The organism is Streptomyces sp. NPDC047072, assembly GCF_040643855.1.
Classification (GTDB): Bacteria; Actinomycetota; Actinomycetes; order Streptomycetales; family Streptomycetaceae; genus Streptomyces.
Map to the genome: position 1 here is coordinate 1 of NZ_JBEYVC010000036.1, position 55329 is coordinate 55329.

Annotated in this window: 53 protein-coding genes (1 of these 53 only partly in view); 30 read left to right on the top strand and 23 right to left on the bottom strand. The window is 72.3% G+C overall.

Going from position 1 to position 55329, the window contains the following annotated elements; genetic code table 11:
• Nucleotides 1–426: 426 nt before the first annotated feature.
• The 4 genes from ABZ896_RS17870 (at nucleotide 427) to ABZ896_RS17885 (ending at nucleotide 4528) form a co-directional block, all read left to right on the top strand.
• Nucleotides 427–1371, top strand: coding sequence for an ATP-binding cassette domain-containing protein (locus ABZ896_RS17870; RefSeq protein WP_360929181.1), 945 nt, complete (start codon nucleotides 427–429; stop codon nucleotides 1369–1371).
• Nucleotides 1371–2219: an ABC transporter permease gene (locus tag ABZ896_RS17875; RefSeq protein WP_360929184.1), complete on the top strand. Its 849-nt coding sequence runs from the start codon at nucleotides 1371–1373 to the stop codon at nucleotides 2217–2219. The genes ABZ896_RS17870 and ABZ896_RS17875 overlap by 1 nt, the downstream gene beginning before the upstream one ends.
• A 167-nt stretch (nucleotides 2220–2386) precedes the next feature.
• A complete protein-coding gene (locus tag ABZ896_RS17880; RefSeq protein WP_360929187.1) occupies nucleotides 2387–3754 on the top strand; it encodes a histidine kinase in 1368 nt (455 codons plus the stop codon).
• 105 nt (nucleotides 3755–3859) lie between these two features.
• Entirely contained in the window at nucleotides 3860–4528 is a 669-nt protein-coding gene (locus tag ABZ896_RS17885; protein ID WP_360929190.1) for a response regulator transcription factor, read from the top strand.
• Nucleotides 4529–4584: 56 nt separating this feature from the next.
• Here the strand turns inward: ABZ896_RS17885 and ABZ896_RS17890 are convergent, their stop codons facing one another.
• Nucleotides 4585–7074 carry an ABC transporter permease gene (locus tag ABZ896_RS17890; protein ID WP_360929193.1) on the bottom strand — a complete coding sequence of 830 codons (2490 nt, stop codon included), beginning with the start codon at nucleotides 7072–7074 and terminating at the stop codon, nucleotides 4585–4587.
• A complete protein-coding gene (locus ABZ896_RS17895) occupies nucleotides 7068–7820 on the bottom strand; it encodes an ABC transporter ATP-binding protein (protein ID WP_360929197.1) in 753 nt (250 codons plus the stop codon). The genes ABZ896_RS17890 and ABZ896_RS17895 overlap by 7 nt, the downstream gene beginning before the upstream one ends.
• Before the next feature lie 166 nt (nucleotides 7821–7986).
• On the opposite strand from ABZ896_RS17895, the gene ABZ896_RS17900 reads away from it, so the two are divergent.
• The 5 genes from ABZ896_RS17900 to ABZ896_RS17920 all read left to right on the top strand — a co-directional run bounded on the left by ABZ896_RS17900 (nucleotide 7987) and on the right by ABZ896_RS17920 (nucleotide 12982).
• Nucleotides 7987–9291: a sensor domain-containing protein gene (locus tag ABZ896_RS17900; RefSeq protein WP_360929200.1), complete on the top strand. Its 1305-nt coding sequence runs from the start codon at nucleotides 7987–7989 to the stop codon at nucleotides 9289–9291.
• Nucleotides 9292–9417: 126 nt separating this feature from the next.
• On the top strand, nucleotides 9418–10050 hold the full coding sequence (locus tag ABZ896_RS17905) for a response regulator transcription factor (protein ID WP_360929369.1): 633 nt from the start codon (nucleotides 9418–9420) through the stop codon (nucleotides 10048–10050).
• A gap of 190 nt (nucleotides 10051–10240) precedes the next feature.
• Complete coding sequence (locus ABZ896_RS17910) at nucleotides 10241–11656, top strand: DUF2252 domain-containing protein (protein ID WP_360929372.1); 1416 nt, start codon at nucleotides 10241–10243, stop codon at nucleotides 11654–11656.
• Nucleotides 11657–11740: 84 nt separating this feature from the next.
• On the top strand, nucleotides 11741–12595 hold the full coding sequence (locus ABZ896_RS17915; RefSeq protein ID WP_360929203.1) for a J domain-containing protein: 855 nt from the start codon (nucleotides 11741–11743) through the stop codon (nucleotides 12593–12595).
• A gap of 57 nt (nucleotides 12596–12652) precedes the next feature.
• Complete coding sequence (locus ABZ896_RS17920) at nucleotides 12653–12982, top strand: rhodanese-like domain-containing protein (protein WP_360929375.1); 330 nt, start codon at nucleotides 12653–12655, stop codon at nucleotides 12980–12982.
• 16 nt (nucleotides 12983–12998) lie between these two features.
• Here ABZ896_RS17920 and ABZ896_RS17925 read toward each other — a convergent pair whose 3' ends face one another.
• The 6 genes from ABZ896_RS17925 to paaA form a co-directional block, all read right to left on the bottom strand.
• The gene (locus tag ABZ896_RS17925) at nucleotides 12999–14144 is read right to left on the bottom strand and encodes an acyl-CoA dehydrogenase family protein (RefSeq protein ID WP_360929205.1); all 1146 of its coding nucleotides are present in this window, start codon (nucleotides 14142–14144) and stop codon (nucleotides 12999–13001) included.
• Between the two features lie 85 nt (nucleotides 14145–14229).
• Nucleotides 14230–15294, bottom strand: a complete 1065-nt coding sequence (locus ABZ896_RS17930) for a 2Fe-2S iron-sulfur cluster-binding protein (protein WP_360929207.1) — start codon at nucleotides 15292–15294, stop codon at nucleotides 14230–14232.
• Nucleotides 15294–15809: a 1,2-phenylacetyl-CoA epoxidase subunit PaaD gene (gene paaD / locus ABZ896_RS17935; protein WP_360929211.1), complete on the bottom strand. Its 516-nt coding sequence runs from the start codon at nucleotides 15807–15809 to the stop codon at nucleotides 15294–15296. The genes ABZ896_RS17930 and paaD overlap by 1 nt, the downstream gene beginning before the upstream one ends.
• Nucleotides 15803–16522, bottom strand: a complete 720-nt coding sequence (gene paaC / locus ABZ896_RS17940; protein ID WP_360929214.1) for a 1,2-phenylacetyl-CoA epoxidase subunit PaaC — start codon at nucleotides 16520–16522, stop codon at nucleotides 15803–15805. Before paaC ends, paaD begins: the two co-directional genes overlap by 7 nt.
• The gene (paaB, locus tag ABZ896_RS17945) at nucleotides 16519–16806 is read right to left on the bottom strand and encodes a 1,2-phenylacetyl-CoA epoxidase subunit PaaB (RefSeq protein WP_360929217.1); all 288 of its coding nucleotides are present in this window, start codon (nucleotides 16804–16806) and stop codon (nucleotides 16519–16521) included. Before paaB ends, paaC begins: the two co-directional genes overlap by 4 nt.
• Entirely contained in the window at nucleotides 16803–17822 is a 1020-nt protein-coding gene (paaA, locus tag ABZ896_RS17950; RefSeq protein WP_360929220.1) for a 1,2-phenylacetyl-CoA epoxidase subunit PaaA, read from the bottom strand. Before paaA ends, paaB begins: the two co-directional genes overlap by 4 nt.
• A gap of 277 nt (nucleotides 17823–18099) precedes the next feature.
• On the opposite strand from paaA, the gene ABZ896_RS17955 reads away from it, so the two are divergent.
• The 3 genes from ABZ896_RS17955 to ABZ896_RS17965 all read left to right on the top strand — a co-directional run bounded on the left by ABZ896_RS17955 (nucleotide 18100) and on the right by ABZ896_RS17965 (nucleotide 21072).
• Nucleotides 18100–18984, top strand: coding sequence for a DUF5819 family protein (locus ABZ896_RS17955; RefSeq protein ID WP_360929223.1), 885 nt, complete (start codon nucleotides 18100–18102; stop codon nucleotides 18982–18984).
• Entirely contained in the window at nucleotides 18981–20204 is a 1224-nt protein-coding gene (locus ABZ896_RS17960; RefSeq protein ID WP_360929226.1) for an HTTM domain-containing protein, read from the top strand. Before ABZ896_RS17955 ends, ABZ896_RS17960 begins: the two co-directional genes overlap by 4 nt.
• Nucleotides 20205–20322: 118 nt before the next feature.
• Nucleotides 20323–21072, top strand: a complete 750-nt coding sequence (locus ABZ896_RS17965; RefSeq protein WP_360929229.1) for a TrmH family RNA methyltransferase — start codon at nucleotides 20323–20325, stop codon at nucleotides 21070–21072.
• Nucleotides 21073–21076: 4 nt separating this feature from the next.
• Here the strand turns inward: ABZ896_RS17965 and paaN are convergent, their stop codons facing one another.
• Entirely contained in the window at nucleotides 21077–22783 is a 1707-nt protein-coding gene (gene paaN, locus ABZ896_RS17970) for a phenylacetic acid degradation protein PaaN (protein ID WP_360929232.1), read from the bottom strand.
• 160 nt (nucleotides 22784–22943) lie between these two features.
• On the opposite strand from paaN, the gene ABZ896_RS17975 reads away from it, so the two are divergent.
• Nucleotides 22944–24467, top strand: coding sequence for a 3-hydroxyacyl-CoA dehydrogenase (locus ABZ896_RS17975; RefSeq protein ID WP_360929234.1), 1524 nt, complete (start codon nucleotides 22944–22946; stop codon nucleotides 24465–24467).
• Nucleotides 24464–25054 (top strand): TetR/AcrR family transcriptional regulator, encoded by a 591-nt coding sequence (locus ABZ896_RS17980; RefSeq protein WP_360929237.1) that lies wholly within the window; start codon nucleotides 24464–24466, stop codon nucleotides 25052–25054. The genes ABZ896_RS17975 and ABZ896_RS17980 overlap by 4 nt, the downstream gene beginning before the upstream one ends.
• A 4-nt stretch (nucleotides 25055–25058) precedes the next feature.
• Here ABZ896_RS17980 and ABZ896_RS17985 read toward each other — a convergent pair whose 3' ends face one another.
• The gene (locus ABZ896_RS17985; RefSeq protein ID WP_360929240.1) at nucleotides 25059–25559 is read right to left on the bottom strand and encodes an Lrp/AsnC family transcriptional regulator; all 501 of its coding nucleotides are present in this window, start codon (nucleotides 25557–25559) and stop codon (nucleotides 25059–25061) included.
• A 172-nt stretch (nucleotides 25560–25731) separates the two neighbouring features.
• On the opposite strand from ABZ896_RS17985, the gene pdhA (ABZ896_RS17990) reads away from it, so the two are divergent.
• From pdhA (ABZ896_RS17990) to ABZ896_RS18015, 6 genes are all read left to right on the top strand, one after another.
• Nucleotides 25732–26862, top strand: a complete 1131-nt coding sequence (gene pdhA, locus ABZ896_RS17990) for a pyruvate dehydrogenase (acetyl-transferring) E1 component subunit alpha (protein WP_360929243.1) — start codon at nucleotides 25732–25734, stop codon at nucleotides 26860–26862.
• Complete coding sequence (locus ABZ896_RS17995) at nucleotides 26859–27863, top strand: alpha-ketoacid dehydrogenase subunit beta (RefSeq protein ID WP_360929246.1); 1005 nt, start codon at nucleotides 26859–26861, stop codon at nucleotides 27861–27863. The genes pdhA (ABZ896_RS17990) and ABZ896_RS17995 overlap by 4 nt, the downstream gene beginning before the upstream one ends.
• Complete coding sequence (locus ABZ896_RS18000; protein WP_360929249.1) at nucleotides 27863–29299, top strand: dihydrolipoamide acetyltransferase family protein; 1437 nt, start codon at nucleotides 27863–27865, stop codon at nucleotides 29297–29299. Before ABZ896_RS17995 ends, ABZ896_RS18000 begins: the two co-directional genes overlap by 1 nt.
• A 76-nt stretch (nucleotides 29300–29375) precedes the next feature.
• Nucleotides 29376–30254: an NTP transferase domain-containing protein gene (locus ABZ896_RS18005; protein ID WP_360929252.1), complete on the top strand. Its 879-nt coding sequence runs from the start codon at nucleotides 29376–29378 to the stop codon at nucleotides 30252–30254.
• On the top strand, nucleotides 30251–31630 hold the full coding sequence (locus ABZ896_RS18010) for a molybdopterin molybdotransferase MoeA (RefSeq protein ID WP_360929255.1): 1380 nt from the start codon (nucleotides 30251–30253) through the stop codon (nucleotides 31628–31630). The genes ABZ896_RS18005 and ABZ896_RS18010 overlap by 4 nt, the downstream gene beginning before the upstream one ends.
• Nucleotides 31618–32724, top strand: a complete 1107-nt coding sequence (locus ABZ896_RS18015) for a potassium channel family protein (protein WP_360929257.1) — start codon at nucleotides 31618–31620, stop codon at nucleotides 32722–32724. The genes ABZ896_RS18010 and ABZ896_RS18015 overlap by 13 nt, the downstream gene beginning before the upstream one ends.
• Here ABZ896_RS18015 and ABZ896_RS18020 read toward each other — a convergent pair whose 3' ends face one another.
• Nucleotides 32725–33573, bottom strand: coding sequence for an ABC transporter permease (locus ABZ896_RS18020; RefSeq protein ID WP_360929260.1), 849 nt, complete (start codon nucleotides 33571–33573; stop codon nucleotides 32725–32727).
• Entirely contained in the window at nucleotides 33570–34568 is a 999-nt protein-coding gene (locus ABZ896_RS18025) for an ATP-binding cassette domain-containing protein (RefSeq protein WP_360929263.1), read from the bottom strand. Before ABZ896_RS18025 ends, ABZ896_RS18020 begins: the two co-directional genes overlap by 4 nt.
• A 176-nt stretch (nucleotides 34569–34744) precedes the next feature.
• Here ABZ896_RS18025 and ABZ896_RS18030 point away from each other — a divergent pair, with 176 nt between their 5' ends.
• Nucleotides 34745–35725 (top strand): NAD(P)H-quinone oxidoreductase, encoded by a 981-nt coding sequence (locus tag ABZ896_RS18030; protein ID WP_360929266.1) that lies wholly within the window; start codon nucleotides 34745–34747, stop codon nucleotides 35723–35725.
• Between the two features lie 207 nt (nucleotides 35726–35932).
• Here ABZ896_RS18030 and ABZ896_RS18035 read toward each other — a convergent pair whose 3' ends face one another.
• On the bottom strand, nucleotides 35933–37051 hold the full coding sequence (locus tag ABZ896_RS18035; protein ID WP_360929269.1) for a hypothetical protein: 1119 nt from the start codon (nucleotides 37049–37051) through the stop codon (nucleotides 35933–35935).
• A 136-nt stretch (nucleotides 37052–37187) separates the two neighbouring features.
• Between ABZ896_RS18035 and ABZ896_RS18040 the strand changes: the two genes are divergently transcribed.
• Both ABZ896_RS18040 and ABZ896_RS18045 read left to right on the top strand, forming a co-directional pair.
• Nucleotides 37188–37730 (top strand): bacterial proteasome activator family protein, encoded by a 543-nt coding sequence (locus tag ABZ896_RS18040; RefSeq protein ID WP_360929272.1) that lies wholly within the window; start codon nucleotides 37188–37190, stop codon nucleotides 37728–37730.
• Nucleotides 37731–38140: 410 nt separating this feature from the next.
• Nucleotides 38141–39706, top strand: a complete 1566-nt coding sequence (locus tag ABZ896_RS18045) for a protein kinase (protein ID WP_360929275.1) — start codon at nucleotides 38141–38143, stop codon at nucleotides 39704–39706.
• A gap of 24 nt (nucleotides 39707–39730) precedes the next feature.
• Here ABZ896_RS18045 and ABZ896_RS18050 read toward each other — a convergent pair whose 3' ends face one another.
• The 3 genes from ABZ896_RS18050 to ABZ896_RS18060 form a co-directional block, all read right to left on the bottom strand.
• The gene (locus ABZ896_RS18050; RefSeq protein ID WP_360929378.1) at nucleotides 39731–40780 is read right to left on the bottom strand and encodes a phosphotransferase; all 1050 of its coding nucleotides are present in this window, start codon (nucleotides 40778–40780) and stop codon (nucleotides 39731–39733) included.
• 112 nt (nucleotides 40781–40892) lie between these two features.
• Nucleotides 40893–41327 carry a pyridoxamine 5'-phosphate oxidase family protein gene (locus ABZ896_RS18055; protein WP_360929278.1) on the bottom strand — a complete coding sequence of 145 codons (435 nt, stop codon included), beginning with the start codon at nucleotides 41325–41327 and terminating at the stop codon, nucleotides 40893–40895.
• Between the two features lie 80 nt (nucleotides 41328–41407).
• Entirely contained in the window at nucleotides 41408–42064 is a 657-nt protein-coding gene (locus ABZ896_RS18060) for a response regulator transcription factor (RefSeq protein ID WP_360929281.1), read from the bottom strand.
• A gap of 322 nt (nucleotides 42065–42386) precedes the next feature.
• On the opposite strand from ABZ896_RS18060, the gene pdhA (ABZ896_RS18065) reads away from it, so the two are divergent.
• From pdhA (ABZ896_RS18065) to ABZ896_RS18075, 3 genes are read left to right on the top strand one after another with little or no spacing between them, the layout of a single operon-like run.
• Entirely contained in the window at nucleotides 42387–43565 is a 1179-nt protein-coding gene (pdhA, locus tag ABZ896_RS18065; RefSeq protein ID WP_360929284.1) for a pyruvate dehydrogenase (acetyl-transferring) E1 component subunit alpha, read from the top strand.
• Nucleotide 43566: 1 nt separating this feature from the next.
• Nucleotides 43567–44559, top strand: coding sequence for an alpha-ketoacid dehydrogenase subunit beta (locus ABZ896_RS18070; RefSeq protein WP_360929287.1), 993 nt, complete (start codon nucleotides 43567–43569; stop codon nucleotides 44557–44559).
• Between the two features lie 10 nt (nucleotides 44560–44569).
• Entirely contained in the window at nucleotides 44570–46024 is a 1455-nt protein-coding gene (locus tag ABZ896_RS18075) for a dihydrolipoamide acetyltransferase family protein (RefSeq protein WP_360929290.1), read from the top strand.
• Nucleotides 46025–46074: 50 nt separating this feature from the next.
• On the opposite strand, the gene dacB is transcribed toward ABZ896_RS18075, so the two are convergent.
• Nucleotides 46075–47385: a D-alanyl-D-alanine carboxypeptidase/D-alanyl-D-alanine-endopeptidase gene (gene dacB, locus ABZ896_RS18080; protein ID WP_360929293.1), complete on the bottom strand. Its 1311-nt coding sequence runs from the start codon at nucleotides 47383–47385 to the stop codon at nucleotides 46075–46077.
• 147 nt (nucleotides 47386–47532) lie between these two features.
• Nucleotides 47533–48381 (bottom strand): serine hydrolase, encoded by an 849-nt coding sequence (locus tag ABZ896_RS18085; RefSeq protein WP_360929381.1) that lies wholly within the window; start codon nucleotides 48379–48381, stop codon nucleotides 47533–47535.
• Between the two features lie 257 nt (nucleotides 48382–48638).
• Here ABZ896_RS18085 and ABZ896_RS18090 point away from each other — a divergent pair, with 257 nt between their 5' ends.
• Together ABZ896_RS18090 and ABZ896_RS18095 are read left to right on the top strand one after the other, a co-directional pair.
• A complete protein-coding gene (locus ABZ896_RS18090; RefSeq protein WP_360929296.1) occupies nucleotides 48639–49289 on the top strand; it encodes a GntR family transcriptional regulator in 651 nt (216 codons plus the stop codon).
• A complete protein-coding gene (locus tag ABZ896_RS18095; RefSeq protein ID WP_360929299.1) occupies nucleotides 49286–50584 on the top strand; it encodes an MFS transporter in 1299 nt (432 codons plus the stop codon). The genes ABZ896_RS18090 and ABZ896_RS18095 overlap by 4 nt, the downstream gene beginning before the upstream one ends.
• Nucleotides 50585–50631: 47 nt before the next feature.
• Here ABZ896_RS18095 and ABZ896_RS18100 read toward each other — a convergent pair whose 3' ends face one another.
• Nucleotides 50632–51456 (bottom strand): maleylpyruvate isomerase family mycothiol-dependent enzyme, encoded by an 825-nt coding sequence (locus ABZ896_RS18100; RefSeq protein ID WP_360929302.1) that lies wholly within the window; start codon nucleotides 51454–51456, stop codon nucleotides 50632–50634.
• Between the two features lie 182 nt (nucleotides 51457–51638).
• On the opposite strand from ABZ896_RS18100, the gene ABZ896_RS18105 reads away from it, so the two are divergent.
• Nucleotides 51639–52433, top strand: a complete 795-nt coding sequence (locus ABZ896_RS18105; RefSeq protein WP_360929305.1) for a carbon-nitrogen family hydrolase — start codon at nucleotides 51639–51641, stop codon at nucleotides 52431–52433.
• A 22-nt stretch (nucleotides 52434–52455) separates the two neighbouring features.
• Here the strand turns inward: ABZ896_RS18105 and ABZ896_RS18110 are convergent, their stop codons facing one another.
• Both ABZ896_RS18110 and ABZ896_RS18115 read right to left on the bottom strand, forming a co-directional pair.
• Complete coding sequence (locus tag ABZ896_RS18110) at nucleotides 52456–52950, bottom strand: LURP-one-related family protein (RefSeq protein WP_360929308.1); 495 nt, start codon at nucleotides 52948–52950, stop codon at nucleotides 52456–52458.
• The gene (locus ABZ896_RS18115; RefSeq protein ID WP_360929311.1) at nucleotides 52947–54032 is read right to left on the bottom strand and encodes a helix-turn-helix domain-containing protein; all 1086 of its coding nucleotides are present in this window, start codon (nucleotides 54030–54032) and stop codon (nucleotides 52947–52949) included. The genes ABZ896_RS18110 and ABZ896_RS18115 overlap by 4 nt, the downstream gene beginning before the upstream one ends.
• A gap of 52 nt (nucleotides 54033–54084) precedes the next feature.
• Here ABZ896_RS18115 and ABZ896_RS18120 point away from each other — a divergent pair, with 52 nt between their 5' ends.
• Entirely contained in the window at nucleotides 54085–54486 is a 402-nt protein-coding gene (locus ABZ896_RS18120; protein WP_360929314.1) for a cupin domain-containing protein, read from the top strand.
• Nucleotides 54487–54651: 165 nt separating this feature from the next.
• On the opposite strand, the gene ABZ896_RS18125 is transcribed toward ABZ896_RS18120, so the two are convergent.
• Both ABZ896_RS18125 and ABZ896_RS18130 read right to left on the bottom strand, forming a co-directional pair.
• Nucleotides 54652–54810, bottom strand: coding sequence for a hypothetical protein (locus ABZ896_RS18125; protein ID WP_360929317.1), 159 nt, complete (start codon nucleotides 54808–54810; stop codon nucleotides 54652–54654).
• A 19-nt stretch (nucleotides 54811–54829) separates the two neighbouring features.
• Nucleotides 54830–55329 carry the end of a glycosyltransferase family 2 protein gene (locus ABZ896_RS18130; RefSeq protein ID WP_360929320.1) on the bottom strand. It continues 637 nt past the right edge of the window, so only the last 500 of its 1137 coding nucleotides appear in the window; its start codon lies off the right edge, out of view; it ends in the stop codon at nucleotides 54830–54832.

Genomic DNA, 55329 nt, shown 5'->3' on the forward strand with positions numbered 1-55329 from the left:
GGAAGACACCGCCGGGGCCCGTTTCTTGTTGTGGGTCCGACCGGCCCCGGACAGGGACGCGACAGGGTCCCGGCGGTGAGGTATCTCACGGCCGGGACCCTGCGCTCTCGCGCGGGAGGGCCGGGCGGTCAGAGGGTCGCTCGGAGGTGGCTGACCGTCACGAAGTGGTAGCCGCGGGCGGAGAGGGTGCGCAGGATCTCGGGGACCGCGGCGACCGACGTCGGGTGGATGTCGTGCATCAGGACGATGTCGTTGCGCTTCGCCTGGGCGATGACCGTCCGGGCGACCCTGGCGGCGTCGCGGTCTTCTCCGAGCCGGTGGTACCCGGGTACCAGTCGGCGGCCGAGGATTCTCCCGTGGGCCCAGGGTTCTGGAGCGGCTCGCTCCTAGCTTCGGAGGAAGACCCGAGGCAGGAAGGCCCCTCCCATGATCGAAGCGCGTGAGCTGACCAAGCGCTACGGCGACAAGACCGTCGTCGACCGGCTGAGCTTCACCGTCAAGCCCGGTGAGGTCACCGGGTTCCTCGGCCCCAACGGCGCCGGCAAGTCCACGACCATGCGGATGATCGTCGGCCTGGACTCCCCCACCCGCGGCTCGGTCACGGTCAACGGGACGTCGTACGCCCGGCACACCGCGCCCCTGCACGAGATCGGCACCCTGCTGGAGGCCAAGTCTGTCCACCCCGGGCGCAGCGCCTTCCACCACCTGATGGCGCTCGCCCACACCCACGGCATCCCGCGCCGCCGGGTGGACGAGGTCATCGAGCTGGCCGGGCTGACCAGCGTGGCCGGCAAGCGGGTCGGTGCGTTCTCGCTCGGCATGGGACAGCGGCTGGGCATCGCCTCCGCGCTGCTCGGCGACCCGGCGATCGTGATGCTCGACGAACCGGTCAACGGCCTCGACCCGGAGGGCGTGCTGTGGGTGCGCAACCTGCTGCGCGCGCTCGCCGACGAGGGCCGCGCGGTGATGCTCTCCTCGCACCTGATGAGCGAGACCGCGCTGATCGCCGACCACCTGGTGATCATCGGGCGGGGCCGGCTGCTCGCCGACACCACGGTCGAGGACTTCACCCGGGAGGCCAGCGGCGGGGGTGTGCGGGTCGCCAGCGGCGAGGCCGTACGGCTGCGGTCGCTGCTGGCCGGACCCGACGTCACGATCAGCTCCTCCTCGGCCGAGGAACTCCTGGTCTCCGGGCGGGACGCCCGCGAGATCGGGGCGATCGCCGCGCACAACGGCATCGCCCTGTACGAACTCACCCCGCAGGCCGTCTCGTTGGAGGCCGCCTTCATGGACCTGACCCGCGATGTCGTCGAGTACCAGAGCCACGGCGTCGGGACCGACGGCGTCGAGACCGAGCGAGAGGCTGCCTGATGAGTGTCACCGAACTCTCCCCCGGAGCGGCCGGAGCTGCTGGGACGGCTCGAACGGCGTACAAGGTCACCGGGCCGCGGGTGCTGCGCTCGGAGTGGGGCAAGTTCTGGTCGTTGCGCTCCAGTTGGATCACCCTGGGTGTCGCCGTGTTCCTGCTGGTCCTCTTCGGGGCGATCGCCAGCTACACGTACAGCCCCGACACCGTCGCGGGCGGCGGGCCGCCGGGGGCGTCGAGCGGCGACAGCGACGCGGTGAGCCTGGCGCTGACCGGGGTGACCTTCGCGTCGCTGGCCATCGGGGTGCTCGGGGTGCTGCTGTCCGCGGGGGAGTACAGCACCGGCATGATCCGCTCCACGCTGACCGCCGTACCGCGCCGGCTGCCCGTGCTGTGGGCCAAGGCCGCGGTGATCGGGCCCGTCGCGCTCGTGCTCGCCACGGTCGGTGCGGTGGCCGCGTTCCTGCTGGGCGCGCCGGGGCTGGACGGGGAGCGGATCTCGCTCTCCCTGGGCGACGACGGGGTGCTGCGCGCTCTCGCCGGTGCTGGGGTCTACCTCGCTCTGGTGGCCGTGTTCGGCGTGGCCCTCGGCGTGCTGATCCGCTCCTCCGCCGGGGCCATCGCGGCCCTGGTCGGCATCCTGCTGATCCTGCCCGGACTGGCCTCACTGCTGCCCGACTCGCTCTACGACTCCCTCAGCCCCTACTTCCCCAGCAACGCGGGGTCGGCGATCTACGCCCTCCACGAGTCCTCCGACGCGCTCTCACCGGGAGCCGGGCTGGCGGTCTTCGCGGGCTGGGTGGGGCTGGCCCTCGCGGGGGCGGCCGTGCGGTTGGTCAGGTCGGACGTCTGAGCGCGGGGCGGAGAGCTGCGTGGGCGTCTCGGGGGGGGCGGGTGGTCGTGCCAGCGGCGCTGTACGGCGGATCGGTGGGGAGGGCGTTCGGGCAGGGCGTTCGGGTGGGGCTTTCGGGCAGGACGTTCGGGTGGGGCGTTCGGGTGGGTGTGAGGACAATGGTCGGTATGAGCGCGGAACGCGCGGCCGTCGCCGCGGACACCGCCCGCGGGGCGGCGCTCCCGTCGCCTCCCGGGTTCGACGGCGACTGGGCGCATCCCGTCCTCGGGCGGATGTGGCGCGGGCAGCAGGACCGGCAGCGGATGGACCGGCTGCATCCGTGGGTGCTCGACACCGCGGTGGTGCTGTTCATCGTGTGCGCCGGACTGCCCGACGTGCTCCGGGGCGGCAGCACCACGCCGTTCGGCGACACCGGCTCCCGGTCCGACCTGCCGCCCGCCGTGCTGCTCGCTCTCACCGTCGCCCTCGCCGTGCCCCTGTGGTGGCGGCGCCGGGCACCGGTCGTGACGTTCTTCGTGATCGCGGTGATCTCCACGGCCCAGTGGGCGCTGGGCGTCTGGCTGCCCGCGGGCATCAGTGCCCTCCTCGCCCTGTACACCCTGGCCCGGCAGGGGCCGTTGCGCGTGCTGGGCTGGGCGGTCGCGGCGGCCGCCGCCAACGTGGTGCTGGCCGTCTCCCTGCTGGCTCACGGCGAGCAGCACCCCCTGCTCGGCGCCTTCTTCATGCTGGGCACGGTGACCGCGGCCACCGCCGTCGGCCTGACGTTCCGGATCCGCGAGATGTACCTGGCGGCGCTGGAGGACCGGGCCCGGCGGCTGGAGATCGAGCAGGAGCAGCGCCTCAGGCTGACCGCCGCCGCCGAACGCTCCCGGGTCGCGCGCGAGATGCACGACATCGTCGGCCACAACCTCTCCGTCATGGTCAGCGTCGCCGACGGCGCCGCGACCCTCGCCGCCGGGCGCGACGAACGGTCCGCCGAGGCCCTGCGCATCCTCGGCGACACCGGCCGCCAGGCGATGAGCGAACTGCGCCGGGTGCTGGGCGTGCTGCGCGAGGAGCGCTACGAGGAGCGCGGGCAGGAGGGCGAGCGGCTGCTCGGCCCGCAGCCCGGCGTGCGGGAACTGGACCCCTTGCTGGCCCGGGTCCGCGCGGCCGGCGTGCCGGTGACCTACCGGACCGTGGGCGACCTGGACGCCCTGGGCGACGGGGTGCAGCTCACCGTGTACCGGATCGTCCAGGAGGCGCTGACCAACACCCTCAAGCACGCCGGGTCCGGGACGTCCGCGGAGGTCGCGCTCACCGCCGAGGGCGGCGAGGTACGGATCCGGGTCACCGACACGGGGCCGGGGCCGGGAGCGCCGGGTGAGGCTTCGCGGACGGGGCCGGGAGAGTCGTACGACGGGCATGGGCTGGTCGGTATCCGGCAGCGGGCCGCCATGTACGGCGGGACCGTCGTCATCGGGCCGCGCGACACCGGCCACGGGTGGCTCGTGGACGTCGTGCTCGACGTGCCGCCGGGGGACGGACTGCCGTGACGCCTGCCCCTGGGGGATCGCCTGCCGCTGAGGGACCGCCTGCTGTGAGACGCCTGCTGCTGAGGGAACGCCTGCCTTGAGACGTACGACCGGGAGACCGCTGCGATGACCACCGTTCTCGTCGCCGACGACCAGCCCCTCCAGCGGATGGGCGTCCGCATGCTGCTGGAGGGCACGCCGGGGCTGACGCCGGTCGGTGAGGCCGAGCACGGCGGCGAGGCCGTGCGCATGGCCGCCGAACTCCGGCCCGACGTCGTCCTCATGGACGTCCGCATGCCGGGCATGGACGGCATCGAGGCCACCCGCCGCATCGTCGCCGCCGGTGGCCGCACCCGGGTACTCATCGTGACCACCTTCGACCTCGACGAGTACGCGTACGACGGGCTGCGGGCCGGAGCCAGCGGCTTCCTGCTCAAGGACGCCCGGCCCGAGGAACTCGTCGCCGGCATCCGCGCGGTCGCGACCGGGGACGCCGTCGTCGCCCCGCGTCTGACCCGGCGGCTGCTGGACGCCTACGCCCACCAGGTCCTGGCCCCGGCCGGGGCGCCGGTGGCCGAGGACCCCCGGCTGCGGACGCTCAGCGACCGTGAGCGGGAGGTGCTGGTGGCCGTCGCGCAGGGCTGGACCAACACGGAGATCGCCGAACGGCTCGTCCTCAGCGAGTCCACGGTCAAGAAGCACGTCGGCCGGGTCCTCGCCAAGATCGGGGCACGGGACCGGATCCAGGCGGTGATCACGGCGTACGACGCGGGGCTGGTGCGGGCCAAGTCGTAGCCGCGGCGTGGTGGTGCGGGCAGAGGCATGGCGGTGCCCGTGGGTTCGGCGGAGGGCTACGGCTTCGCGTGCCGCAGGGTCAGGCCCGCCGGGATCACGGCGGACACCACCGCCAGGGTCGCGCAGGCGGCCACGACCGTTCCCAGTGCGGCCCATGGCAGTTCCACACCGCTGTCCACGCCCAGCAGGCCGAGCGCGCAGCGCATCCCGGCCAGGTTGAGCCCGGCGACCAGGAGGCCGAGGACACCGCCGACCGCGACGACCAGCAGGGCCTCGGCGGCGGTCAGACGCAGCACCAGCCACGGGGTGGCGCCGACCGACCGCAGCACGGCCAGGTCGCGGACCCGGTCGGAGGCCGCCATGACCATCGTGTTGGCCACGGAGATCCCGGTGTACAGCAGGGCGATGCCGAGGACCAGCAGGAAGCCGAGGCGGGTGGTCCCGTCGGTTCCGGGGGAACTCGCCCGCACCCACTGCTCCTTGGTGAACACCTGCCCGCCCGTCCCGCGCACCGCCTCCCGCAGCGCGGCGCCCACTGCGGCCGGGTCCGCGCTCCCGGCGAGGGCCACGTCCACGCGGTCGACGTGCGCGCCGCGGGCGTTGGCCGGGGTCACGTAGACGCCGTTGTCACCGGTCCCGGTCGCCATGACGGCGGCGATCCGCAGCGTCCTCCTCGTTCCGTCGCCGAGCCACACGTCCACGGTCTGCCCGACGGTGTGCCGCTCCCACTCCTCGTTGACGATGATCGAGTCGTCGTCGAGACCGGACACCTTCCCGGCGGTCAGCGGCAGGAGAGCGGTCGCGGCGAGCGGGCCCGCCTCGACCGCGCGGGCCTCGGACCGGATGAGGGCCACCCCCTCCTCCAGGACGTACACCGCGCTCGACGCGCTCGCCGACGCCTCGGCGCCGTCGACGGCCGCGAGCCTCTTCACCGTCGCCGTGTCGAAGCCCGCGTCCCCGGCCGGGGTGACCACGAACGCGGCGGCGGTCCGTTCCCGGATCTCGGTGACCCCGGCTTCGTTCAGCGTGGCCGTGGCGCCGAGCAGCGACCCCGCGAGGGCCACGGTGACCAGGACGGGTGCCGCGACGGATGCCGTACGACGGACTCCGGCGGCCGCGTTCTCCCGCACCAGCATCCCGACCGCGCCCGGGAGCCGCGCCGCCGGCCAGGCGACCAGCCGGGTCAGCGGGCGTACCAGGGCCGGGGCGAGCAGCGCCACCGCGGTGATCAGCAGCATCGGACGGCTGACGTACGTCTTGCGGTGCAGCAGGTCACCCGGGTCGGTCAGCAGGGCCAGGCCCAGCGTCGCCGCGGCGGTCAGCAGCAGGGCCGTCCCGCACAGCCACCGGCCCCAGGTCATCGCGTGTGTGTCCACGGAACCCTCGCGCAGCGCCTGTGTGGGCCCGGTGCGCCCGGCCCGCCAGGAGGCGGCGATCACCCCGAGCAGCGCGACGAGCAGACCCGTCCAGAAGGCCACGTGGTACGGCCAGGTGGCGTCACCGATGGTGAACCAAGCAGGTGCGAGACCCTCGTCCACGACCCGTGCGGCGAGCTTCGGGGCGCCGTACCCGCCGAGCGCACAGCCGGTCGCCGAGGCGAGCACACCGACCAGCAGCGCCTCCGCGACCACCGTCCGCCGGATCTGCCCCGGGGTGGCCCCCGCGGTACGCAGCAGGCCGAACTCCCGGCGTCGTTGGGCCACCGCGAAGGCGAAGGTGGACGCCACCACGAACACCGACACGAAGGCAGTGACCCCGCCGGCCATGCCGAACAGGGCGTTCATCGCGGTGAGTGCCTCGCGGTCACGGTCCGGGTCGGGGTCGGCGAGGCGGCGGTCGGTGCCGGTGAGGACCTGGCCGGTGTCGCCCACCACGTCTCTGACCGCCGCCGGGTCCGCCTCCACCACCAACTGGGTGCTCACCGGCGCCAGTTCGGCGGCCCGGGCGTCGGTGTAGAAGACGGGGTTCTCGAAGCCGCGCGAGGCCACCGTGCCGACGACCGTCACGGTGCCGTGGGCAGTGCGCAGGGTCTGGCCGGGGTGCGCCCAGGTGCCGGTGACGACTTCGCTCCCGGTGCGGGGAGTGCGGCCCGCCGTGATCTCGTACGGCGCGAAGGCGGCTGTGGACCAGGGGTGGCCGACGAGGTCGTGCGGGCCGTTCTCGACCGGGACCGGGAAGGAACGGTCCGGGGTGACGGTGCCGAGCTGTCGGAGGTGTGCGATGACCGGTTCGGGGACGGGGTGGGGGTGGGCCAGGGGGCGTGTTTCACGTGAAACATGGGCTGATGGCGTGCGGTCTGACGCACGGTCCGAGGCGCGGCTTGTTTCACGTGAAACATGGCCGGTTGTCAGTGTCAGGGTGTTCTGTCCCTGCACGACCACCGGCGCCGCGGCGAACCGCTCCGGGCGCCTTTCGGGTGCGTCCGTGGAGGAGGCGAGGGCCAGGCCCATCACGGTGAGGAGCGAGACGCCGAGCGAGAGGGCGATGAAACTGCCGGTGAAGGTGGTCCAGCGGGTACGGAGGGCGTGGAGGGCGACGGTCAGCACGGGCTCGCCTCCAGCGTGGTCAGGTGGGTGGCGATGGCGTCCACGCTCGCGCCGGTCAGGTCGCCGTTGACGCGGCCGTCGACGAGGAAGACCACGCGGTCGGCGTAGGAGGCGGCCACCGGGTCGTGGGTGACCATGAGGACGGTCAGGCCCTCGCGGTCGACCAGGGAGCGCAACAGGGTCAGTACCTCGCGCCCGGTCTGTGAGTCCAGGGCGCCGGTCGGCTCGTCGGCGAAGAGGACCTCGGGGCGGGTGATCAGGGCACGGGCCAGGGCGACGCGCTGCTGCTGGCCGCCGGACAGCTCGGTCGGCCGGTGCCGGGCGCGCTCACCGAGGCCGACCTGCCGCAGCGCCTCACGTACCCGGGCTCTCGGGACGCGGCGCCCTGCCAGCCGTAGCGGAAGGGCGACGTTCTGCTCGGCGGTCAGGGACGGCAGCAGGTTGAACGCCTGGAAGACGAAGCCGATGCGCTCGCGTCTGAGCCGGGTCAGCCTGGTCTCGCTGAGGCCGGTCAGCTCGGTGCCGCCCAGGGTGACCGAGCCGGAGGTGGGCCGGTCCAGGCCCGCGGCGCACTGGAGCAGGGTCGACTTGCCGGAGCCGGAGGGGCCCATGACGGCGGTGAAGCCGCCGCGGGGGAAGGCGAGGGAGACGGCGTCGAGGGCGGTCACGGTGGTGTCGTCGGCGGCGGGGCGTTTCGGGCCGTACGTCTTGGTGAGGGCGTGCAGGCTGATGGCGTCGGTGTTCATGGCTCCCCCATGGGGCTGGCTGGACCTGGTCTGCCTCCACAGAACCGTTCGAGGGTGCTCCGGCGCAGTCACGCGAGGGCGAGAGTCGGGGTAGGGCCCGCCCTACCCCTCGTCCTCCTTCCGGCCCCATCGCCTCCGCCGCGGCCGTCCTTCTACCGTGATCCGCATGCATCCTCCGAACGTGTGGCAGGCCATGTCCCGCCCCGGCTTTCTGCTGTCGGCGTGGCCCTGGCGGTCGCTCGGCTATCTGCTGACCGGTGTGGTGGCGGGCGCGGTCACGCTGGTCGGGACCGTGACGCTGGCCGCGGTCGGCGGGGCGCTCGCCGTCGTGCTCGTCGGGCTGCCGCTGCTCCTCCTGCTCGTGCTCTCCGGCATCGCCGTCGCGCGCCTGGAGCGGCTCAGGCTGCGACTGATGGACCCGGAACCGGCCCCCGACCCGCACCGGGCGCCCGCCGCGACCGGGTTGTGGGCCTGGCTGACCACCCGGCTGAAGGAGCAGGCGACCTGGCGTGAACTCGGGTACGCCCTGCTCTTCGCGGGGCTGCTCTGGCCGGTCGACGCGCTCGTGGTCACCGGTGCGCTGCTGTTCCCGGCCGCCATGGTCGCCACCCCGCTGCTCATGGCCACGGTCGGGGACGGCGAGGAGGCGAAGGTCCTCAAGCAGTGGACGGTCGCCGGCTGGCCGACGGCGTTCGGGGTGGCCGTACTGGGGCTGCTGCTCCTGGTGACGGGCCTGTACGCGGTCGGAGTCGCGGCCGGTGCCCGGGCCGGTCTGACGCGTCTTCTGATCACCTCCCGCGACCGTGAGGTGGACGCCCGGGTGGTCGAACTGAGCCGCTCGCGGCTGCGGTTGGTGGACGCCTTCGAGGCGGAGCGCCGGCGCATCGAACGCGACCTGCACGACGGCGCCCAGCAGCGGCTGGTCGCGCTCACGATGACGCTGGGCCTGGCCCGGCTAGACGCCCCGCCCGGGCCGCTCGCCGACCAGCTCGCCAAGGCGCACGACGAGGCGGGCCGGGCGCTCGCGGAACTGCGGGAGCTGATCCACGGCATCCACCCCAAGGTGCTCACGGACTACGGCCTGACGGAGGCCGTCGCCGACGCGGCCGACCGGTCCGCGGTGCCGGTCGACGTCGACCTGTCGGTGCCGGGGCGGCTGGACCAGGCGGTGGAGGCGGCCGCGTACTTCGTGGTCTGCGAGGCGCTTGCCAACATCGCCAGACACAGCGGTGCGGGGCGGGCGGAGGTGCGTGGCGCCCACGCGCGCGGGCGGCTGCTGCTGGAGATACGGGACGACGGCCACGGCGGCGCCGACGCGACGGCGGGCACGGGTCTGACGGGACTGGCGGACCGGGTGTCGGTCCTCGATGGCACACTCACCCTGTCCAGCCCGGCGGGCGGGCCGACCTTGCTGCGGGTGGAGATCCCTTGCGAGGTGCGGGAGTTGAGCGGGGCACGGCGGGTGGGGTAGGGGCCCGGCGGGTGTGATGGTGGCGCCCCCAGGGTCTGCCGGGCGGGATGTGTTCGGGCCGCCAGATGAGAGGGAGGCGGGGGCGTGGTGGGGTTGCTCGGTGGTGAGGGGCGGTCGCTTCGGGTCGTGCTGGCCGAGGACAGCGTGCTGCTGCGGGAGGGGCTCATCGGGCTGCTCGGGCGGTGCGGGCACGAGGTCGTCGCGGCCGTCGGGGACGCCGGCGCGCTGGTCGCCGCCGTCGAGGAGCACGCTCCGGACATCGTCGTCACCGACGTCCGGATGCCGCCCGACTTCCAGGACGAGGGCCTGCACGCGGCGGTCCGGCTGCGCGAGACACGGCCCGCGCTGCCGGTGCTGGTCCTGAGCCAGTACGTGCAGCGGACGTACGCCGCCGACCTCCTCGACTCCGGCGACGGCACCGGAGTCGGCTATCTGCTCAAGGACCGGGTCGGCCAGGTCGAGGAGTTCGTCGACGCGCTGTGCGAGGTCGCCGCCGGGGGCACGGTCGTGGACCCCGAGGTCGTACGGCAGTTGCTGCGCCGTCGCCGCGATCCGCTGGAGCGGCTCACCCCGCGCGAGCGGGAGGTGCTCGCGCTGATCGCGGAGGGCAGGTCCAACGCGGCCATCGCCCGCGAACTCGTCGTCTCCGAGGCGGCGGTCGGCAAGCACATCGGCGGCATCCTCACGAAGCTGGACCTGCCGCCCGCGGAGGAGACGCACCGGAGGGTGCTGGCGGTGCTGGCGTATCTGCGGGGCTGAGGTGCCTCTGCCGGGTTGTCGTGCCGCCGTGGATGTCAGCCGGTCGTACCCACCGGTTATCCACAATCCCGGAGTTGTCCACAGGGTCTGACGCGTTTCGGCCACTGGCTGTACGGTCGGCACAAGTTGATGTTCGTGAGTGGCGGGGGAGGCGGTCGCGGTGACCGAGACCGGTGTCGGGGCACAGACCGTGGAGCAGGCAGAGCCCACCGGCGGGACGACGCGGCGGCTGCCCCTCGTGCGCGGTCTCGGCCGCTGGCCCGTGGAGGGCTCGCCCAAGCAGGAGGGCAAGGCGCTGCGCGCGAGCGTGCCGCGCGCCGGCCATGCCGCACTCGACCTCGACATCGACCGCCCCGACGCGGTCGGCGCGGTGGAGGAGTCGAGCCGCGGCCGTATCCCCGAGCTCACGCCGATACGGGTGGGCCGGATGGCGGCCACCCCGTTCGCCTTCCTGCGCGGTTCGGCCGGCCTCATGGCGTACGACCTGGCCCGCACCCCCATGACGGGCATCCGGGCCCAGATCTGCGGCGACGCCCACGCGGCCAACTTCGGCCTCTACGGCGACGCCCGCGGCGACCTGGTCATCGACCTCAACGACTTCGACGAGACGGTCTTCGGCCCCTGGGAGTGGGACCTCAAGCGGCTCGCCGCCTCCCTGGTGCTCGCCGGCCGCGAGACCGGCGCCGACGAGGACGTCTGCCGCGCGGCGGCGCACGGCGCGGTGGGCGCGTACCGGCGCACCATGCGGCTACTGGCCAAGCTCCCGGTGCTGGACGCGTGGAACGCCATCGCGGACGAGGAGCTGGTCTCCCACACCGACGCCCATGACCTGGTCGGCACGCTGGAGCGGGTCTCGGAGAAGGCGCGGGCCAACACCAGCGGGCGGTTCGCGGCGAAGTCGACGGAAGCGACCGAGGACGGCGGCCGCCGCTTCGTGGACGCCCCGCCGGTGCTGCGCCGGGTTCCCGACGCGGAGGCCGTGGCGGTGGCCGCGTCCCTGGAGCACTACCTCAGCACGCTCTCCGAGGACCGTCTGCCGCTGCTGGCCCGGCACGCGGTGCACGACGTGGCGTTCCGGGTGGTCGGCACGGGCAGCGTGGGCACCCGCTCCTACGTCGTCCTGCTCCTCGACCACCGCGGCGAGCCGCTGGTCCTCCAGGTCAAGGAGGCCCGTCCCTCGGCCCTGCTGCCGCATCTGGCGACCGCCGGTTTCGAGGTGCCAGAGGTGGATCACGAGGGCCGCCGGGTCGTCCTGGGCCAGAAGCGGATGCAGGTCGTCAGCGACAACCTGCTGGGCTGGACGACCGTGGAGGGGCGCCCCTTCCAGGTCCGGCAGTTCCGCAACAGGAAGGGCAGCGTGGATCCCGCCGCGCTCTCCGCCGACCAGATAGACGACTACGGCCGCATGACCGGCGCCCTGCTGGCCCGCGCCCACTCCCACAGCGCCGACCCGCGCCTGGTCTCCGGCTACTGCGGCAAGAACGAGGAGCTCGACGAGGCCGTCGCCGATTTCGCCGTCACCTACGCGGACCGCACCGAGGCGGACCACGCCCACCTGGTCGCAGCGATCCGCGCGGGCCGCATCGCGGCGGAGACGGGGGTGTGAGACGGCAGGAGCAGGGGGCAGGGCCAAGGTGCCGGGCCGGGTGTGAGGCGTCGGCCTGTCCTGGGCGTGGCCTACGCTGTTCGGATGACTACCCCGGAAGCTGAGCGGCACGGTGGTGGCGCCGGTGCGGAGCAGGCGGCTGCCGAGGGCGAGGGTGCGGCCCGGCCCGAGGAGCGGCTGGAGCGAGCCGTGCGCGCCGCCGAGCAGGCGCTCATCGAGTACGAGATCGCGGTGGAGACCTTCCGCATCGAGGTGGAGAACTTCTCCCGCCTCCACCACCAGAAGCTCGGCCCGATGTACACCCGCCTCGACGAGCTGGACGCCGAGATCGCCGAGGCCCGTGCCGCCCGCACCGGTGACCCCGAGGACCGGCGCCGGGCCGACGAGGCGCGGGCCCGGGTGATGCCGATGCCGGGCGTCGAGGAGCTGTTCCACGGCTGGATGGACGGCGACGGGATCTTCCCCGAGGCCGCCGCGATGCTCACCGAGGAGCAGGTGCGGCCCCCGCAGCGGGTGCGCCCCAGCGACGAGGCCCGCAAGCTCTACCGCGAGCTGGCCCGCAAGGCCCACCCCGACCTCGCCCAGGACGAGACGGAGCGGGCCCGGCGCGAGGAGTTCATCACCCGGGTCAACGCCGCCTACGGCCGCGGCGACGAGCCGCTGCTGCGGGAGCTGGCCGAGGAGTGGGCCGCTGGCCCCAAGCCCCCGGAGCAGGGCCCCACCCCCAGCGAGGAGCTGTACGCCCGTCTCGAATGGCTGGCCCAGCGCAAGGAACTGCTCACCCTGGTCGCCAAGAACCTGGAGGAGAGCGCGATCGGCTCGATGCTGCGGATGGCGCCGGACGACCCGGACCGCCTCCTGGAGGAGATCGCGGAGAAGCTCCTGGCGGACGTCGCCGAGCGCGAGCGGCAGCTGGCGGAACTGCTCGCACAGGAGTGAGCGGTCGCCGCCCGGCTCGCGTCGGGTAGCGTCGGGCACATGTCTTTCGCAGCCGGTGTGCCCACGGTCCAGGTCACGGACCTCAAGGACGACGACTTCCTGCTGGACGTCCGCGAGGACGACGAGTGGCGGGCGGGTCACGCAGCAGGGGCACTGCACATCCCCATCAGTGAGTTCGTGGCCCGCTACGGCGAGCTGACCGAGGCCGCCCCGCAGGACGGCCGCGTCCACGTCATCTGCCGCTCCGGCGGCCGCTCGGCGCAGGTCACCATGTACCTCGCCCAGCAGGGCGTCGACGCCGTGAACGTCGACGGCGGTATGCAGCTGTGGGCCGAGGTCGGCCGCCCGGTCGTGACCGACGACGGACAGCCCGGCTTCGTCCTCTGACCGCCGGCGGGCCCGCTCAGGCCAGAGCGTGGGCCGCCAGCAGGTCCCCGAGCGCCTCCTCGTGGGCCGCGGCCGGGCCGAGCGACAGCTCCAGGTGCTTGGCCCAGGCGTGGTACCGGTGCAGGGGGTAGTCGACGTCGGCGCCGAACCCGCCGTGCAGATGCTGTGCCGTCTGCACGGTCCGCCGTACGCCCTCCGCCGCCCAGATCTTCGCCACGGCCACGTCCCCGGCGACCGGCAGCGTGCCCCGGGCCCCCGAGGTGAGGCGCCACGCGGCCTGCCAGAGGGTGACCTCCATCGCGCGCAGGTCGATGTAGCGGTCGGCGGCCTGCACGGCGACCGCCTGGAAGCTGGCGAGCGGGTGGCCGAACTGCTCCCGCCTGCTGGTGTACTCGCCGGTCATTCGCAGTACCCGCTCGCCCAGGCCGAGCGCCAGCGCGCACGTCCCCGTGGTCAGCAGGTCCCGCAGCCCCTCCCACGCGCCCTCGGCGTCGATCACATACCGCGCGGCGACCGCGGCGGACTCCAGCCGCAGCTCACCGAGCCGCTCCCCGCTGGTCGAGAACTGCTCGCCGAGCACCACCCCGTCCTGGTCGCGGGCCACGACCGCGAGGACGGCCCGGTCCGCGGCGGTGTGCGCGGGGACGACGACGAAGTCGGCGTCGTACGCCCACGGCACCGCCGTCTGCACCCCGTCCAGGATCCAGCTGGCGTCCTCCTCGTCGCTCTCGCGGCGTGCGGTGACGGCGAGTTCGGCCGGATCGTGTCCCGTGCGGCCGCTCGCGGCGACGGTCAGCACGACCTCCCCGCGCCCGGCCCGCTCCAGCAGCTCGGCCTTCAACTCCGCACCGCCGTGCGCCTGTACGGCGGCCGCGGCCGCGGTGTTCTCCAGCAACGGCACCCGTGCGAGGACCTTCGCGGACTCGCGCAGCACCAGGCAGAGCGCGATGGCGTCGAGCCCCGCCCCGCCGTACTCGGCGTCCAGCAGCAGACTCAGCAGATCGGCGTCGGCCAGCCGGCCCCACAGCGCGCGGTCGAACTCCTCGGCGACGGCACCCGTGGTCAGCGCCGGACTCGGCACGGCGTCCGGCGCGACCCCGGCGAACACCCCCCGCGCCGCCTCGGCCGCCGCCTGCTGCTCCTCGCTGAAGGTGAAGTCCACGGTCCCGGTCCCTCCGACGGCACACCGATCTGACGGTCCGTCAAGATAGAACAGGTTCTAGAAGAAGGGAACCGCGTCCGAACGGCTACCTGTCGAAGTCCAGTTCCACTCTCTCCGTCACCGGATGCGACTGGCACGCCAGGACGTACCCCGCCTCCGTCTCCTCCCGTTCCAGAGCGAAGTTGCGGTCCATGCGGACCTCGCCGGAGACCAGGAAGGCCCGGCAGGTGCCGCACACCCCGCCCTTGCAGGCGTAGGGCGCGTCGGAACGGTTGCGCAGCACCGTCTCCAGGAGCGACTCGCCGTCCTGGACGGGCCAGCTCCCGCCGCGGCCGTCGAGCCGGGCGGTGACCGTGCTGTGCGCGGGCGCCGGTCCGGTCCGCACCGGCGCCGCTCCCCCGTCCACGTGGAAGATCTCCTCGTGGATCCGGGCCCGCGCCACCCCGAGTTCCCGCAACGCCCGCTCCGCGCCCTGCACCAGCCCGAACGGCCCGCACAGGAACCACCCCGCGACCCGCTCCACCGGCAGCAGCGCCGGCAGCAGTCCGGTCAGCCGCTCCCGGTCGAGCCGCCCGGACGGCAGCCCGGCCTGCTGCTCCTCCCGGGAGAGCGCCGTGACCAGCTGGAACCGCTGCGGGTAGCGGTCCTTGAGGTCGGCGGCCTCCTCCAGGAACATCGTCGAGGCGGAGCTGCGGTCGCTGCGTATCAGGCAGAACCGCGCGGCGGGCTCGCGCGCCAGCAGCGTCGTCACGATCGACAGCACCGGGGTGATGCCGCTGCCGCCGACGATCGCCGCGTACAGTCCGGGCGCCGGGTCCAGGGTGAACCGGCCCGCCGGGGTCATCACCTCCAGCTCGTCACCGGCGCCGATCTCCTTGAGCGCGTACGTCGAGAAGGCGCCGCCCTCCACCAGCCGTACGCCGACCCGCAGTTGGCTCGGTCCCGCGCCGTCCGGGTGGGGTGCCGGGGAGCAGATCGAGTAGGTGCGGCGGATCTCCTGGCCGTCGGCCGTGCGGCGCAGGGCGAGGTGCTGGCCCGGGGCGTGCCGGTACTCCTCGCGCAGCTCGGGCGGCACAGTCAGGGTCAGGGCCACGGAGTCGTCGGTGAGCCGGTCGACCGCGGCCACCGGGAGCGGGTGGAAGCGGGCCATCACAACTCCTTGAAGTGGTCGAACGGTTCACGACACGCCAGACACCGCCGCAGCGCCTTGCAGGCGGTGGAGGAGAAACGGCTGAGCAGCTCGGTCTCGGCGGAACCGCAGTGCGGACAGCGCACGGGCTCCAGGGTGCGGGTCGGTCCCCATGCGAGGGAGACCGGGCCGGACTCCTCGCGGACCCGCGGTGGCGCGATGCCGAACTCCCGCAGCTTGCGCCGCCCTTCGGCCGTGATGTCGTCCGTCGACCACGCCGGCGCGAGCACCCTGCGCACCGTGACCTCCCGCATGCCGTGCTCGCGCAGCACCCGCTCTATGTCGACGGACATCGCCTCGACCGCGGGGCAGCCGGTGTACGTCGGGGTCAGCTCGACCTCGACCGCGTCGGCGCCCCGCACACGCACCGCGCGCACCACACCCAGCTCGCGCAGGGTCAGCACGGGCAGTTCGGGGTCGGGCACCGAACCGGCGAGCGCCAGCAGCTCGGCCTCCAGGGCGGTCGCCGTCACCACGACGCCCCCGGGTGACTGCGGTGCAGATGCTGCATCTCGGCGAGCATCCGCCCGAAGGACTCGGTGTGCAGCCCCTGCCGTCCCGCACCGGCCCTCCACGCCCCCAGGCGCGGCCCCTCGGGGACGCTCAGGGTGGCCCGGCGCAGCACATCCCCCACGGACTCCAGCCAACGGGCCTCCAGCACGGCCCCGTCGACATCGACCCCCTCCACCGGGAGGAACATCTCGCCGGTGAACCGCCACAGCGCCTCGACCGCCCGCCGCATCCGAGCGTGGCTCTCCTCGGTGCCGTCACCGAGCCGCAGGGTCCACTGCTCGGCGTGGTCGCGGTGGTAGGCGACCTCCTTGACGGCCTTCGCGGCGAGCGGGGCGAACGGGCCGTCCCCTGCGGCCAGTTCCGCGTACAGCAGGTGCTGCCAGGTGGAGAAGTACAGCTGGCGGGCGATGGTGTGGGCGAAGTCGCCGTTCGGCTGCTCGACCAGCTGGAGGTTGCGGAAGGCGCGCTCCTCGCGCAGATACGCCAGGTCGTCCTCGTCGCCGACCATCGACAGCAGGGTCCGGGCCTGGCCCAGCAGGTCCAGCGCGATGTTGGCGAGGGCGACCTCCTCCTCCAGCACGGGGGCGTGGCCGGCCCACTCGCCGAGGCGGTGGGAGAGCACCAGGGCGTCGTCGCCGAGCGCGAGCGCGGCCGTCGTCGGCACGGTGGCGGTCACAGGTGCTTCACCCCCTCCGGGATCTCGTAGAACGTCGGGTGGCGGTACGGCTTGTCGGCGGCCGGCTCGAAGAACGGGTCCTTCTCGTCCGGCGAGGACGCGGTGATCGCCGCCGAGGGCACCACCCAGATCGAGACGCCCTCCCCGCGCCGGGTGTACAGGTCCCGGGCGTTGCGCAGGGCGAGTTCGGCGTCCGGGGCGTGCAGGCTGCCGGCGTGGGTGTGGGAGAGCCCGCGGCGGGAGCGGACGAAGACCTCCCACAGGGGCCAGTCGGTGGTCGTCATGCGTGTACCGCTCCCGTCTCGGTGTGCTTGCCGCTGTGCTTGGCCGCGTGGGCCGCGGCGGCCTCGCGGACCCAGGCGCCCTCCTCATGGGCGCGCCTGCGCTGGGTGATCCGCTGGTCGTTGCAGGGGCCGTTGCCCTTGAGGACCTCTTTGAACTCCGTCCAGTCGATCGGGCCGAAGTCGTGCTGCCCCCGCTCCTCGTTCCACCGCAGGTCCGGGTCGGGGAGGCTGAGGCCCAGGGACTCGGCCTGCGGGACGCAGATGTCGACGAAGCGCTGACGCAGGTCGTCGTTGGAGTGCCGCTTGATCTTCCAGGCCATCGACTGCGCGGAGTGCGCCGACTCGTCGTCGGGCGGGCCGAACATCATCAGGGACGGCCACCACCAGCGGTCCACGGCGTCCTGGGCCATCGCGTGCTGCTCCGGGGTGCCCCGGCTCAGGGCCAGCAGCAGCTCGTAGCCCTGGCGCTGGTGGAAGGACTCCTCCTTGCAGATGCGGACCATCGCGCGCGCGTACGGGCCGTAGGAGCAGCGGCACAGGGGGACCTGGTTGGTGATCGCCGCGCCGTCCACGAGCCAGCCGATGGCGCCGACGTCCGCCCAGGTCAGGGTCGGGTAGTTGAAGATCGAGGAATACTTCTGGCGGCCGGAGTGGAGCTTGTCGAGCAGTTCGTCGCGGCCGGTGCCGAGGGTCTCCGCGGCGCTGTAGAGATAGAGGCCGTGGCCCGCCTCGTCCTGGACCTTGGCCATCAGGATCGCCTTGCGGCGCAGGGACGGCGCGCGCGTGATCCAGTTCGCCTCCGGCTGCATGCCGATGATCTCGGAGTGGGCGTGCTGGGCGATCTGGCGCACCAGGGTCGCGCGGTAGGCGTCGGGCATCCAGTCGCGGGGCTCGATGCGCTCGTCGGCGGCGACGGCCGCGTCGAAGGCGCGCTCGTAGCCGGTGGTGTCGGCGGCGGTGTCCTGACCGCCGTACGCCTGCGTGCGCGCCGTCTGGTGCGCGGCTGCTGTCGCCATGAGGCCCCCTCGACCCGGGCTCCGCCGGAACCTGCTCCCGACCGATCGTTCGGTTCGTGCGATTCCATGGTGTGCCGGGCGCCGTATGGTGTCAACCGCTGTGGAAAACCCGCGGGGCCGCCTGTGGAGAACCGGTGTGGGAGTGAGCACGGCCACGGCGGGGCGGGGCGGAAGGGGCTGTGCGGGGCCGTCGGGCCTGAGTACCGTTCCGTGGCGAGCGCCGCGGCGCCCCGCGGGGCGGCGGCCGCAGGGCGAAACGGATCGAGAACGGGGTGGAATGGACGCGTACGACCAAGGCTCGAACGCCCGGCGGGAGCCGGACGGTGTGCCCGGGCCGACGGAGCCGGCGGTGCCGGCCGCCGCGGGCCCGGAGGGCGAGTCCGCCCCGCCCGAGCCCGACGGCATACCGGCCGGGGGATCCGGAGTGCTCCGCGCGGCCGCCGTCGGACGGCCCGAAGACCATCCCGAGCCCTCCGAAGACCGCCCCGGGCCGCCCGAGGCCCACCCCGACCCGCGTACCGGTGTCGCCGCGCTCTCCCTGGGTCACCAGATCGTCGTCGCGGTGGCGCTCGCGGTCGTCGCGGCCGCCGTCTGCCTGCACATCGGCATGGTCTTCCTGCATGTGGCGCCGCCCAACACGCTGACCAAGAAGCACGGCACGGTGGTCGACGACTGGGTCTTCCCGGAGTTCGAGCAGAACTGGAAGCTGTTCGCGCCTAACCCGCTCCAGCAGAACATCGCGGTGCAGGTGCGGGCCCGGGTCGCCACCGCGGACGGCGGCATGCGCGAGACCGGCTGGTACGACCTGTCCGCCCAGGACGGCCGGGCCATCGACGGCAACCTGCTGCCGAGCCACACCCAGCAGAACGAACTGCGCCGCTCCTGGGACCTGTTCACCTCCACCCACGACGCCGACAACCGCCCGGTCGGGCTGCGCGGCGCCCTGGCCGAGACGTATCTGCGCCGCATCGTGGTGCTGCGCCTGGAGCGCGGGGACGCGACCGGGCGGAGCGGTGTCCTCAAGAGCGTGCAGATACGGTCCCGCGTCACCAACGTCCCCGCGCCGACGTGGGGCAACGAGAAGGTCTCCGACCAGCCGGTCTACCGCGAGCTGCCCTGGTGGACGGTGCAGGCGGACGACACCGAGGAGAGCGTCCGGTGAATCGCTTCGCCCTGGCGGTGTCGCACGGCATCGCCCGCGTCACGGAGGCGGCCCGTGGCCCCTACCAGGCCGCCGTCATCCGTATCGGCTTCAGCGCCACCTGGCTGCTGTTCCTGCTGCGCGAGTTCCCCCACCGCGAGGAGCTGTACGGCCCCGACGGGCCCTGGAGCTGGAACCTCGCCGAGCAGCTGATCTCGTCCAACGGCGCCTTCACGGTCCTGATGTGGTCGGACAGCCGGTTCTGGTTCGAGTGCGTCTACGCGCTCGCCGTCCTCGCGAGCCTGCTGCTGCTCCTCGGCTGGCGCACCCGCACGATGTCCGTGCTCTTCATGGTCGGAGTGCTCTCGCTGCAGAACCGCAGTGTCTTCATGGGCGACGGCGGCGACAACGTCCTGCATCTGATGTGCATCTACCTGGTCTTCACCCGCTGCGGCCAGGTCTGGTCGCTGGACGAGCGGCGGACGCGGGCGGCACGCGCGCGTGGGGAGCGGGTCGTGGACCGCGTGGGCCCCGCCCTGTGGACCGTCCTCGGGCTCGTGCTGGTGGGCATGACCTTCCTGGGCAAGCTCGACGGCGACCCCACCGTGCCGGTGCTGCTGTGGGGCGTCTGGCTGGCGCAGGCCGTGGGATGGGCGATCAACCGCCTCGCGAAGTCGGACCAGCCGCGGATCACGGCCGACGTCATCGCGAACATCGTCCACAACGGCGCCCTGGTCGTGATCATGGCCGAGGCCTGTCTGATCTACGCGACGGCGGGCTGGTACAAGATCCAGGGCTCGCGCTGGCAGGACGGCACGGCCGTCTACTACCCCCTCCACCTCGACTACTTCTCCCCTTGGCCCGCTCTCGCCGATCTGCTGGCGGGCAACGGCATCATGGTGATGCTGGTGACCTACGGCACGGTCATCGTGCAGGTCGCCTTCCCGTTCACGCTCTTCAACCGGCGGGTCAAGAACGTCCTGCTGGCCTGCATGATGCTGGAGCACGCGGCGATCGCCATCGTGCTCGGCCTGCCGTTCTTCTCGCTGGCGATGATCGTCGCCGACTCCGTCTTCCTGCCGACGCCGTTCCTGCGCCGGCTCGGCGACCTGGCCGCACGCGCGCGTGGCCGCGCGTGGACATTGCTGTCGGGCGAGAACGGCGCGCCCGCGGCGCTGCCCGAGCAGCGCACACCGAAGGCCCCGGAGGGCGCGGCGGACACGGAGGGCGTACGGGCCTGAGGACGCGCGGGGCGGCGCGGAGGGCCCGCGGTGCGTCCACGGGCCCGACGGGCGTCGCTCCGGCCTCCCCTGGGCCTCTCGCCGGTCTCCCTCCCGGGCCGCCCCGTAGGCTTCCCGCATGACCAGCTCCGATCCCGTGGGCCTGTGGCACCGGCTCGCCGACGGCTCCGTCCTGCTCGACGGCTTCCATGCCCTCAAGCACGCCGTGCGGTTCGGGGCCGAGGTGCCGGTGGCGGTGGCCGTCGACCGGCAGGCCGCGCTCGGCCTGGCCGAGGAGCTGGCGCCGGACGTACGGGAGCCGCTGGCCGCGCTCCTGACGCAGGTGCCGGAGCCGGTGTACGCCTCCCTGGTGCCGCGCCCGCATCCGACGGCGGTCGCCGCCTTGGCCGTACGACCCTCCCGAGCGGCGCAGCTGGAGCAGCTGGCCCGCACCCCGCGCACCACACCTGTCGTGGTCCTCGACAATCCGCGCAACCTCGGCAACGCGGGGGCGGTGATCCGGCTGGCCGCCGGTTTCGGGGCCACCGGAGTCGTCACCACCGGCACGCTCGACCCCTGGCACCCCACCGTGGTGCGCGGCGGCGCGGGCCTGCACTTCGCGACCGCCGTCGAGCGGTTGGAGGTGTCCGAGCTGCCGCCGGGGCCGCTGTTCGCCCTGGATCCGGAGGGCGACGACATCCGGGGGCTGAAGCTCCCGGACGACGCCGTCCTCGCCTTCGGCTCCGAGCGCAGCGGCCTCTCGGCCGCACTGCGCGCGCGGGCCGACCATCTGCTGTCCCTGCCGATGCGCCCCCAGGTCTCCAGCTACAACCTGGCCACGAGCGTCGGGATGACGCTCTACCACTGGAGCCTGAACGGCGGCGTGTGAGCCGTCACGCCTCGCGCCGCACCTCGACCACCCGGAAGCGGTTCGCCACGAACGCGCCGTCGCACAGGGCCGCGTTGGCCGCGGGGTTGCCGCCCGAGCCGTGGAAGTCGGAGAACGCGGCCGTCTGGTTGACGTACACCCCTCCGGTGAGGTTCAGCGACAGCTGTGCCGCCTCCTCCAGGCAGACCTCCTGGACGGCCTCCTCGACCTCGTCGTCGGTGGTGTACGCCCCGACCGTCATCGCGCCCTTCTCGCGGATCGTGCGCCGCAGCAGCTCCACGCCCTCCGCCGCCGAGTCGACAGCGACCGCGAAGGAGACCGGGCCGAAGCACTCGCTCATGTAGGCGGCCTCGTCGTCGGCCCTCTCCCAATATTTCCGCGCGCCGTCCAGCTTCACGATCACCGGCGTGCGCACGACCGCGCCCGGGAACTCGGGGTTGCCGATCTCCCGGGAGGCCAGGGCGACTTCGCCGAGACCGGCCGCCGCCTCCAGCCGAGCCTTCACGTCCGGGTTGACGATCGCGCCCAGCAGCGCGTTCGCGCGCGCGTCGTCGCCGAGCAGGCCGTCGACCGCGCGGGCGAGGTCGGCCACCACCTCGTCGAAGGTCCTGGGGCCCTCGTCGGTGCGGATGCCGTCGCGGGGGATCAGCAGGTTCTGCGGGGTGGTGCACATCTGGCCGCTGTAGAGCGACAGCGAGAAGGCGAGGTTCGACAGCGTGCCCTTGTAGTCGGCCGTAGAGTCCAGCAGGACGGTGTTGACGCCCGCCTTCTCCGTGTAGACCTGCGCCTGGCGGGCGTTGGCCTCCAGCCAGTCGCCGAACGCCGTCGAGCCGGTGTAGTCGATGATCCGGATCTCCGGGCGCGTCGCCAGGGTCTTCGCGATGCCCTCGCCCGGGCGCTCGGCGGCCAGGGCGACGAGGTTCGGGTCGAAGCCGGCCGCGGCCAGCACCTCGCGCGCGACCTGGACCGTGAGCGCGAGCGGCAGCACCGCGCGCGGGTGGGGCTTGACCAGGACGGCGTTGCCGGTGGCCAGGGAGGCGAACAGGCCGGGGTAGCCGTTCCACGTCGGGAAGGTGTTGCAGCCGATGACCAGGGCGATCCCGCGCGGCACCGGCGTGAACCGCTTGGTCAGGGCGAGCGGGTCGCGCTTGCCCTGAGGCTTGGTCCACTCCGCGGTGTCGGGTGTGCGCACCTGCTCCACGTACGCGTACGCCACCGCCTCCAGGCCGCGGTCCTGCGCGTGCGGGCCGCCCGCCTGGAACGCCATCATGAACGCCTGGCCGGAGGTGTGCATCACCGCGTGCGCGAACTCGTGGGTGCGGTCGCTGATCCGCTTGAGGATCTCCAGACAGACCACGGCCCGCATCTCCGCGCCCGCGTCCCGCCACGCCTTCTGGCCCGCCTTCATGGCCGGCAGCAGGACGTCCACGTCCGCGTGGGGGTATTCCACGCCCAGCTCGATGCCGTACGGCGACACCTCGCCGCCCACCCAGCCGTCCGTGCCGGGCTGGCCGAGGTCGAGGCGGGTGCCCTGGAGGGCGTCGAAGGCGGCCCTGCCCGCGGCCATGTCCAGGCTGCCGTTCTCGCCGTAGGCCTTGGGGTGCTCCGGGTGGGGCGACCAGTACGCGCGTGTGCGGATCGCGTCCAGCGCCTGGTCGAGGGTGGGCCGGTGGATCGCGATCAGCTCGTGTGCGGTCGGTTCGGCGGCCATGCGGGACCAACTCCTCGTCTTTCGAACTCTTCGTCGAGCTCATGACCTGGGCAGAAACCTGGGCGGGAACAGCCAGTGAGAGTTAGAGTAACCGAACGATCGGTCGGGACAAGGGGGTCCGCCGCATCTGTGGAAAACCCCGTGCGGGAGGATCGCGCACATGACAGCACTCGACCTCAGCAGCCCCGTGGCCGTCGTCGGCACCGGCACCATGGGCCAGGGCATCGCCCAGGTCGCGCTGGTCGCCGGGCACTCCGTACGGCTGTACGACGCCGTCCCCGGCCGCGCGCGGGAGGCCGCCGACGCGATCGGCGGCCGACTGGACCGGCTGGTCGCGAAGAACCGGCTCACCGCCGACGACCGGGACGAGGCCCGGGCCCGCCTCGCGTCCGCCGAGCACCTCACCGACCTCGCCGACTGCGCCCTGGTCGTCGAGGCAGTCCTGGAGCAACTGGACGCAAAGCAGGAGTTGTTCCGCGCGCTGGAGGACATCGTCGGCGAGGACTGTCTGCTCGCCACCAACACCTCCTCCCTGTCGGTGACGGCCATCGGCGGCGCCCTGCGCAATCCGGGCCGCCTGGTGGGCCTGCACTTCTTCAACCCCGCCCCGCTGCTGCCGCTGGTCGAGGTCGTCTCCGGGTTCGCCACCGACGTCACGTCGGCCACGCGCGCGTACGAGATGGCACGCGCCTGGGGCAAGACGCCCGTCGCCTGCGCGGACACCCCCGGCTTCATCGTCAACCGCATCGCGCGGCCCTTCTACGCCGAGGCCTTCGCGGTCTACGAGGCCCAGGGCGCCGACCCCGCGACCATCGACGCGGTGCTGCGCGAGTCGGGCGGCTTCCGGATGGGCGCGTTCGAGCTGACCGACCTCATCGGGCAGGACGTCAACGAGTCCGTGACGCACTCGGTGTGGAAGTCCTTCTTCCAGGACGTGCGCTTCACGCCCTCGCTCGCCCAGCGGCGCCTGGTGGAGTCGGGCCGGCTCGGCCGCAAGAGCGGACAGGGCTGGTACGACTACGACGAGACCGGGACCGTCGAGCGGGACGAGCCGCACACCGCGGAGCGGGCCCAGGCGCCCGCCTACGTCACCGTCGAGGGCGACCTGGGCCCGGCGTCCGAGCTGATCGCGCTGATCCGCGAGGCGGGCATCCCGGTCCGCGAGGAGGAAGAGGACCACGGCACGCGCCTGGTGCTGCCGAGCGGCGGCCAGCTCGCCCTCGCCGACGGCCAGACCTCCGTGGAGTTCCGGGACGTCGTCTACTTCGACCTCGCGATCGACTACCGCCGGGCCACCCGGATCGCCCTGTCGGCCTCCCAGGACACCGCGCAGCAGACCCTGGCCGAGGCCATCGGCCTCTTCCAGGCGCTCGGCAAGGACGTCAGCGTCATCGGTGACGTCCCCGGCATGATCGTGGCCCGTACGGTCGCCCGGATCGTCGACCTCGCGCACGACGCCGTCGCCAAGGGCGTGGCCACCGAGGAGGACATCGACACCGCGATGCAGCTCGGGGTGAACTACCCGCTCGGGCCCTTCGAGTGGAGCCGCAAACTGGGCCGCAACTGGGCCTACGCCCTCCTCGACGACCTGCACCTGCGCGACCCCTCGGGGCGGTACGCCCCGTCCCTCGCGCTCTACCGCCACGCGTACGCCTCCGACAAGCGGGAGGGCAGCAGCTCATGACGACCGCCAAGCGCGACACGTACACGCCGGAGACGCTGCTGTCCGTCGCCGTCCAGGTCTTCAACGAACGCGGCTACGACGGCACCTCCATGGAGCACCTCTCCAAGGCCGCCGGTATCTCCAAGTCGTCGATCTACCACCATGTGTCCGGCAAGGAGGAACTGCTGCGGCGGGCCGTCAGCCGGGCCCTGGACGGGCTCTTCGGGATCCTCGACGAGGAGCACGCGCGCGTGGGGCGGGCCTCGGAGCGTCTCGAGTACGTCGTCCGGCGCATGGTCGAGGTCCTCATCGCCGAACTGCCCTACGTCACCCTCCTGCTGCGCGTGCGCGGCAACACCGACACCGAGCGGTGGGCCCTGGAGCGCCGTCGCGACTTCGACCACCGGGTCGCCGAGCTGCTGAAGGCGGCGGCCGCGGAGGGCGACGTACGCGGCGACGTGGAGGTCCGTCTCGCGACCCGCCTGGTCTTCGGCATGATCAACTCGATCGTCGAGTGGTACCGCCCGGACGGCCGCGGCATGAACGAACGCGACGTCGCGGACGCGGTCGCGCGGTTGGTGTTCTCGGGACTGCGCGGGCGGAGCTGAGAGTTCAGGCCTGGGGTTCCAGGTCCTCCTCCTCGAAGACCAGCAGGGTGCGGGTGCTGAGGACCTCCGGGATGGACTGGAGGCGGGTGAGGACCAGCTCGCGCAGGGCTCTGTTGTCGGGGGTGTGGACCAGCAGCAGGACGTCGAAGTCGCCGCCGACCAGGGCGATGTGGGAGGCGCCGGGGAGCTGGATCAGCTGCTCGCGGACCGTGCGCCAGGTGTTCTGGACGATCTTCAGGGTGATGTACGCGGAGGTGCCCTGACCGGCGCGCTCGTGGTCGACACGGGCGCCGAAGCCGCGGATCACGCCGTCCTCGACGAGCCGGTTGATCCGCGCGTACGCGTTGGCGCGCGAGACGTGCACCCGTTCGGCGACCGACCTTATCGACGCGCGGCCGTCCGCCTGGAGCATCCGCAGGATGTCCTGATCGATGGCGTCGAGGGGACGCGGGGCCGTCGGCGGCCGGCCGCCGTCCTGGCTCTCGGCCATTTGTTCAGGTGCCATGTCCCCCCGCCTCCCTACCATGGACGTACTGCGTTCATTGGAGGTTGTGGAGAACCGTTTGTCCACAGCCTGAGGGGGCCTGTAGCCAAAATGTGCCGACGACCGAACAATCGGTAGGTGAGGCGCCTCACATCCGTGGTGCGCCGCGAGCCGCTCCCCGAGGAGGTCCGTCATGACGGTCATGGAGCAGCGTGGCGCGTATCGGCCGTCGCCGCCGCCCGCCTGGCAGCCCCGCACGGACCCCACGCCGCTGCTGCCCGACGCCGAGCCGTACCGCGTCCTCGGCACGGACGCGGCGGGCCAGGCCGACCCTGCCCTGCTGCGCCGCCTGTACGCGGGCCTGGTGCGCGGCCGCCGCTACAACACGCAGGCCACCGCCCTCACCAAGCAGGGCCGCCTCGCCGTCTACCCCTCCAGCACCGGCCAGGAGGCCTGCGAGGTCGCCGCCGCGCTGGCCCTGGAGGACCGCGACTGGCTCTTCCCCAGCTACCGCGACACCCTCGCGGCCGTCGCCCGCGGCCTCGACCCCGTCCAGGCCCTCACCCTGCTGCGCGGTGACTGGCACACCGGCTACGACCCGCGCGAGCACCGCGTGGCCCCCCTGTGCACCCCGCTCGCGACCCAGCTCCCGCACGCCGTCGGCCTCGCCCACGCGGCCCGCCTCAAGGGCGACGACGTGGTCGCGCTCGCCATGGTCGGCGACGGCGGCACCAGCGAGGGCGACTTCCACGAGGCGCTGAACTTCGCCGCCGTCTGGCAGGCCCCGGTCGTCTTCCTGGTCCAGAACAACGGCTTTGCCATCTCGGTGCCGCTCGCCAAGCAGACCGCAGCCCCCTCGCTCGCCCACAAGGCCGTCGGCTACGGCATGTCCGGCCGCCTGGTCGACGGCAACGACGCGGCCGCCGTGCACGAGGTCCTGGCCGCCGCCGTACGGCACGCGCGCGCGGGCGGCGGTCCCACGCTCGTCGAGGCGATCACCTACCGCGTCGAGGCCCACACCAACGCCGACGACGCCACCCGCTACCGCGGCGACGCCGAGGTCGAGACCTGGCGCGGACACGACCCGATCGCCCTCCTGGAGCACGAGCTGACCGAGCGCGGCCTCATCGACGAGGACGGCATCCGCCGGGCGCGCGACGCCGCCGAGATCATGGCCGCCGACCTGCGCGAGCGCATGAACCAGGACCCGGTCCTCGACCCCATGGACCTCTTCGCCCACGTGTACGCCGAACCCACCTCGCAACTGCTCGAACAGCGAGCCCAGTTGCGGGCCGAGCTCGAAGCCGAGGGGGAGACTCCATGACCACCGTCGCGGTCAAGCCCGCCACCATGGCGCAGGCCCTCACGCGCGCGTTGCGGGACGCCATGGCCGCGGACCCCACCGTGCACGTCCTGGGCGAGGACGTCGGCACCCTCGGCGGCGTCTTCCGGGTCACCGACGGGCTGGCCGAGGAGTTCGGCGAGGACCGCTGCACGGACACCCCGCTCGCCGAGGCCGGCATCCTCGGCACGGCCGTCGGCATGGCGATGTACGGGCTGCGGCCGGTGGTGGAGATGCAGTTCGACGCGTTCGCCTACCCGGCGTTCGAGCAGCTGATCTCGCACGTCTCGCGGATGCGCAACCGCACGCGTGGCGCGATGCCGCTGCCGATCACCGTCCGTGTCCCCTACGGCGGTGGCATCGGCGGGGTCGAGCACCACAGCGACTCCTCCGAGGCGTACTACATGGCGACTCCGGGGCTCCATGTCGTCACGCCCGCGACCGTCGCCGACGCCTACGGGCTGCTGCGTGCCGCCATCGCCTCCGACGACCCGGTCGTCGTCCTCGAACCCAAGCGGCTGTACTGGTCGAAGGACTCCTGGAACCCCGAGGACCCGCAGACCGTTGAACCGATAGGCCGCGCGGTGGTGCGGCGCCCGGGCCGGAGCGCCACGCTCCTCACGTACGGTCCGTCCGTCCCCGTCTGCCTCGAAGCCGCCGAGGCCGCGCGGGAGGAGGGCTGGGACCTGGAGGTCGTCGACCTGCGCTCGCTGGTGCCGTTCGACGACGAGACGGTCTGCGCCTCGGTACGACGGACCGGGCGCGCGGTCGTCGTGCACGAGTCGGGTGGGTTCGGCGGCCCGGGAGGAGAGATCGCGGCCCGGGTCACGGAGCGCTGCTTCCATCATCTGGAGGCGCCGGTGCTGCGGGTGGCGGGGTTCGACATCCCGTATCCGCCGCCGATGCTGGAGCGGCACCACCTGCCCGGCGTGGACCGGATCCTGGACGCGGTGGGGCGTCTGCAGTGGGAGGCGGAGAACTGATGGCCCAGGTGCTGGAGTTCAGGCTGCCGGATCTCGGCGAGGGCCTGACCGAGGCGGAGATCGTCCGCTGGCTGGTCGAGGTCGGCGACGTCGTCTCGGTGGACCAGCCGGTCGTCGAGGTCGAGACGGCCAAGGCGCTGGTCGACGTCCCCTGCCCGTACGCCGGCGTCGTCACGGCCCGCTACGGCGAGGAGGGCACGGAACTGCCGGTCGGCGCGCCGCTGATCACGGTCGCGGTGGGACCGGCTGCCACTGCCTCCGGCGGTCCGGCCGAGGACGCGGTGGGCGAGAGCGCGGAGACCAAGGGCTCGGGGAACGTGCTCGTGGGCTACGGCACGTCGGAGGCGCCTGCGCGGAGGCGCAGGGTGCGGCCGGGGAGTGCGGTGCCCGCGGCGGGCGGGGGGCGGTCCGGCGCCGCGAGTGAGGCGGCCGACCGGTGGTCCGACGCGCCGGGGGCGACGGCGAACGGGCGGGCCGAAGCGGCCACGGCGGCCGTGAACGGCCGGGGCACCGTTTCCGAGGCTGCCACCGCTCCCGAGGCGTTCGACGGCCCCGTCCCGGTGATCTCCCCCCTCGTGCGGCGGCTCGCCCGGCAGAACGGCATCGATCTGCGGGAGATGACCGGCTCCGGGCCCGACGGGCTGATCCTTCGCGCCGACGTGGAGTACGCGCTGCGGGCGGCCGCGACACAGCAGCCGGCGGCGACCCGTCAGCAGATCTCCGCCCCCTCCACCGGCCCGGCCCTCGGAGAGACCCGTATCCCCCTCAAGGGCGTGCGCGGCGCCGTCGCCGACAAGTTGTCCCGTAGTCGCAGCGAGATCCCCGACGCCACCTGCTGGGTGGACGCCGACGCGACGGAGCTGATGCGGGCGCGGACCGCGATGAATGCCGCCGGGGGGCCGAAGATCTCGCTCCTCGCCCTGCTGGCCCGGATCTGCACGGCCGCCCTCGCGCGGTTCCCGGAGTTCAACTCCACCGTGGACACGGCGGCCCGGGAGATCGTCCGGCTGGACGCCGTGCACCTCGGGTTCGCCGCGCAGACCGAGCGGGGGCTGGTCGTCCCGGTCGTGAAGGACGCGCACGCGCGCGGTGCCGAGTCGCTGACCGCGGAGTTCGCCCGGCTGACCGAGGCGGCCCGCACCGGAGGCCTCACGCCGGCGGAACTCACCGGCGGCACCTTCACGTTGAACAACTACGGAGTGTTCGGCGTCGACGGCTCCACACCGATCATCAACCACCCCGAGGCGGCCATGCTCGGCGTCGGCCGGATCGTCCCCCGGCCGTGGGTGCACGAGGGCGAGCTGGCCGTGCGCCAGGTCGTCCAGCTCTCGCTCACCTTCGACCACCGGGTGTGCGACGGCGGCACCGCGGGCGGCTTCCTCAGGTATGTGGCGGACTGCGTGGAACAGCCGGCGGTGCTGCTGCGCACGCTGTGATCGCGCGGCCCGATGACTGCGATCGCACCGCGTCCCCCGCGTTCCCTGTGATCGCGGGGGCCCGCATACTCGGGGGGTGAGCTCGTACGCGCCCCCGGACCCGCCCGGCGCCGACCCGGCGTACGACGTCGTCGTGCTCGCCGGGGGTGCCGCCCGGCGGCTCGGCGGCGCCGACAAGCCCGCGGTGCGGGTCGGCGGGCGGGCGCTCCTCGACCGGGTGCTCGCCGCGTGCGCCGACGCGCGCGTGAGCGTGGTCGTCGCCGAGCCCCGCCCCACGGCCAGGCCCGTCCGGTGGGCCCGCGAGGACCCGCCCGGAGGGGGCCCGGTCGCCGCGCTCGCCGCGGGGCTGGCGCACACCACGGCCGACCGGGTGGTGGTCCTCTCCGCCGACCTGCCGTTCCTGGAGGCGGCGACGGTGAGGAGCCTGCTGGGCGCGAGCGGCGCGGACGGCGCCCTCCTCACCGATGCCGACGGCCGTGACCAGCCCCTCGTCGCCGCGTACCGCACGGAGGCGCTGCACCGCGAACTGACCGTCCTCACCGAGGAACACGGGGATCTCGACGGCCTCCCCCTCCGCCGGCTCACCGCCGGGCTCGACCTCGTCCGCGTCCCCGATCCCGTCGCGGCCTTCGACTGCGACACCTGGGACGACATCGCCACCGCCAGGGCACGCATCAGGGAGCATGGGCACGTGTTGGATGAATGGATTTCCGCAGTCAAGGACGAGCTGGGCATCGACCTGGACGTCGACACCGGCGTCCTGCTCGACCTCGCCCGGGACGCCGCCCACGGTGTGGCCCGGCCCGCGGCCCCCCTGACCACCTTCCTCGTCGGCTACGCGGCCGCGCGGGCCGGTGGCGGCCCCGAGGCCGTCGCCGAGGCCTCCCGCAAGGCCGCCGCCCTCGCCCTGCGCTGGGCGGACGAGGACACCGCCGACAAGCCGGACGCCGGATGACCGCCCCCGGCACCCGGGCCGGCGAACACGCCGGGAACGCGTCGGACGCCGACGAGTTCGACGTCGAGGAGGCGCTGGCCCTCGTGAAGGAAGACCACGGCCACCCGAGGTCCGGGCCCGCCGGTCACCAGGACCCCGCACCCATGGAGCGGGCGCCCGACACCCACCACCGCGCCACCACCTGGCCCGAGGCCCGCACGATCGCCGCCCGGGCCGCCCGCACCGTCACCCGCGGCGGCCGTACCCCCGTTTCCGTACGGCTCGACGACGCGCTCGGCCTCACCCTCGCCCTGCCCCTCCCCGCCCTCACCGACCTCCCCTCCTTCGACACCTCGGCGATGGACGGCTGGGCCGTCGCGGGTCCCGGCCCCTGGGCCGTACGGGAGGAGGGCGTGCTGGCCGGGCACGCGGAGCCCGCGCCGCTCGGCGACGGCGAGGCGGCCCGGATCGCCACCGGCGCCCGCATCCCCCCGGACACCACCGCGGTCCTGCGCAGCGAGCACGGCCGTAGCGACGAGAAGGGCCGACTGCACCCCACCCGGGAGGTCGTGCACGGCCAGGACATCCGCCCGCGGGGCCAGGAGTGCCGCAGCGGCGACCAGTTGCTGCCCGCCGGCACCCTCGTCACCCCGGCGGTGCTCGGCCTCGCGGCGGCCGCCGGGTACGACACCCTGGCCGCCGTACCCCTTCCGCGTGTGGAGGTCCTCGTCCTCGGCGACGAGCTGCTCACCGAGGGCACCCCGCGCGGCGGGCTGATCCGGGACGCGCTCGGTCCGATGCTGCCGCCGTGGCTGCGCGCGCTCGGTGCCGAGGTCATCGCGGTGCGCCGGATCGGCGACGACGCCGAGGCCCTGCACCGGGCGGTCACCGGCTCCACCGCCGACGTGATCGTCACGACCGGCGGCACCGCGGCCGGGCCCGTGGACCACGTCCACCCCACGCTCCGGCGGATCGGCGCCGAACTCCTCGTGGACGGCGTGAAGGTGCGCCCCGGCCACCCGATGCTGCTGGCCCGCACCAAGGAGAATCAGCACCTCGTCGGGCTGCCGGGCAACCCGCTCGCCGCCGTCTCCGGCCTGCTCACGCTCGCCGAGCCGCTGCTGCGCACCCTCGCCGCCCGCCCGGCCCAGGAGCCGTACGAGCTGCCGCTGCGCGACGAGGCCCACGGTCACCCGTACGACACCCGGCTCGTGCCGGTCGTGCTGCACGGCGACGGTGCCGTGCCGCTGCACTACAACGGTCCGGCCATGCTGCGGGGCATCGCGGCCGCCGACGCCCTGGCCGTCGTACCGCCCGGTGGGGTGCAGCCCGGTGAAGAGGCCGAACTGCTCGATCTGCCCTGGGCGTCCGCCGGGATCGGGGTGTGTTTCACGTGAAACTTCCGCGCCAGGACGCGATGGCCCGGCAGGCGGACGAGCATCTCGTGACCCACAAGGTGAAGCTGCCGCGCAAGATCGTGGAGCATCCCTTCCGGCAGGTCGCCAAGCGGGTGATGGTGGCGTTGTTCCTGCTGGCCGCGACCGCGTTGATCGTCTATGCCGACCATGACGGCTACAACGACAACTCCGACGGCTCCGTCGACCTCCTTGACGCCTTCTACTACGCGACCGTCACCCTCTCCACCACCGGATACGGCGACATCACCCCGGTCAGCGACGCCGCCCGGCTCACCAACATCTTCGTCATCACACCGCTGCGCGTGCTGTTCCTGATCGTCCTGGTCGGCACCACGCTGGAGGTCCTCACCGAACGCACCCGGGAGGAATGGCGTCTGACCCGCTGGAGGTCCACCTTGCGCGACCACACCGTCGTCGTCGGCTTCGGCACGAAGGGCCGGTCGGCGATCCAGACCGTCTGTGTGACGGGGCTGAAGAAGGAGCAGGTCGTGGTGGTCGATCCCAGCAGCAAGGTGATCGACGCGGCCACCGCCGACGGCTACGCCGGGATCATAGGAGACGCGACCCGCAGCGAGGTGCTCAAGCGGGCCGAGGTGCACAAGGCGCGGCAGATCATCATCGCGACCCAGCGCGACGACACCGCCGTGCTGGTGACGCTGACGGCCAGGCAGCTCAACAAGGCCGCCAAGATCGTGGTCGCCGTGCGCGAGGAGGAGAACGCTCCGCTGCTCAAGCAGTCCGGCGCCGACGCGGTCATCACCAGCGCCAGTGCGGCCGGACGGCTGCTCGGACTGTCGGTGCTCAGCCCCGCGGCCGGCATGGTGATGGAGGACCTGATCCAGCAGGGCAGCGGGCTGGACATCGTGGAACGCCCGGTGGTCAAGGCCGAGGTGGGACGCAGGCCGCGCGAGACGGACGACCTGGTGGTGAGCGTCGTACGCGGGCACCGCGTGCTCGGCTACGACGATCCGGCGGTCGGGACGCTGGAGCTGACGGACCGGCTGATCACGATCGTGCGGGCGACGCCGGGCACCCAGGTGGCACCCGACGTCCGCCCGCTGCGCCAGGACTGATCACTTGCGGTTGTAGAGCCGCATGGTGACCGGCCCGAAGACCGCGACGAACAGGCCCGCCCAGCCGAGCGACCAGGCGATCTCGTCGGCCGGCCAGTCGCCCGCCATCAGTCCGCGCACGGCCGAGGCGAGATGGGTGACCGGGCTGTTGTTGACGAAGGCCTGGAGCCAGCCGGGCATCGTGCGCGGGTCGACGAAGACGTTGGACAGGAAGGTCAGCGGGAAGATCACCATCATGCTGACGCCCATGACCGACTTCTCGGTGCGCAGCAGCAGCCCGAACATCGTCCAGATCCACGAGAACGCGAACGAGAAGGCGACCAGCAGGGCGATCCCGGCCAGCACACCACCGAAGCCGCCGTCCGGGCGGTAGCCGAGGATGATGCCGACGGTCAGCATCACGACGGAGGCGATGGTGTAGCGCAGGGCGTCGCCGAGGAGATAGCCGACCATCGTCGACGGCCGCCAGATCGGCAGCGAGCGGAAGCGGTCGAAGACGCCCTTCTCGATGTCGGTGTTGACCGAGACACCGGTGTACATCGTGATCATCACGACCGACATCACCAGGATGCCCGGCAGCAGGAACTGGATGTACTCCTTCGGCGACCCGGCCAGGGCGCCCCCGAAGAGGTACGTGTACATCAGCACCATCATGATCGGGAACGCGGTCACGTCGAAGAGCTGCTCCGGGACGTGCTTGATCTTGAGGATCGCCCGCCAGCCGAAGGTGAGGGAGGCGGAGAGCGCGCTGGGCCGTGGCGGACGTTCCCCGGTCACCAGCAGCGCGGCGAGCGATTCGGCGCTGACGGGAGCGAGGTCCTTCGTCTCGGTCTGGGTCACGGTGCTCATGCCGCCATCTCCTCGGCGTCGGTGTCGTCGGTGGGGTGTCCGGTGAGGGCGAGGAACACCTCGTCCAGGCTGGGCTGCCCCAGCGAGAAGTTGTCCACGACGATGCCGGTGCGGGCGAGTTCGGCCAGCGCGCGGGAGGCCTGCTCGGCCGCCGTGTCACTGGCCGCCGACCCGAGCCGGGCCGTCAGCGCGACCGCGTCCGGTTCCAGCTGCACCTGGGCGTCCAGGGACCGTCGTAGGATCTCCGCCGCCTCGGGCCGCCGGCCGCCGTCGCGCAGTCGCAGATGGACGGTCCCGGCGCCCACGGACGCCTTCAGCTCGCCCTTCGTGCCCTCGGCGATCACCCGGCCGTGGTCGATGACGGCGATCCGGGAGGCCAGCTGGTCGGCCTCGTCGAGGTACTGCGTGGTCAGCAGCACGGTGGTGCCCTGGGCGACGACCGCGCGCACGATGTCCCACACCTGGTTGCGGGAGCGGGGGTCCAGGCCGGTCGTCGGCTCGTCGAGGAAGAGCAGGTCGGGGGTGTTGAGGATGGACGCGGCGATGTCGATACGGCGGCGCATGCCGCCGGAGTAGTGCTTGACCTGTTTCCCGGCGGCCTCGGAGAGACCGAAGGCCTCCAGGAGCTGTCCGGCGCGCTCGCGTGCGGCCTTCTTGTGGTGGCCGAGGAGGCGGCCCAGCAGGACGAGGTTCTCCGTACCGGTGAGGTCCTCGTCTACGGAGGCGTACTGGCCGGTGAGGCTGACGCGGGCGCGGACGTCGTCGGCCTCGCGGACGATGTCGTGGCCGAAGACGTGCGCCTCGCCGGCGTCGGGGCGGAGGAGGGTGGCGAGCATTCTCACGGTGGTGGTCTTGCCGGCGCCGTTGGGGCCGAGGAGGCCGTACACCGTGCCGGCCGGGACGGCGAGGTCCACTCCGTCCACGGCCCTGGTGCCACCGAAGGTTTTCACCAGGCCGGCCGTTTCGATGGCCAGGGGTGAGGTGGGCTGGCTCATGGGGTTCCTTCCGCGTGCTTGGGCTACGCATGGGGAGACCTTTGCCGTCGCTCGGATTCATCGGTCCCGCACGTGAAATTTTGGGGTGGAGTCGGGTTGTGAGTCGGCTGCGGGCTTGTGGGGGCTGGTCGCGCAGTTCCCCGCGCCCCTGAGTGGGTGCAGGTAGCGTCGGTGTCATGTATGCGATCACGATTCCTGAACCCGGTGGGCCTGAGGCGTTGGTGTGGGACGAGGTTCCTGATCCTGTCGCTGGTGAAGGTGAGGTGCTGGTCGAGGTAGTCGCCGGGGCCGTCAATCGGGCCGACATTCTGCAGCGGCAGGGGTTCTACAACCCGCCGCCGGGTGCTTCGCCGTACCCCGGGCTGGAGTGTTCCGGGCGGGTTGTCGCGGTGGGGACCGGGGTGTCCGGGTGGGCCGTCGGGGACGAGGTGTGTGCGTTGCTGGCCGGGGGTGGGTATGCGGAGAAGGTCGCCGTTCCCGCCGGGCAGTTGCTGCCAGTTCCCCGGGGGGTTGACGTCAAGACGGCCGCCGCGCTGCCCGAGGTGGTCTGCACGGTCTGGTCGAACGTCTTCATGGTCGCCCACCTGCGCCCCGGCGAGACGCTCCTCGTGCACGGCGGATCCAGCGGTATCGGCACGATGGCGATCCAGCTCGCGAAGGCCGTCGGCGCGAAGGTCGCGGTGACCGCGGGGACGAAGGAGAAGCTGGAGCGGTGTGCCGAGCTGGGCGCCGACATCCTCGTCAACTACCGGGAGCAGGACTTCGTCGAGGAGGTCAGGAAGGCGACGGACGGGGCCGGGGCCGACGTCATCCTCGACAACATGGGGGCGAAGTACCTCGACCGCAACGTCCAGGCCCTCGCGGTCAACGGGCGGCTCGCGATCATCGGTATGCAGGGCGGGATCAAGGCCGAGCTGAACATCGCCACGCTGCTCACCAAGCGGGCCGCGATCAGCGCGACCTCGCTGCGGGCGCGGCCGGTCGAGGAGAAGGCGGCGATCGTGGCGGCCGTACGGGAGCATGTGTGGCCGTTGCTCGACGCCGGGCACGTGCGTCCTGTCGTCGACCGGGAGCTCCCGATGAGCGAGGCGGCTGCGGCGCACCGGGTGGTGGAGGAGAGCGGGCACGTGGGGAAGGTCCTGCTGGTCACGCCGTGACGGGGCGCTCGGAGGGGGTATGCCGCCAGGGCCTGTCCGGCGGATCGGGCCGGTTGCGAGAAGCGGTGCTGACCGGTGCAGGTGAGCGGGGCGGTGGGGGTCCACCCGCGCGAGCGAAGCCGAGCGTGGGGCAATCGGTGACCGACGACAACGCGGCAGACGGGCGTGCCCAGCCCCGCGACGCCGGCATGATCCGCCGGACAGGCCCTAACCGCGCCGGACGCGCAGCGCGAGCAGGCCGAGGCCCAGGCCGAGGCCGACGAGGACCAGACCGCTGCCGAGGGGCAGGACGTGCAGCCGCGCCCGCGAGGGCGACACGGCCTGCTCCTCGGGGCGCGCGGTCTTCGACGGATCATCCGGTACGGCGGTGACGGCCGCGTCGGCGGTCCGGCCGGCGTCGGGAACCTCGCCGCTCGGCGAGGCGCTCGCCGTACCGGCGGGTTCCACGGCCCCGGACTCCTCGTCCGCATCCCCTTCCCGCCGCCCCGGCCGCTCCCGCCCCACCCCGGCCTTGCTCCCGGCACGCGAGGGAGTGACGGCGGGGGAGGGCGGGACGGAGGCCGAGGGGGAAGGGCGCCGGGGGCCGTGGGCCGAGTGGGGGCCGGGGGCGGCGAGAAGGGGCGGGACGGTGGCCGAGGGGGAGCCGTGCTGGGGCCCGTGGGGCGGGAGAGGACCTGGGGCTGAGGGCGGGAGAGCGTCAGGCGCGGAGGAAGAGGGCGCTGTCGTGGTGGGGGTGCGCGGCGACTGGGCGGGCGTGGCGTCGGTGTGCGGGACAGCCGGCCGGTGAGCCGGGGCGAAGGCCGGTGGACCGTCGGAAGGGGAACCGAGGGGCGAGGGGCGACCGAAGGTCTCGGGAAGGGCGATGTGCCGGGTGCCCGGAGCCGGTGAGTGCCCGGGCATCGCGTTCGGCACAGCAGTGGAGCGGAGGGTGGCGCGCCGGATGCCGTGGGCCGGTGCGACGGCGTAGGGGAAGGCGCCGAGGAGTTTTGGGCGCAGGGTGTCGTGGGTCGCCGGGATGTGCCGCGGCATCGCGTTCGGCGCGGCGGCGGAGCGGAGGGCATCGGAGTGAGGGGTGTGCGAGGGGGCGTGGGCCGGTGGCGGTGCCGACCTCGGGGCGGGGTGTCGCGGTCGGGCGGCGGACGCGGCGCCGGTCCGGATGTGGGCGGCCCGCACGGTCGTACCCCTGATCGGCGATCCGTGGCCGCCACCCGCTCGTACCGTCCCCGGTTCCTGGCGTTCCGTGCCGTACGCCGGTGCCGCCCCCGCCGGGAACACGCCCGCCCCCACCACGAACACCAGCACCGTCGCCCGCAGCCAGGGAGTCACGGGACAAGACTGGCATTCAGGAGTGCGCCCGGCATTTCGGGTGGCTTTCTCGGGGGGATCTCTCGGGCAAACGGTGGATCAGGGTTCGGTGGGGGCACCCCAGTGGTGAGGTGTACGCGTGCGAGAGAATGGCGGCATGGAGATGCCGAGGAACGAAGGTTCGCCGGAAAGCCCCCAGATCCTGGTCGTGGGTCAGGACGGGATGGCGCTGGGCGGCGGGGGTGACGAGGACTCCCGCGAGGTGCCGGTCACGGAGATGGTCGAGCAGCCCGCGAAGGTCATGCGGATCGGCAGCATGATCAAGCAGCTTCTCGAGGAGGTGCGCGCCGCTCCCCTCGACGAGGCCAGCCGGGCCCGGCTCAAGGAGATCCACGCCAGCTCGGTCAAGGAGCTGGAGGACGGGCTGGCTCCCGAACTGGTGGAGGAGCTGGAACGGCTCTCCCTGCCCTTCAACGAGGACGCGACCCCGAGCGACGCGGAACTGCGCATCGCGCAGGCCCAGTTGGTGGGCTGGCTGGAGGGCCTCTTCCACGGCATCCAGACCACCCTGTTCGCCCAGCAGATGGCCGCGCGGGCCCAGCTGGAGTCGATGCGCCGCGCCCTCCCGCCGGGCGTCGGCGGCCACGAGGACGGCCTCGACCCGCGCGCGGGCGGCCGCTCGGGAGGGCCGTACCTCTAGAACCGGCAGCTGGAACCACCGATGTGAACACGGCCCGGCGGCCGGATGCCGCCGGGCCGTTCCGCTGGGCGCGCCAAGGTCCCGGAAGTGCTCGTTCGGGTTCTTCTTCGGGTGCGGTTGCCAACGGAGTTACCGGGTACCGGAGCGTGTGAGCTTGGCCACGGCTTGGTCGCGCCACGGGGGCCCTATGTCCCCGGGGACCGGATCCGGTGGCCTTTCCGTGACAGGAGCCCGACGGCCGGTACACAGAATTTGCACGCCGAGACCCGATACAGGTTTGATGACCGGTCCGTCCCGGACCGGTCCCCGGGCTCATCCCGGACCGGCGGCTTGCGCGAAGCCTGTAGCGTGGCCGACGGAGACCGTAACAACACCGCGCGCACCGCGGGCAGAAACGACGGCGAGGACCGATGGCACAGCAGCAGCGCGCTCAGGGCCCGTCCGACCCCGAGGCGACTGGCGGCGGGATGTCGGATGCGCCGGAGCTGTGGGGTAACGGCGGACTGGTGGGGGACGGCCGATATCGCCTGACCCGCAGACTCGGCCGGGGCGGTATGGCGGAGGTCTTCGCGGCCGAGGACGTCCGGCTCGGCCGTACGGTCGCCGTCAAGCTGCTCCGTGCCGACCTCGCCGAGGACCCGACCTCCAAGGCCCGCTTCACGCGCGAGGCCCAGTCCGTGGCCGGCCTCAACCACCACGCGATCGTCGCCGTGTACGACTCCGGTGAGGACTTCGTCGGCGGCCAGTCCGTGCCGTACATCGTCATGGAGATCGTCGAGGGGCGGACGATCCGGGATCTGCTGATCAACGCCGAGGCGCCCGGGCCCGAGCAGGCCCTGATCATCGTCTCGGGTGTCCTGGAGGCGCTCGCCTACTCGCACCAGCACGGCATCGTGCACCGCGACATCAAGCCCGCGAACGTCATCATCACCCACAACGGCGCCGTCAAGGTCATGGACTTCGGCATCGCCCGCGCCCTGCACGGCGCGTCCACGACCATGACCCAGACCGGCATGGTGATGGGCACCCCGCAGTACCTCTCGCCCGAGCAGGCCCTCGGCAAGGCGGTCGACCACCGCTCCGACCTGTACGCGACGGGCTGTCTCCTCTACGAACTCCTCGCGCTCAGGCCCCCGTTCGTCGGCGAGACCCCGCTCTCGGTGGTCTACCAGCACGTCCAGGACATCCCCACACCCCCGTCGAGCATCTCCGACGCCTCGCCGCCGGAGCTCGACGGCCTCGTCATGCGCTCCCTCGCCAAGGAGCCCGACGACCGCTTCCAGACGGCCGAGGAGATGCGCGGGCTCGTCCAGTACGGCCTGCAGATGCTGTACGACCAGGGCGGGCACACCGGCACCTGGAACACCGGCCCTGTGCATCTGCACGACGGGCGGCAGACCCCGTCCGGCGGCTTCGCGAGCACCAGCGTGCTGCCGCACCCGGACGCCTCCGGCACCACCCAGATCCCGCAGCCGATCCTGCCCACCGGGTACGGCGGCGGGGACGACGGCGGCTTCGAGGGGCACGGCAACCGGGGCAGCGGCCGCGGCAAGCTGTGGATCCTCGCCGTGCTCGCGGTGATCGCCGTCGCGGCGGGCGTGGCGCTCGCGCTCAACGGCGGCACCGGCGACGGCGGCGGCACCGGCAGCTCGGTCTCGCCGACCACCTCGCAGACCACCGACGACCAGTCGGCCAGCGAGAGTCCGACCGACGAGGCGACCGAGGAGACCACCGACACCTCCACGGACGACGGCACGGGTTCGGGCAACTCCGACTACACGCCGTCCTATACGCCGTCGTACACGGCCTCGGCGACCCAGTCGGAGACGGCCACGAGCCGGCCGACGGAGACGGCGACCCAGCCCTCGGAGACCGCCGAGCCAACGGACACGGCCGAGCCGACGGACACGTCGACCGACACGTCGGACGGCGGCACGATCTCGGGCATCACGGGCGGTGACGACGGCGAGGGCTGACCCCCCTGGCTCCCGGACCCGGCGTCACCCCGCGAACGCGTCGCACACCGCCTCGTACTCCCGGGTCCACCACACCACCAGCGCCGAGGCCGCCGGGAACTGGGGGTCCGCGCGGGTGTCGCCGCGTTCGTAGTGCCAGCGCAGCATCCAGAAGTCGTTGAGGCGTTCCCACCACACCCGGTGGACGGCGGCCGCGAGTTCGGAGGGCGTGGCGCCCGCGGTACGCCGGTACGCGCGCGCGTACGCCCGCGCCTTCGGCAGGTCGAGCGTCCCCGCGGGCCGTACGAAGAAGATCGCGGCGGCGCGTACGGCCTCCTCCGCGCGGGGCTGCACGCCGAGCCGGTCCCAGTCGACGATCGCGGCCGGGGCGTCGCCCCGGTAGAGCAGGTTGAACGGGTGGAAGTCGCCGTGCACCCAGCCCACCGGACCGGCCTGCGGAGGCCGCCTGCCGACCTGCTGCTCCAGCAGCGCGCGCCGCTCCAGGAGCCGGTGGCGGGCCAGCTCGTCGAAGGAGTCGGCGGGCCGGTGCCGGCGCACGCGCGCGAGGAGGTCGTCGATGAGGGCGAAGGTGTCGACGGGGTCGGCGCCGCGGGCCGGCTCGGGACGGGCACGCGCGTGTGCGGTCTCCGCAGGCCGCTCCGGTGGGCCGGCGTCCGGTGGGCCGGCCGCCATCACCCGCTCCAGGCTTGCGTGCACCAGTCCCAGCAGCGCTCCGAGCCGTTCGCACTGGGCGGTGGTCAGCTGGGCGCCGTGGCGGTGGCGGCCGTCGATCCAGGGGTGCAGGGCGTAGGCGTGGCCGCCGATCACCGCGACCGTACGGCCGTCGCGCGCGGGCAGCGGGGGCGCGACCGGGACGCCGAGGTCGGCGAGGTGCCGGGTGGCCCGGTGCTGGCGGGCGATCGCCTCGGGATCGGCCGTCTCCGGGTCGAAGTGGTGCTTGAGGAAGTAGTGGCCGCGGGTCGTGCGCAGCCGGTAGCCGCGGTTGAGGAGCCCTTGGTCGACGGGGTCGCAGGCGACGGCGGAACCGGCCGAGTACCGGCTCAGTAAGGCGCCCAGCGGGGGCGCGTGAGGCATCAGGGGTGGTACGGGAGAGCGCGGCACGCGCCCGATGCTAGGGCACAAGCCGGGCCTGTGAGCTGGGCGTTGTCACACACAGTCACGCGTAGTCGCCTGTGGTCGCTTTCGGTCAGGTGCGGTGACCGAAGTGGCGTTCCAGGCCTCCGTCCGCCGAGTGCACGGTCCCGAACTGCGGATCGACGGCCAGATAGACGGGCTCGTACGGCTCCCCGTCGACCCGTTCCGGCGCCGGGCCGAACCGCTCGATCTCGGCGGCCGTCGGCTCGTACGCCGTGCACTCGCCGACGACCTGTACGGACCACAGCGCCTCCCCCGGGCGCAGCGAGCCGAGGTTGTCGGAGCCGTAGGCCACCACGCCCCCGGCGCACGCCCGGTGCCAGCCGACGCTGCGCGGCATCCGGATCAGGATCCGGCGGTCCGTCACGATGTGGCGGGCGAAGGCGAGGAAGGGCAGGGCGCGCATGCTGGTCGCGACCCGGCCGTAGTCGGTGCGGGCGAGCAGGTCGACGGCGAGGCGTTCGTCGGAGGGTGCGTCGGAGGGCATGGACCGACTGTGCGGGAGGGCGGCCGCCCGCGACAGGGACGTAGGTCCTCAAAAGTTCCGCAAAAGGTCGCGCGACGCGCTCAGTGCTTCTCCGCCTGGAGCCGCGCCACGTAGGCGGCCGCCTGGGAGCGCCGCTGCATACCGAGTTTGGAAAGCAAACCCGATACATAGTTCTTGATCGTCTTCTCGGCGAGGTGGAGCCGCTCGCCGATCTGGCGGTTGGTGAGGCCCTCGCCGATCAGGTCGAGGATCCGGCGCTCCTGCTCGGTGAGGTGGGCGAGCGGGTCCTCGGGTCCGCGGCCGCCGTCGCGCAGCCGCTCCAGCACGCGCGCGGTGGCGACCGGGTCCAGCAGGGACCGGCCCGCGGCGACCTCCCGGACGGCGTCCAGCAGTTCGGCGCCGCGGATCGCCTTGAGGACGTATCCGGAGGCCCCGGCCATGATCGCGTCGAAGAGCGCCTCGTCGTCCGCGAACGAGGTCAGCATCAGGCACCTCACCGAGTCGTCCGCGGAGCGGATCTCACGGCAGACCTCGACCCCGCTGCCGTCCGGCAGCCGTACGTCGAGCACCGCCACGTCGGGGCGGGTGGCCGGAATCCGCGCCAGCGCCTCGGCGGCCGTACCGGCCTCGCCGACCACCTCGATGTCGTCCTCCGCCGAGAGCAGTTCATGGACGCCCCGCCGGACGACCTCATGGTCGTCGAGGAGAAATGCCCTGACTTTTCCGTCTTCGCACACAGCAGAAGTCAAACACACAGACCCTTCCGGTGGCCTGGTCGGACGGGATAACGTGCCGTTGCTCCGGCCTCCTGCAAGGCTGTGACCAGCACCCTTTTCGACGCCTTTCCGATTTACTTGGAAATCCAAGCAAAATCGCAGGTCAGAGGGGGTTTCACAGAAATGTGGAGCACTGGGTAACGTGGCAGTTGCAGGGCGCTCGCCGGGGCACCTGTCCGCCTGTCATGACCGGATCGCACCCACCCCGTGCGATCGGTCGGCCGCAGGCGAGCCGCACTGGCACCCGGCGAACCCGGGTAGCCGGACCGACGGAGGAGCACACGTGACCGTGGAGAGCACTGCCGCTCGCACACCGCGACGCAGCGCCAGTACCAAGAGCACGGCCGGCAAGCGCACGACCGCGAAGAAGCAGCCGGGCACCGAGCCCGAGCTCGTGCAACTGCTGACACCCGAAGGCAAGCGCGTCAAGAACGCCGCCTACGACAAGTACGTCGCCGGCATCACCCCCGAAGAGCTCCGCGGTCTCTACCGCGACATGGTGCTCACCCGTCGCTTCGACGCCGAGGCCACCGCCCTGCAGCGCCAGGGCGAGCTGGGCCTGTGGGCCTCGCTGCTCGGCCAGGAGGCCGCCCAGATCGGCTCCGGCCGCGCCACCCGCGAGGACGACTACGTCTTCCCCACCTACCGTGAGCACGGCGTCGCCTGGTGCCGCGGGGTCGACCCGACCAACCTCCTCGGCATGTTCCGGGGCGTCAACAACGGCGGCTGGGACCCCAACAGCAACAACTTCCACCTCTACACGATCGTCATCGGCTCCCAGACGCTGCACGCCACCGGGTACGCGATGGGCATCACCAAGGACGGCGCCGACAGCGCGGTCATCGCCTACTTCGGCGACGGCGCGTCCAGCCAGGGCGACGTTGCCGAGTCGTTCACCTTCTCCGCGGTCTACAACGCCCCCGTCGTGTTCTTCTGCCAGAACAACCAGTGGGCGATCTCCGAGCCGACCGAGAAGCAGACCCGCGTCCCGCTCTACCAGCGCGCGCAGGGCTACGGCTTCCCGGGCGTCCGCGTCGACGGCAACGACGTGCTGGCCTGCCTCGCGGTGACGAAGTGGGCGCTGGAGCGGGCCCGCGGCGGCGAGGGACCGACGCTCGTCGAGGCGTACACCTACCGGATGGGTGCGCACACCACCTCCGACGACCCGAGCAAGTACCGGGCCGACGAGGAGCGCGAGGCATGGGAGGCGAAGGACCCGATCCTGCGCCTTCGCCGTTTCCTGGAGGCCTCAAACCACGCGGACGAGGGATTCTTCGCGGAACTGGAGGCCGAGTCCGAGACGTTGGGCAGGCGAGTACGCGAAGTCGTCCGTGCCATGCCGGACCCGGACCGCTTCGCCATCTTCGAGAACGTCTACGCGGACGGGCACGCGCTCGTCGACGAGGAGCGAGCCCAGTTCGCCGCCTACCAGGCGTCGTTCGCGGATGAGGGGGGTCACTGACATGGCGGAGACCGCGGCCATCAAGAACCTGGCCATCGCCAAGGCGCTCAACGAATCGCTGCGCCGCGCCCTGGACTCCGACCCCAAGGTCCTGATCATGGGCGAGGACGTCGGCAAGCTCGGCGGTGTCTTCCGGGTGACCGACGGCCTCCAGAAGGACTTCGGCGAGAGCCGGGTCGTCGACACCCCGCTGGCCGAGTCCGGCATCGTCGGCGCCGCGATCGGCCTCGCGCTGCGCGGCTACCGCCCGGTCGTGGAGATCCAGTTCGACGGCTTCGTCTTCCCGGCCTACGACCAGATCGTCACCCAGCTCGCGAAGATGCACGCGCGCTCGCTGGGCAAGGTCAAGCTCCCGGTCGTCGTCCGCATCCCCTACGGCGGCGGCATCGGCGCCGTCGAGCATCACTCCGAGTCCCCGGAGTCGCTCTTCGCGCACGTCTCGGGCCTCAAGGTCGTCTCGCCGTCCACCCCCTCCGACGCCTACTGGATGATGCAGCAGGCCATCCAGAGCGACGACCCGGTGATCTTCTTCGAGCCCAAGCGCCGTTACTGGGACAAGGGCGAGGTCAACACTGAGGCCATCCCCGGCCCGCTGCACAAGGCCCGCGTGGTCCGCGAGGGCACCGACCTGACCCTCGTCGCCTACGGCCCGATGGTGAAGCTCTGCCGGGAGGTCGCCGACGCGGCCGCCGAGGAGGGCAGGTCGCTGGAGGTCCTGGACCTGCGCTCGATCTCGCCGCTGGACTTCGACTCCATCCAGACCTCGGTGGAGAAGACCCGCAGGCTGGTCGTGGTCCATGAGGCGCCGGTGTTCTTCGGCTCGGGCGCGGAGATCGCGGCCCGTATCACCGAGCGCTGCTTCTACCACCTGGAGGCCCCGGTACTCAGGGTCGGCGGCTATCACGCCCCCTACCCGCCGGCCCGCCTGGAGGAGGAGTACCTGCCGGGCCTGGACCGGGTGCTCGACGCCGTCGACCGTGCCCTGGCGTACTGAGGAGAGGGTCGTGACGACGATGACGGAAGCGTCCGTACGCGAGTTCAAGATGCCGGACGTCGGCGAGGGACTCACCGAGGCCGAGATCCTCAAGTGGTACGTCCAGCCCGGGGACTCGGTGACGGACGGCCAGGTGGTGTGCGAGGTCGAGACGGCCAAGGCCGCCGTCGAACTGCCCATCCCCTACGACGGTGTGGTCCGCGCCCTGCACTTCCCCGAGGGCACGACGGTCGACGTGGGGACGTCGATCATCGCGGTGGACGTGGCGGGCGGGGCGGCTCCTGAACCGGCGCCCGAGTCGGCCTCCGCGCCTGAGTCGGCCACCGTGGCCGCGCCGGCACCCGAGGCCGCACCGGAGAAGAAGCCCGAGGGCCGCCAGCCGGTCCTCGTCGGCTACGGCGTCGCCGCCTCCTCGACCAAGCGCCGCCCCCGCAAGGGCCCCGAGGTCCCGGTCCAGCAGGCCTCGGCGCTGGTGCAGACCGAGCTGAACGGCCATGGGCCCGCCGTGCCCCAGCCCGTGCCCCCGGCTGCCGCGAAGTCCCGGCCGCTCGCCAAGCCCCCGGTGCGCAAGCTCGCCAAGGATCTGGGCGTCGACCTCACGGTGGTCACCCCGTCCGGCCCGGACGGGACCATCACGCGTGAGGACGTCCACGCGGCGGTCACCCCGGACGCAGCTCCGACCACGGCTCCGAGCACAGTCCCCGCACCGGCCTCCGCTCCGGTCCGCACCGCGGCACCCGCGCCCGTGGCGTCGTACGACTCCACCCGCGAGACCCGGATCCCGGTGAAGGGTGTCCGCAAGGCCACCGCCCAGGCGATGGTCGGCTCGGCGTTCACGGCGCCGCATGTCACGGAGTTCGTCACGGTCGACGTGACCCGCACGCTCAAGCTGGTCGAGGAGCTCAAGCAGGACAAGGAGTTCGCGGGCCTGCGGGTGAACCCCCTGCTGCTGATCGCCAAGGCGCTGCTGGTCGCGGTCCGGCGCAACCCCGACATCAACGCCTCCTGGGACGAGGCGAACCAGGAGATCGTGCTCAAGCACTACGTCAACCTGGGCATCGCCGCGGCCACCCCGCGCGGTCTGATCGTCCCGAACATCAAGGACGCCCACGCCAAGACCCTTCCGCAACTGTCGGAGGCGCTGGGCGAGTTGGTGGCGACGGCGAAGGAGGGCCGGACCGGTCCGGCCGCGATGCAGGGCGGCACCCTCACCATCACCAACGTCGGCGTCTTCGGCGTCGACACCGGCACCCCGATCCTCCCGCCCGGCGAGTCCGCGATCCTCGCGGTCGGGTCGATCAAGCTCCAGCCCTGGGTCCACAAGGGCAAGGTGAAGCCCCGTCAGGTCACCACGCTGGCGCTCAGCTTCGACCACCGGCTGGTCGACGGCGAGCTGGGCTCCAAGGTCCTCGCGGACGTGGCGGCGATCCTGGAGCAGCCGAAGAAGCTCATCACCTGGGCGTGACGGATCCGGGGCCGCGCATTCCGCTCCGGGATGCGCGGCCCCGCCGTTCATCAGGCGTAGCAGCCGTTCACGGTCGCCGCCAGGCCGTCCATCGCGTCCTTGATGGAGTTGGCGTTCGCCGTGGAGCCGTTCTCCACGAAGGAGAACACCTTGAACCGGCCGTCCTTGCCGACGGTCAGACCGCTGAGCGCGATCGCCCCGGTGAGCGTGCCGGTCTTGGCGTGGATCTTGCCGACGGCGCAGCTGGAGTACACGTCGTCGAAGCGGCCCCACTCCGGGCCCAGGGTGCTGCCGGCCTCGCCGGAGACGGGCAGACCGTCGAGGATGGAGCCGAGGGTGTCGACGTACCGGGGTTCCGTCAGCAGTTCGAGGATCTCGGCGAGCGCGGCGGCCGGGATGCGGTTGGCGCGGGAGAGCCCGCTGCCGTCGTAGATCTCGTAGTTGTCCAGCGAGACGCCGTACGTCTGGCTCAGCACCTCGCGCACGACCGCCGTGCCGCCGTCGAAGGTGGCCGGGCGGCCGGCGGCCAGCGCCGTCATGCGCAGCAGGGTCTCGGCGTAGTTGTTGTCGCTGACCTTGATCATGTGGTGGACCAGGTCCGACAGCGGCGCCGACTCGTGGTCGGCGACGACGACGTCGTCGGGGTTCGCGGTGATGCGGGTGACGGAGCCGTCGACGGTCATGCCGGCCGCGGCGAGCTGCTTCGCGAAGACCTGCCCGGCGTCCAGCGAGGTGTCCTGGACCGCGTGCTGGTCCACGACGAGGGCGCGCACCGGGGCGATCTCGTTCGGGTAGTAGCCGGTGTTCCAGCCGTTCGCCAGGGTCGGCTCCGGGAAGAGGCTGTCGTCCACGGCGATCTTCACGGAGGTCAGGCCCGCGATCTTGAGCGACTCGGCCGCGGTCTGCGCCATCGCGGTGAGGTCCGCGGTGGTCAGCGAGCGGTCGCCGCCGCCGACGAGGGTGAGCGTGTCGTTGTTGACGAGGACGGCCTTGGTGGTGAACCGGTGGTCGGGGCCGAGCACGGTCAGCGCGGCGGTCGCGGTGCCGAGCTTGGTGTTGGACGCCGGCATCAGCGCGGTCGCGCCGTTGTGGTCCCAGACGGCGGTGTCGGACCAGGCGTCGAGCACCACGCCGCTGACGTTGCCGCCGAGGCGGGCGTCCAGGACGCGTGTGTTCAGGTTCGCGACCATCTGCTGGTCCTCGACGCTGAGGTCGGCGGCGAAGGCGGCGGGGATCATCAGGGCGGCCGAGGCGACGGGGACGGCCAGCGCCAGCACGATGGCCCGTCCGCGCCGGCGGGACCGCCTGGCGGCGGTGCCGGAGGTGGGGGCCGACGCGTCCGTGTGTGTCTCAACTGTCATGGAAATGATGTGCCGTTCTGGTGCGGGGGGGTGGTCGGGTGTTCGGTGACCGTACCTGCTGTAACGGGCCGCGCCCGGGCAATGGTTCAACAGGACGACGAGAGCCCGCCGCGCTCGGCGCGCGGCGGGCTCTCGGTGCGGTCGGGGTCAGCCGATCTTGGCGTAGCCGTAGTTGATGAGCTTCTTGACGTCGTTGGTGCGGTTGGCGGCCGACGAGGAGGTCAGGACCGCGCCCATGACGGACTCGCCGTTCTTCGTGGCCGCGAAGACCAGGCAGTACTTCGCCTGGGTGCCGGAGCCGGTCTTGACGCCGAGGGTGCCGTTCCAGCCGAGCAGGGTGTTCGTGTTGCTCCAGGTGGCCATCGTGCGGGTGGAGCCGGTCTTCGTGATCGTCTTGGCCGTGTACGACTTGGTCTTCACGACCGACTTGAACGTGGAGTTCTTCATCACGTTGCGGGCGAGGACCGTCAGGTCCTTGGCCGACGAGTAGTTGTTGCCGTTGCTGTTGCCGTCGAACGAGTCGAAGTGCGTGTTCGTCAGGCCGAGGCTCCTGGCCTGGGCGTTCATCTTCGAGATGAAGTTCTTCGTGCGGGCCGAGACCGTCGAGCCGGACCCGTACTTGTCGGCCAGCGCCATCGCGGCGTCGCAGCCGGACGGCAGCATCATCCCGTAGAGGAGCTGACGGACGGTGACCTTGTCACCGACGATCAGCCGGGCGGACGACGCGCCCTTGGCGACGATGTAGTCGCTGTACGCCTTCTTGATCGTGACCTTGGAGTCGAGGTTCAGGTTCGACTGCGACAGGACGACCTTGAAGGCCATGATCTTCGTGGTGGAGGCGGTCAGGCGGTGGGTGTTCGCGGACTTGCTGAACAGGGTCGTACCGGTCGCGCTGTTCATGACGAACCCGCTCTTGGCGGTGATGGTCGGAGCCGTCGCGGCCTGTGCCGGTGCCGCGGTGAGAGCTCCGGTGGCGAGCACTGCGCCGGTCGTCATGGCGACGGCGGCGGCCCTGCGGACACGGAAGCTCTTGGTGACGGTTATCAACTGAAATACCCCGAAAGTGTCGAATGGCCCTGAAATGCGGCCGAGTTGGCGGGGGGAAAGAAGGCCGCATACGTGAGACACGTAAATAGCACGGAAGGTTGCACGCGATGTGAGTCGGGGGTCGTGAAGCGAGGGGAGGGACGGGAGAGGCGTCCGCATCCTGGACCGCCCTCCTTATGCGTACGTGTTGTATCTATGCTGTCGGCATGCCTCTGGCCGTGAAACAGCCCCCCGCCGCCGACCGCGTCTACACCCACGTCAAGCAAGGTGTCCTCGACCGCCGCTACGAAGGCGGCACCCTCCTGACCGAGGGCGAGCTCGCCGAGGCCGTCGGGGTCTCCCGGACCCCCGTGCGGGAGGCGCTGCTGCGCCTTGAGGTCGAGGGGCTCATCAGGCTCTACCCGAAGAAGGGCGCCCTCGTGCTGCCCGTCTCCGCACAGGAGATCGCGGACGTGGTGGAGACCCGGCAGCTCGTCGAGGAGCACGCCGCGCGCAAGGCCGTACCGGCCTCCCCGCAGCTGCTGGCCCGTCTGGAGGAGCTGCTCGCGCGGCAGAAGGAGCAGGCCGCCGCCGGGGACCTGGCGGGCGCCGCCGTCACCGACCGCTGCTTCCACGCCGAGATCGTGCGCAGCGGCGGCAACGAGATCCTCGGGCGCCTCTACGACCAGCTGCGCGACCGGCAGCTCAGGATGGGCGTCGCCGTGATGCACGCCCACCCGGACCGGATCACCAAGACCCTCGTCGAGCACGAGCAGATCCTGCACGCGCTGCGGGCCGGGGACGCGGAGGCGGTCGTGGGCCTCATCCACGGGCACGTCGAGTGGTTCTCCCACCTCGCGCGGGGAGAGGTCCGATGAGCCGCTCCACGGTGCTGCCCGGCGACCCTCCGGGCGGCCGGCGCGCGATGGCCGTCTGGGGCATCGGCGTCTCCGTCTACTTCGTCGCGGTCATCTTCCGTACGTCCCTCGGGGTCGCCGGCCTCGACGCGGCCGACCGCTTCCATGTGAACGCCTCGGCGCTGTCGACCTTCTCGATCCTCCAGCTCCTCGTCTACGCGGGCATGCAGATACCCGTCGGCCTGCTGGTCGACCGGCTCGGCACCAAGAAGGTGCTGGCCCTCGGGGCGGTGCTCTTCACGGCGGGGCAGCTCGGCTTCGCGTTCTCGCCGTCGTACGGCATGGCGCTGGCCTCCCGGGCGCTGCTCGGGTGCGGTGACGCGATGACCTTCATCAGCGTGCTGCGGCTCGGCTCGCGCTGGTTCCCGGCGCGGCGCGGGCCGCTGGTCGGACAGCTCGCGGGGCTCGTCGGGATGACGGGCAACCTGATCTCCACGCTGGTGCTCGCGCGGCTGCTGCACGGCATCGGCTGGACCCCGGCGTTCGCGGGCAGCGCGCTCGCGGGGGTCGTCGTCCTCGTCCTGGTGCTGCTCTTCCTCAAGGACCACCCCGAGGGGTACGAGCCGGAGCCGTTCCCGCACCACGGGGCGGCCTATGTACGGCGGCAGATCGCCGCGTCCTGGCGGGAACCCGGGACCCGGCTCGGCCTTTGGGTGCACTTCACGACGCAGTTCCCGGCGATGGTGTTCCTGCTGCTGTGGGGGCTGCCGTTCCTCGTCGAGGCGCAGGGGCTCTCCCGGGCCACCGCGGGCGAGCTGCTGACCCTCGTCGTGCTCTGCAACATGGCCGTCGGACTCGTCTACGGTCAGGTCGTGGCCCGGCACCACGGGGCGCGGCTGCCGCTGGCGCTCGGGACGGTGGGCGCGACGGCGCTGGTGTGGGCGGTGACGTTGGGGTGGCCCGGGGACCACGCGCCCATGTGGCTGCTGGTCGTCCTGTGCGCGGTGCTCGGCGCGTGCGGCCCGGCGTCGATGCTCGGCTTCGACTTCGCCCGCCCGGCGAACCCGCCGGAGCGCCAGGGCACCGCCTCCGGCATCACCAACATGGGCGGCTTCGTCGCGTCGATGACGACGCTGTTCGCGGTGGGCGTGCTGCTGGACGCCACAGGGGGCGACTACACCGTGGCGTTCTCGTCGGTGTTCGTGTTGCAGGTGCTGGGGGTCAGCCAGATCCTGCGGCTGCGGAAGCGGGCGATCCGCAGGGAGCGGGAGCGCTTGGTCGCTAGCCGGGTGGAGACGGTGCACGTCCCTGCGTAACCCCCGGGGCTACGCAGGACTCCTCCCGATCCCTACGGCGTCACCTCTTACTGCGTCACCGTGAAGTTGTTCAGTATCGCCGCCGTCAGGGTCGGGTCTCCCTCCGCCTTCACCCGGTCCGAGACCGCGTCCAGGGTGACTCGGCCGCAGGCCAGGCGGACGTAGGTCTCCCAGTCGAGGGTGAAGGTGGCGGCGGGGCCGAGCGCGGGGGCTGTCTCCAGGGTGCCGCGGCCCTGGATGTCGACGCGGATGGTGCGCAGGAACTCCACGGGGCCGTGGACGTCGAAGACGATCGCCGAACTGCGCGGTGCGTCCGCCTTGGTGGCGACGATGTCGGGCAGCGCGTCCAGCAGGACGTCCCGGGCGACGTGCGCGCCGGGGGAGTCGAGGTTGCCCGGCCGGCCGAGCGCCGTGCGCAGGTCCTGCTCGTGGACCCAGACGTCGAAGGCGTGCGTGCGCATGGACTCCGCGAGCGTCAGTTCGCTTCCCAGCGGTCCGCGCACCTTCGTGCCCGGGTCCCGGGACTCGTTCCGCAGCTGGCGGTTGCGGCGGATGATGACGTACTCCAGCTCGGAGGTCATCTCCGGCGCCGTGTGGTGGCGGCGGACGTCGACCTGCATCTCCATGTACCGCTGGATGTCGTTGGTGACGTGGTAGAGGTCGCGGGGGAGGGTGTGGATGGGCCGCGGGTCGCCCAGCATCTCGCAGTCCAGGCCGATGACATGGGAGACGACGTCCCGCACCGACCAGCCGGGGCACGGGGTCCGGCGGTTCCACTCCCCCTCGACCAGTGGCTGCACCAGCTCGGATATCGCTTCGATGGAGTGGGTCCAGGCGTCGGCGTAGGGCTGGAGGGTGGGATGCAGACTCACGGAACGGGACCCCTCGGCGGTCGGTACACGGGCAGATGGTGGCGGCGTTGCCAGCGGGAGGTGGCTGCACTGAGCGGGTGTCTTGGAACGCTAAGTTACGCTGCTGCGAGGCACCCCGGCAGTGCTTTCGTGTGACGATCGTAGGCCCGTGTGAACGACTCGAATGCCAGGACGGTGGTAGTGTGCGCGCCTCTCTGATCCAGATCGCCGTCGAAGAGGGCGAATCGGTCGCGGTGCGGCGGCTGCGGACGGCCGCTCTGGTACGGGCGCAGGCGGGCGCCGACCTCGTCGTCCTGCCCGAGCTGTGGACCACCGGGGCCTTCGCCTTCGAGGAGTTCGCCGCCGAGGCCGAGCCGCTTGAGGGACCGACGTACGAGCTCATGGCGAAGACCGCGAGCGAGGCGGGCGTGTGGCTGCACGCCGGCTCGATTCCCGAGCGGGCACCCGACGGGGCTCTCTACAACACCTCCCTCTTCTTCTCACCCTCCGGTGAGCTGGCCGCCACCTATCGCAAGATCCACCGCTTCGGCTTCGACAAGGGCGAGGCCGTACTGATGGGCCGCGGCGAGGAGTTGGTGACCGTCCGCCTCCCCGAGACCGTCCTCGGCCTTGCCACCTGCTACGACCTCCGTTTCCCCGAACTCTTCCGCGGGCTCGTCGACGCCGGGGCGCAGACGCTGGTCCTCCCGGCGGGCTGGCCGGAGCGGCGCCGGGCGCACTGGACGCTGCTGGCTCAGGCGCGGGCGGTCGAGAACCAGGCGTTCGTGCTCGCCTGTGGAACGGCCGGGACGCATGCGGGAGTTCCGCAGGCGGGTCACTCGATCGTGGTGGATCCGTGGGGCGAGGTGCTGGCGGAGGCCGGACCCGGCGAGGAGGTCCTCACGGTCGAGTTCGACCCCGCGAAGGCGGCGGAGACCCGGGAGCAGTTCCCCGCGCTCAAGGACCGGGTGCTGGGGCTGGAGACGCCCCGGCGCTGAACGCCGGCCGCGCGCGGGAGGGTCAGTCGTCCTCCCGCTCCTTCTCGGCGAGGTGGATCACGCACACCGCCACCGCGATCAGCAGCGCCGGGTCCGCGTCCTCGCGGACCACGTCGACGCCGTAGGTCTCGCGGACGTGCAGCCATCTGCGGGAGATCACCGCGAGGAGTTCGCCGTCGTACTCGACCGCGAACTCCCGGTCCAGGATCTTGCCGCTGACGTCGAGTTCGGTGCCGTCGACCAGGGCGACCCGGTAGTGGTTGCGGAGCAGGGACAGCCGTTTGCGCCGGATGGTCGCGAGGGGCTCGCCCTCCCGTTCGATCACCATGGTGTCGCGCAGCGCGAACATCTTCTGGTGGATGTCGATCAGCACCCGCCCCCGGGTGTCCTTCAGCTCGAAGGTGTCCCGGATCCGCATGGCCTTGCCGTCGACGAGGAACACCTTGGTGCCCCGGTCGTCCTCGATCCAGTAGTCGTCACCGAAGCCGAGGAGCCGGTCGCGTACGAGGAATCTCATGCCCTTACGGCTTCCCCGGCCACCGCGCGGTCATCGCGGGCAGCGGGGTGATCGTCGCGGCCACCGGGGTGACGCGAGCCGTTCGGCAGCCCTCGCGGCTCCCCGGCCGCCGGTCCGAAGCGCCTGCGGTACGCCGACGGGCTCAGCCCCGTTTCGCGCCGCACGCGCGCGCGGAGGTTCGCCGCGGTGCCGAGACCGCTCCTGGCGGCGACCACGTCGAGCCGCTCCTCCCCGCGCTCGATGAGCCGGCAGGCCAGCGCCACCCGCTCGCCGGTGAGCCAGGCGAGCGGGGTGGTGCCGAGCTGGGTGCGGAAGCGCCGGTGCAGGGTCGCGGGGGAGACGGCGGCACGGGCCGCGAGGCCGGCCACCGTCAGCGGCTCCCCCAGCCGTTCCTGCGCCCACGCGAGCAGCGGACCGAGCGACTCGTCCGGTACGGCGGGCAGGGGCCGTTCCACGAACTGGCGCTGTCCGCCGTCGCGGTGGGCGGCGAAGACCAGGCGCCGGGAGACGGCGTTCGCGACCTCGGCGCCGTGGTCGCGGCGGATGACGTACAGCCCCAGGTCGAGCGCGGCGGCGCTGCCCGCGGCGGTGAGGATCCGCCCCTCGTCCACGAAGAGCACGTCGGGTTCGAGCCGCACGCGCGGGTGCAGATCGCGGAAGGCGTCGGCCCACATCCAGTGCGTGGTGGCCCGCAGCCCGTCCAGCAGTCCGGCCTCGGCGAGGGCGAAGCTGCCGGTGCACAGGCTCATCACGCGCGCCCCACGCGCGTGCGTGCGGCGGATCGCGTCGAGGACGGCGGCCCCACGCGGGACGACGTTGTCGGGGCGGCCCGGCACGACGAGGGTGTCGGCCTCGTCCACGGCCTCCAGCCCGGGCACTCCGGTGAGGACGAAGAAGCCGTGGTTCATCCGCGTCTCGGGCACGGGCGTGCACAGCGTCACCTCGTACAGCGGCCCCGGCAGGCCCAGTTCGGGCCGCGGCAGCCCGAACAGTTCGGTGGCGACCCCGACCTCGAAGGGGTTCGTGCCCTCGTCGACGATCACCGCGACCCGGTGCGGACGGTGAGAGGATCCTTGCGGCATATGCGATTCCTAGCACTCGCGGTCCGCCCGGGCCACCCCGCAGGATCACCCCATGAACCCCGTGACCACCGAACCCGTCTCCCTGCCCGCCGCCCTGGCCTCCTTCACCCGCCAGTGGAGTCCGCGCATCGTCACCGCCGTCAACGACTACGACGTCCGTGTCGCGCACGTCGAGGGCGAGCACCTGTGGCACGTCCACGACGACACCGACGAGTTCTTCCTCGTCCTCGCGGGCGAGCTGCACATCTCGCTGCGCGAGCCGGCCGGCGAACGCACCGTCGTCCTGCCCCCGCTGTCCGTCTTCACCGTCCCGCGCGGCACCGAGCACAGGCCGTACGCCCCCGTCCCGACCGACATCCTCCTGCTCGAACCGTCCGGCACCTCGACGGTCGGCGACCGCCACGAGGCCGTACCGGACCACGTGGACGTGACGACGGGTCACGCGCTGGCGTGACTGTCAGTGGCGGGTGGCACGCTTGACCCATGAGCGAATCCGACTCCCGCCGATCCTCACCGGGACGGACAAGGGCCTTTAGGGGCGCGGGGCTGTATTGAATGTGCGGCTACCGCCGCGTGGGCGCGACCAGCCCCCACACACCCGCAGCCGAAACACAACCGGCTACCGCCGACGCGGCACCAACTTGAACACAGCCACCCCGGCCGCCACCAACGTCGTAGCCGCCACGATCATCGCCATGCTGTTGACCCACATCCCGGTCGCGGCCAGCGTCGCGCCTCCGGCGCCGGCGGACCCGACACCGATCACTCTTCCGTACATGTTCTGTCTCCTATGAGGGTTACGTAGCCACCCACTTCTCCTCGCTGCGGCGGACCAGCCCCCACAGCGAGGTGAAGTAGACGGCGTGCTGAAAAAGGTCGTAGAGCATCTCCGGCACCATGAGCGCGGCCACGAGCACCGCCCGCGGCCCCGCCCTGCGCACGGAGACCGTCTTCTCGACCACGAAGACGAGGCCGATCGCCGTCCAGAACGGCGAGAAGCCCGGCCAGCCGTACAGCGCGGTGTAACTGACCATGTAGGTCAGATAGATCAGGAAGGACAGCGCCCCGAAGCCCATCAGGAACTGCTGCGCGAAGTAGCGCGCGGTGACCCGCGTCCAGCCGTAGTCGCGCAGGTTCTCCAGCGCCCCGCGCTGCCACCGCAGCCGCTGGTGCCAGAGCTTGCCGAGGGTCGGCATGACCTCGGTGGTGACGGCGCACCCCGCAGGCGACATCGCCCGGTACCCCAGCGTCTTGACCGCCTTGGTCATCTCGTCGTCCTCGGTGAGCGAGGCGAGGC

Bases quoted from the DNA above. Each gene is read 5' to 3' on its own strand.
- ABZ896_RS18110 (WP_360929308.1), bottom strand. From the start codon at position 52,950: ATGAGATTCCTCGTACGCGACCGGCTCCTCGGCTTCGGTGACGACTAC.
- ABZ896_RS17965 (WP_360929229.1), top strand. From the start codon at position 20,323: ATGACCAGCTCCGATCCCGTGGGCCTGTGGCACCGGCTCGCCGACGGC.
- ABZ896_RS17895 (WP_360929197.1), bottom strand. From the start codon at position 7,820: ATGAACACCGACGCCATCAGCCTGCACGCCCTCACCAAGACGTACGGC.
- ABZ896_RS18045 (WP_360929275.1), top strand. From the start codon at position 38,141: ATGGCACAGCAGCAGCGCGCTCAGGGCCCGTCCGACCCCGAGGCGACT.
- ABZ896_RS17900 (WP_360929200.1), top strand. From the start codon at position 7,987: ATGCATCCTCCGAACGTGTGGCAGGCCATGTCCCGCCCCGGCTTTCTG.
- ABZ896_RS18055 (WP_360929278.1), bottom strand. From the start codon at position 41,327: ATGCCCTCCGACGCACCCTCCGACGAACGCCTCGCCGTCGACCTGCTC.
- ABZ896_RS18040 (WP_360929272.1), top strand. From the start codon at position 37,188: ATGGAGATGCCGAGGAACGAAGGTTCGCCGGAAAGCCCCCAGATCCTG.
- ABZ896_RS18030 (WP_360929266.1), top strand. From the start codon at position 34,745: ATGTATGCGATCACGATTCCTGAACCCGGTGGGCCTGAGGCGTTGGTG.
- ABZ896_RS17885 (WP_360929190.1), top strand. From the start codon at position 3,860: ATGACCACCGTTCTCGTCGCCGACGACCAGCCCCTCCAGCGGATGGGC.
- ABZ896_RS17930 (WP_360929207.1), bottom strand. From the start codon at position 15,294: ATGGCCCGCTTCCACCCGCTCCCGGTGGCCGCGGTCGACCGGCTCACC.
- ABZ896_RS18020 (WP_360929260.1), bottom strand. From the start codon at position 33,573: ATGAGCACCGTGACCCAGACCGAGACGAAGGACCTCGCTCCCGTCAGC.
- ABZ896_RS18000 (WP_360929249.1), top strand. From the start codon at position 27,863: ATGGCCCAGGTGCTGGAGTTCAGGCTGCCGGATCTCGGCGAGGGCCTG.
- ABZ896_RS17915 (WP_360929203.1), top strand. From the start codon at position 11,741: ATGACTACCCCGGAAGCTGAGCGGCACGGTGGTGGCGCCGGTGCGGAG.
- ABZ896_RS18085 (WP_360929381.1), bottom strand. From the start codon at position 48,381: ATGACGACCGGCGCAGTGCTCGCCACCGGAGCTCTCACCGCGGCACCG.
- ABZ896_RS18090 (WP_360929296.1), top strand. From the start codon at position 48,639: ATGCCTCTGGCCGTGAAACAGCCCCCCGCCGCCGACCGCGTCTACACC.
- ABZ896_RS18070 (WP_360929287.1), top strand. From the start codon at position 43,567: ATGGCGGAGACCGCGGCCATCAAGAACCTGGCCATCGCCAAGGCGCTC.
- ABZ896_RS17955 (WP_360929223.1), top strand. From the start codon at position 18,100: ATGGACGCGTACGACCAAGGCTCGAACGCCCGGCGGGAGCCGGACGGT.
- ABZ896_RS18010 (WP_360929255.1), top strand. From the start codon at position 30,251: ATGACCGCCCCCGGCACCCGGGCCGGCGAACACGCCGGGAACGCGTCG.
- ABZ896_RS18115 (WP_360929311.1), bottom strand. From the start codon at position 54,032: ATGCCGCAAGGATCCTCTCACCGTCCGCACCGGGTCGCGGTGATCGTC.
- pdhA (WP_360929243.1), top strand. From the start codon at position 25,732: ATGACGGTCATGGAGCAGCGTGGCGCGTATCGGCCGTCGCCGCCGCCC.
- ABZ896_RS17975 (WP_360929234.1), top strand. From the start codon at position 22,944: ATGACAGCACTCGACCTCAGCAGCCCCGTGGCCGTCGTCGGCACCGGC.
- paaB (WP_360929217.1), bottom strand. From the start codon at position 16,806: ATGACGACCACCGACTGGCCCCTGTGGGAGGTCTTCGTCCGCTCCCGC.
- ABZ896_RS17985 (WP_360929240.1), bottom strand. From the start codon at position 25,559: ATGGCACCTGAACAAATGGCCGAGAGCCAGGACGGCGGCCGGCCGCCG.
- dacB (WP_360929293.1), bottom strand. From the start codon at position 47,385: ATGACAGTTGAGACACACACGGACGCGTCGGCCCCCACCTCCGGCACC.
- ABZ896_RS17995 (WP_360929246.1), top strand. From the start codon at position 26,859: ATGACCACCGTCGCGGTCAAGCCCGCCACCATGGCGCAGGCCCTCACG.
- ABZ896_RS18125 (WP_360929317.1), bottom strand. From the start codon at position 54,810: ATGTACGGAAGAGTGATCGGTGTCGGGTCCGCCGGCGCCGGAGGCGCG.
- paaA (WP_360929220.1), bottom strand. From the start codon at position 17,822: ATGGCGACAGCAGCCGCGCACCAGACGGCGCGCACGCAGGCGTACGGC.
- ABZ896_RS18025 (WP_360929263.1), bottom strand. From the start codon at position 34,568: ATGAGCCAGCCCACCTCACCCCTGGCCATCGAAACGGCCGGCCTGGTG.
- ABZ896_RS17870 (WP_360929181.1), top strand. From the start codon at position 427: ATGATCGAAGCGCGTGAGCTGACCAAGCGCTACGGCGACAAGACCGTC.
- ABZ896_RS17980 (WP_360929237.1), top strand. From the start codon at position 24,464: ATGACGACCGCCAAGCGCGACACGTACACGCCGGAGACGCTGCTGTCC.
- ABZ896_RS17875 (WP_360929184.1), top strand. From the start codon at position 1,371: ATGAGTGTCACCGAACTCTCCCCCGGAGCGGCCGGAGCTGCTGGGACG.
- ABZ896_RS18095 (WP_360929299.1), top strand. From the start codon at position 49,286: ATGAGCCGCTCCACGGTGCTGCCCGGCGACCCTCCGGGCGGCCGGCGC.
- ABZ896_RS17880 (WP_360929187.1), top strand. From the start codon at position 2,387: ATGAGCGCGGAACGCGCGGCCGTCGCCGCGGACACCGCCCGCGGGGCG.
- ABZ896_RS18120 (WP_360929314.1), top strand. From the start codon at position 54,085: ATGAACCCCGTGACCACCGAACCCGTCTCCCTGCCCGCCGCCCTGGCC.
- ABZ896_RS18050 (WP_360929378.1), bottom strand. From the start codon at position 40,780: ATGCCTCACGCGCCCCCGCTGGGCGCCTTACTGAGCCGGTACTCGGCC.
- paaN (WP_360929232.1), bottom strand. From the start codon at position 22,783: ATGGCCGCCGAACCGACCGCACACGAGCTGATCGCGATCCACCGGCCC.